At 49.9% G+C, this 54,759-nt stretch carries 55 protein-coding genes, 1 tRNA gene and 2 pseudogenes (1 of these 58 cut by a window edge); 24 read left to right on the top strand and 34 right to left on the bottom strand.

Translation table 11 applies throughout. The annotated features are described in order from the left end of the window. Positions 1-194, bottom strand: partial view of a beta-ketoacyl-ACP synthase I gene (gene fabB, locus EC840_RS12785; protein WP_112287120.1) — the 5' end (the start) only. The gene continues 1,027 nt to the left of window position 1, outside the view; the window shows 194 of its 1,221 coding nt (coding positions 1-194); its start codon is at positions 192-194; the stop codon falls past the left edge of the window. Between the two features lie 169 nt (positions 195-363). Between fabB and mnmC the strand changes: the two genes are divergently transcribed. Continuing rightward, the gene (gene mnmC, locus EC840_RS12790; RefSeq protein ID WP_132965603.1) at positions 364-2,388 is read left to right on the top strand and encodes a bifunctional tRNA (5-methylaminomethyl-2-thiouridine)(34)-methyltransferase MnmD/FAD-dependent 5-carboxymethylaminomethyl-2-thiouridine(34) oxidoreductase MnmC; all 2,025 of its coding nucleotides are present in this window, start codon (positions 364-366) and stop codon (positions 2,386-2,388) included. 79 nt (positions 2,389-2,467) lie between these two features. Here mnmC and EC840_RS12795 read toward each other — a convergent pair whose 3' ends face one another. The 6 genes from EC840_RS12795 to prmB all read right to left on the bottom strand — a co-directional run bounded on the left by EC840_RS12795 (position 2,468) and on the right by prmB (position 7,244). Then, positions 2,468-2,746 carry a YfcL family protein gene (locus EC840_RS12795; protein WP_112287122.1) on the bottom strand — a complete coding sequence of 93 codons (279 nt, stop codon included), beginning with the start codon at positions 2,744-2,746 and terminating at the stop codon, positions 2,468-2,470. A 24-nt stretch (positions 2,747-2,770) separates the two neighbouring features. Next, a complete protein-coding gene (locus EC840_RS12800) occupies positions 2,771-3,328 on the bottom strand; it encodes an elongation factor P hydroxylase (protein WP_113877016.1) in 558 nt (185 codons plus the stop codon). Positions 3,329-3,430: 102 nt separating this feature from the next. Next, positions 3,431-4,231: a sulfite exporter TauE/SafE family protein gene (locus tag EC840_RS12805; RefSeq protein WP_112287124.1), complete on the bottom strand. Its 801-nt coding sequence runs from the start codon at positions 4,229-4,231 to the stop codon at positions 3,431-3,433. Positions 4,232-4,276: 45 nt separating this feature from the next. Further along, positions 4,277-5,128, bottom strand: a complete 852-nt coding sequence (mepA, locus tag EC840_RS12810; RefSeq protein ID WP_132965605.1) for a penicillin-insensitive murein endopeptidase — start codon at positions 5,126-5,128, stop codon at positions 4,277-4,279. Between the two features lie 7 nt (positions 5,129-5,135). Then, the gene (gene aroC / locus EC840_RS12815; protein WP_112287126.1) at positions 5,136-6,221 is read right to left on the bottom strand and encodes a chorismate synthase; all 1,086 of its coding nucleotides are present in this window, start codon (positions 6,219-6,221) and stop codon (positions 5,136-5,138) included. 90 nt (positions 6,222-6,311) lie between these two features. Further along, complete coding sequence (prmB, locus tag EC840_RS12820) at positions 6,312-7,244, bottom strand: 50S ribosomal protein L3 N(5)-glutamine methyltransferase (protein ID WP_112287127.1); 933 nt, start codon at positions 7,242-7,244, stop codon at positions 6,312-6,314. Positions 7,245-7,447: 203 nt separating this feature from the next. Here prmB and smrB point away from each other — a divergent pair, with 203 nt between their 5' ends. Further along, positions 7,448-7,987: an endonuclease SmrB gene (gene smrB / locus EC840_RS12825; RefSeq protein ID WP_132965671.1), complete on the top strand. Its 540-nt coding sequence runs from the start codon at positions 7,448-7,450 to the stop codon at positions 7,985-7,987. A gap of 210 nt (positions 7,988-8,197) precedes the next feature. Here the strand turns inward: smrB and sixA are convergent, their stop codons facing one another. The 4 genes from sixA to EC840_RS12845 all read right to left on the bottom strand — a co-directional run bounded on the left by sixA (position 8,198) and on the right by EC840_RS12845 (position 13,274). Then, positions 8,198-8,686: a phosphohistidine phosphatase SixA gene (gene sixA, locus EC840_RS12830; protein WP_112287128.1), complete on the bottom strand. Its 489-nt coding sequence runs from the start codon at positions 8,684-8,686 to the stop codon at positions 8,198-8,200. Between the two features lie 416 nt (positions 8,687-9,102). Further along, a complete protein-coding gene (gene fadJ / locus EC840_RS12835; protein WP_243701062.1) occupies positions 9,103-11,292 on the bottom strand; it encodes a fatty acid oxidation complex subunit alpha FadJ in 2,190 nt (729 codons plus the stop codon). Between the two features lie 8 nt (positions 11,293-11,300). Next, positions 11,301-12,614 carry an acetyl-CoA C-acyltransferase FadI gene (gene fadI / locus EC840_RS12840; RefSeq protein ID WP_132965608.1) on the bottom strand — a complete coding sequence of 438 codons (1,314 nt, stop codon included), beginning with the start codon at positions 12,612-12,614 and terminating at the stop codon, positions 11,301-11,303. A 327-nt stretch (positions 12,615-12,941) separates the two neighbouring features. Next, positions 12,942-13,274 (bottom strand): YfcZ/YiiS family protein, encoded by a 333-nt coding sequence (locus EC840_RS12845; RefSeq protein ID WP_113877066.1) that lies wholly within the window; start codon positions 13,272-13,274, stop codon positions 12,942-12,944. A gap of 417 nt (positions 13,275-13,691) precedes the next feature. Here EC840_RS12845 and fadL point away from each other — a divergent pair, with 417 nt between their 5' ends. Beyond that, positions 13,692-14,969 (top strand): long-chain fatty acid transporter FadL, encoded by a 1,278-nt coding sequence (gene fadL / locus EC840_RS12850; protein ID WP_113877010.1) that lies wholly within the window; start codon positions 13,692-13,694, stop codon positions 14,967-14,969. A gap of 84 nt (positions 14,970-15,053) precedes the next feature. Here fadL and mlaA read toward each other — a convergent pair whose 3' ends face one another. From mlaA to ccmA, 10 genes are all read right to left on the bottom strand, one after another. After that, positions 15,054-15,821 carry a phospholipid-binding lipoprotein MlaA gene (gene mlaA, locus EC840_RS12855; protein ID WP_112287132.1) on the bottom strand — a complete coding sequence of 256 codons (768 nt, stop codon included), beginning with the start codon at positions 15,819-15,821 and terminating at the stop codon, positions 15,054-15,056. A gap of 34 nt (positions 15,822-15,855) precedes the next feature. Next, a complete protein-coding gene (ccmI, locus tag EC840_RS12860; protein WP_132965611.1) occupies positions 15,856-17,070 on the bottom strand; it encodes a c-type cytochrome biogenesis protein CcmI in 1,215 nt (404 codons plus the stop codon). Then, entirely contained in the window at positions 17,067-17,552 is a 486-nt protein-coding gene (locus tag EC840_RS12865; RefSeq protein WP_132965614.1) for a cytochrome c-type biogenesis protein, read from the bottom strand. Before EC840_RS12865 ends, ccmI begins: the two co-directional genes overlap by 4 nt. After that, positions 17,549-18,100, bottom strand: a complete 552-nt coding sequence (locus tag EC840_RS12870; RefSeq protein ID WP_112287135.1) for a DsbE family thiol:disulfide interchange protein — start codon at positions 18,098-18,100, stop codon at positions 17,549-17,551. The genes EC840_RS12865 and EC840_RS12870 overlap by 4 nt, the downstream gene beginning before the upstream one ends. After that, entirely contained in the window at positions 18,097-20,070 is a 1,974-nt protein-coding gene (locus EC840_RS12875; protein ID WP_132965615.1) for a heme lyase CcmF/NrfE family subunit, read from the bottom strand. The genes EC840_RS12870 and EC840_RS12875 overlap by 4 nt, the downstream gene beginning before the upstream one ends. Beyond that, on the bottom strand, positions 20,067-20,561 hold the full coding sequence (gene ccmE / locus EC840_RS12880) for a cytochrome c maturation protein CcmE (protein ID WP_132965617.1): 495 nt from the start codon (positions 20,559-20,561) through the stop codon (positions 20,067-20,069). The genes EC840_RS12875 and ccmE overlap by 4 nt, the downstream gene beginning before the upstream one ends. Beyond that, complete coding sequence (ccmD, locus tag EC840_RS12885; protein ID WP_112287138.1) at positions 20,558-20,818, bottom strand: heme exporter protein CcmD; 261 nt, start codon at positions 20,816-20,818, stop codon at positions 20,558-20,560. The genes ccmE and ccmD overlap by 4 nt, the downstream gene beginning before the upstream one ends. Next, positions 20,815-21,552, bottom strand: coding sequence for a heme ABC transporter permease (locus tag EC840_RS12890; protein ID WP_113877006.1), 738 nt, complete (start codon positions 21,550-21,552; stop codon positions 20,815-20,817). Before EC840_RS12890 ends, ccmD begins: the two co-directional genes overlap by 4 nt. 330 nt (positions 21,553-21,882) lie before the next feature. Further along, positions 21,883-22,542: a heme exporter protein CcmB gene (gene ccmB / locus EC840_RS12895; protein ID WP_120162099.1), complete on the bottom strand. Its 660-nt coding sequence runs from the start codon at positions 22,540-22,542 to the stop codon at positions 21,883-21,885. Positions 22,543-22,563: 21 nt separating this feature from the next. Beyond that, on the bottom strand, positions 22,564-23,190 hold the full coding sequence (gene ccmA, locus EC840_RS12900; protein WP_113877005.1) for a cytochrome c biogenesis heme-transporting ATPase CcmA: 627 nt from the start codon (positions 23,188-23,190) through the stop codon (positions 22,564-22,566). A 248-nt stretch (positions 23,191-23,438) separates the two neighbouring features. Between ccmA and EC840_RS12905 the strand changes: the two genes are divergently transcribed. From EC840_RS12905 to EC840_RS12925, 5 genes are all read left to right on the top strand, one after another. After that, the gene (locus EC840_RS12905) at positions 23,439-24,356 is read left to right on the top strand and encodes a formate/nitrite transporter family protein (RefSeq protein ID WP_112287142.1); all 918 of its coding nucleotides are present in this window, start codon (positions 23,439-23,441) and stop codon (positions 24,354-24,356) included. Positions 24,357-24,446: 90 nt separating this feature from the next. Beyond that, positions 24,447-24,521: transfer RNA gene (locus tag EC840_RS12910), tRNA-Arg, on the top strand. A 177-nt stretch (positions 24,522-24,698) separates the two neighbouring features. Further along, on the top strand, positions 24,699-25,934 hold the full coding sequence (locus tag EC840_RS12915; protein ID WP_132965619.1) for an integrase arm-type DNA-binding domain-containing protein: 1,236 nt from the start codon (positions 24,699-24,701) through the stop codon (positions 25,932-25,934). A gap of 142 nt (positions 25,935-26,076) precedes the next feature. Continuing rightward, positions 26,077-26,529: a hypothetical protein gene (locus EC840_RS12920; RefSeq protein ID WP_132965621.1), complete on the top strand. Its 453-nt coding sequence runs from the start codon at positions 26,077-26,079 to the stop codon at positions 26,527-26,529. Positions 26,530-27,052: 523 nt separating this feature from the next. After that, complete coding sequence (locus tag EC840_RS12925) at positions 27,053-27,271, top strand: AlpA family phage regulatory protein (RefSeq protein WP_130955356.1); 219 nt, start codon at positions 27,053-27,055, stop codon at positions 27,269-27,271. A gap of 49 nt (positions 27,272-27,320) precedes the next feature. Here EC840_RS12925 and EC840_RS12930 read toward each other — a convergent pair whose 3' ends face one another. Continuing rightward, complete coding sequence (locus EC840_RS12930; protein ID WP_130955357.1) at positions 27,321-27,527, bottom strand: YlcI/YnfO family protein; 207 nt, start codon at positions 27,525-27,527, stop codon at positions 27,321-27,323. 198 nt (positions 27,528-27,725) lie between these two features. Here EC840_RS12930 and EC840_RS12935 point away from each other — a divergent pair, with 198 nt between their 5' ends. The 4 genes from EC840_RS12935 (at position 27,726) to EC840_RS12950 (ending at position 31,979) form a co-directional block, all read left to right on the top strand. Beyond that, entirely contained in the window at positions 27,726-27,929 is a 204-nt protein-coding gene (locus EC840_RS12935) for a host cell division inhibitor Icd-like protein (protein WP_132965623.1), read from the top strand. Continuing rightward, positions 27,922-28,188 (top strand): hypothetical protein, encoded by a 267-nt coding sequence (locus tag EC840_RS12940; RefSeq protein WP_013574516.1) that lies wholly within the window; start codon positions 27,922-27,924, stop codon positions 28,186-28,188. Before EC840_RS12935 ends, EC840_RS12940 begins: the two co-directional genes overlap by 8 nt. A gap of 38 nt (positions 28,189-28,226) precedes the next feature. Beyond that, on the top strand, positions 28,227-29,213 hold the full coding sequence (locus EC840_RS12945; protein WP_132965625.1) for a tyrosine-type recombinase/integrase: 987 nt from the start codon (positions 28,227-28,229) through the stop codon (positions 29,211-29,213). A gap of 90 nt (positions 29,214-29,303) precedes the next feature. Continuing rightward, positions 29,304-31,979, top strand: coding sequence for a DUF927 domain-containing protein (locus tag EC840_RS12950; protein ID WP_132965627.1), 2,676 nt, complete (start codon positions 29,304-29,306; stop codon positions 31,977-31,979). Between the two features lie 335 nt (positions 31,980-32,314). Here the strand turns inward: EC840_RS12950 and EC840_RS12955 are convergent, their stop codons facing one another. Beyond that, positions 32,315-32,530 (bottom strand): hypothetical protein, encoded by a 216-nt coding sequence (locus EC840_RS12955; RefSeq protein WP_130955360.1) that lies wholly within the window; start codon positions 32,528-32,530, stop codon positions 32,315-32,317. Positions 32,531-32,705: 175 nt separating this feature from the next. Between EC840_RS12955 and EC840_RS12960 the strand changes: the two genes are divergently transcribed. Both EC840_RS12960 and EC840_RS12965 read left to right on the top strand, forming a co-directional pair. Continuing rightward, positions 32,706-33,455 carry a hypothetical protein gene (locus EC840_RS12960; protein ID WP_132965629.1) on the top strand — a complete coding sequence of 250 codons (750 nt, stop codon included), beginning with the start codon at positions 32,706-32,708 and terminating at the stop codon, positions 33,453-33,455. Between the two features lie 414 nt (positions 33,456-33,869). After that, complete coding sequence (locus tag EC840_RS12965; protein WP_132965631.1) at positions 33,870-35,864, top strand: ATP-binding protein; 1,995 nt, start codon at positions 33,870-33,872, stop codon at positions 35,862-35,864. A gap of 291 nt (positions 35,865-36,155) precedes the next feature. Here the strand turns inward: EC840_RS12965 and EC840_RS12970 are convergent, their stop codons facing one another. Continuing rightward, a complete protein-coding gene (locus EC840_RS12970; protein ID WP_132965633.1) occupies positions 36,156-36,551 on the bottom strand; it encodes a hypothetical protein in 396 nt (131 codons plus the stop codon). After that, the gene (locus tag EC840_RS12975; RefSeq protein ID WP_132965635.1) at positions 36,548-37,942 is read right to left on the bottom strand and encodes a PAAR domain-containing protein; all 1,395 of its coding nucleotides are present in this window, start codon (positions 37,940-37,942) and stop codon (positions 36,548-36,550) included. The genes EC840_RS12970 and EC840_RS12975 overlap by 4 nt, the downstream gene beginning before the upstream one ends. Before the next feature lie 426 nt (positions 37,943-38,368). Here EC840_RS12975 and EC840_RS12980 point away from each other — a divergent pair, with 426 nt between their 5' ends. Next, positions 38,369-38,647: a DUF3761 domain-containing protein gene (locus EC840_RS12980; RefSeq protein WP_112287185.1), complete on the top strand. Its 279-nt coding sequence runs from the start codon at positions 38,369-38,371 to the stop codon at positions 38,645-38,647. A gap of 60 nt (positions 38,648-38,707) precedes the next feature. On the opposite strand, the gene nlpA is transcribed toward EC840_RS12980, so the two are convergent. After that, the gene (nlpA, locus tag EC840_RS12985; RefSeq protein ID WP_120161687.1) at positions 38,708-39,526 is read right to left on the bottom strand and encodes a lipoprotein NlpA; all 819 of its coding nucleotides are present in this window, start codon (positions 39,524-39,526) and stop codon (positions 38,708-38,710) included. A 230-nt stretch (positions 39,527-39,756) separates the two neighbouring features. Between nlpA and EC840_RS12990 the strand changes: the two genes are divergently transcribed. Continuing rightward, positions 39,757-40,284 (top strand): GNAT family N-acetyltransferase, encoded by a 528-nt coding sequence (locus EC840_RS12990; RefSeq protein ID WP_132965637.1) that lies wholly within the window; start codon positions 39,757-39,759, stop codon positions 40,282-40,284. Between the two features lie 43 nt (positions 40,285-40,327). Here the strand turns inward: EC840_RS12990 and EC840_RS12995 are convergent, their stop codons facing one another. From EC840_RS12995 to EC840_RS13010, 4 genes are read right to left on the bottom strand one after another with little or no spacing between them, the layout of a single operon-like run. After that, on the bottom strand, positions 40,328-41,866 hold the full coding sequence (locus EC840_RS12995; protein WP_132965639.1) for an MFS transporter: 1,539 nt from the start codon (positions 41,864-41,866) through the stop codon (positions 40,328-40,330). 40 nt (positions 41,867-41,906) lie between these two features. Beyond that, positions 41,907-42,929 (bottom strand): Gfo/Idh/MocA family oxidoreductase, encoded by a 1,023-nt coding sequence (locus tag EC840_RS13000; protein ID WP_132965641.1) that lies wholly within the window; start codon positions 42,927-42,929, stop codon positions 41,907-41,909. A 14-nt stretch (positions 42,930-42,943) separates the two neighbouring features. Next, positions 42,944-44,011 (bottom strand): Gfo/Idh/MocA family oxidoreductase, encoded by a 1,068-nt coding sequence (locus EC840_RS13005; RefSeq protein WP_132965642.1) that lies wholly within the window; start codon positions 44,009-44,011, stop codon positions 42,944-42,946. 2 nt (positions 44,012-44,013) lie between these two features. Then, entirely contained in the window at positions 44,014-45,189 is a 1,176-nt protein-coding gene (locus EC840_RS13010; protein WP_113876999.1) for a Gfo/Idh/MocA family oxidoreductase, read from the bottom strand. Between the two features lie 284 nt (positions 45,190-45,473). On the opposite strand from EC840_RS13010, the gene EC840_RS13015 reads away from it, so the two are divergent. Further along, positions 45,474-46,535 (top strand): LacI family DNA-binding transcriptional regulator, encoded by a 1,062-nt coding sequence (locus EC840_RS13015; RefSeq protein WP_132965644.1) that lies wholly within the window; start codon positions 45,474-45,476, stop codon positions 46,533-46,535. A gap of 94 nt (positions 46,536-46,629) precedes the next feature. After that, the gene (gene yghU / locus EC840_RS13020) at positions 46,630-47,475 is read left to right on the top strand and encodes a glutathione-dependent disulfide-bond oxidoreductase (RefSeq protein WP_132965646.1); all 846 of its coding nucleotides are present in this window, start codon (positions 46,630-46,632) and stop codon (positions 47,473-47,475) included. A gap of 110 nt (positions 47,476-47,585) precedes the next feature. Here the strand turns inward: yghU and EC840_RS13025 are convergent, their stop codons facing one another. The 4 genes from EC840_RS13025 to EC840_RS13040 all read right to left on the bottom strand — a co-directional run bounded on the left by EC840_RS13025 (position 47,586) and on the right by EC840_RS13040 (position 49,609). Then, a complete protein-coding gene (locus EC840_RS13025) occupies positions 47,586-47,804 on the bottom strand; it encodes a hypothetical protein (protein WP_112287194.1) in 219 nt (72 codons plus the stop codon). Positions 47,805-48,425: 621 nt separating this feature from the next. After that, the gene (locus EC840_RS13030; RefSeq protein ID WP_243701063.1) at positions 48,426-49,181 is read right to left on the bottom strand and encodes an SDR family NAD(P)-dependent oxidoreductase; all 756 of its coding nucleotides are present in this window, start codon (positions 49,179-49,181) and stop codon (positions 48,426-48,428) included. Then, entirely contained in the window at positions 49,153-49,365 is a 213-nt protein-coding gene (locus EC840_RS13035) for an acyl carrier protein (RefSeq protein WP_132965673.1), read from the bottom strand. Before EC840_RS13035 ends, EC840_RS13030 begins: the two co-directional genes overlap by 29 nt. Further along, positions 49,343-49,609 (bottom strand): transposase, encoded by a 267-nt coding sequence (locus EC840_RS13040; protein WP_165929029.1) that lies wholly within the window; start codon positions 49,607-49,609, stop codon positions 49,343-49,345. Before EC840_RS13040 ends, EC840_RS13035 begins: the two co-directional genes overlap by 23 nt. A 223-nt stretch (positions 49,610-49,832) precedes the next feature. Between EC840_RS13040 and EC840_RS13045 the strand changes: the two genes are divergently transcribed. From EC840_RS13045 to EC840_RS13070, 6 genes and pseudogenes are all read left to right on the top strand, one after another. Further along, positions 49,833-50,759, top strand: coding sequence for an AEC family transporter (locus EC840_RS13045; protein ID WP_132965649.1), 927 nt, complete (start codon positions 49,833-49,835; stop codon positions 50,757-50,759). 61 nt (positions 50,760-50,820) lie between these two features. Next, positions 50,821-52,485: an acetolactate synthase large subunit gene (locus EC840_RS13050; RefSeq protein ID WP_132965651.1), complete on the top strand. Its 1,665-nt coding sequence runs from the start codon at positions 50,821-50,823 to the stop codon at positions 52,483-52,485. Positions 52,486-52,556: 71 nt separating this feature from the next. Next, positions 52,557-52,709: pseudogene (locus tag EC840_RS13055) on the top strand (IS1 family transposase); the annotation flags it as partial. Positions 52,710-52,777: 68 nt separating this feature from the next. After that, positions 52,778-53,210 (top strand): annotated as a pseudogene (locus EC840_RS25520) (IS5/IS1182 family transposase); the annotation flags it as partial. Between the two features lie 781 nt (positions 53,211-53,991). Further along, positions 53,992-54,513: a fimbrial protein gene (locus EC840_RS13065; RefSeq protein ID WP_112287203.1), complete on the top strand. Its 522-nt coding sequence runs from the start codon at positions 53,992-53,994 to the stop codon at positions 54,511-54,513. A 38-nt stretch (positions 54,514-54,551) separates the two neighbouring features. Next, on the top strand, positions 54,552-54,759 hold a 208-nt coding region (locus tag EC840_RS13070), incomplete at its 3' end, for a fimbria/pilus periplasmic chaperone (protein ID WP_165929030.1).

Below are 54,759 nucleotides of genomic sequence, written 5' to 3' on the forward strand. Positions count from 1 at the left end.
ACAATCTTACGATCGATAAGGCCTGCGGTGTCTAATTTGACATCACCCCAGACGTGACTACGCATCCCGGCATCTTTCAGCTCTTGCGAGAAGGTGATCCCAGAGCGACCTTCCTGCAGAGATGCAAGAACTTCCTGCTTGTTGTTACCGATGCTCGAGATGATACCCAGGCCAGTAATCACTGCACGTTTCATTTAATACCTCTTGTACTATTCACCATTTGGGATTTCGTCACGCACTCTAGCGTACAGTTGTACGCCGAACAAGTCCGATCAGCAATTCCTTGTGTAAATCGTGGTAAATTTGCGCAGGGTCAAACGCAGCGTTAAACTCCGGCATCGCCTTGAACTGAGAGAGTTTCACGTGAGCCATAACCCGATCACGCCCGCCGAATTAAGCTGGAACGAACAGGGTACACCTGTTTCCCGACATTTTGATGACGTCTATTTTTCCAACCAGAACGGCCTGCTGGAAACCCGTCATGTTTTTCTCAAGGGCAACCATTTTCCGGCGCGTTTTGCCGCGCACCCTCGCCCGCTGTGTATCATCGCGGAGACCGGTTTTGGCACCGGTTTGAACTTTCTGTCGCTGTGGCAGGCCTTCGATGCGTTTCACGCCGAAAACCCTGATGCCACGCTGCAACGTCTGCATTTCATCAGTTACGAAAAATTCCCGCTGTCTGCCCGTGATCTCGCGACTGCGCACACGCAGTGGCCCGAACTCGCTGCGTATTCCGCACAGCTTTGCGAACAATGGCCGATGGCCTTTTCCGGCTGCCACCGCCTGCTGCTGGCGGGCGGACGTATCACGCTCGACCTGTGGTTCGGCGATGTGACTACCCTGCTGCCCGCATGTGACACCAGTATGAATCAGCAGGTCGATGCCTGGTTTCTTGACGGCTTCGCGCCTTCCAAAAACCCCGACATGTGGACCGAAGACTTATTCCGTTCGATGGCGATAATGACCCGTCCGCAAGGCACCTTCGCGACATTTACCGTGGCCGGTTTCGTGCGCCGCGGATTGCAGGACGCAGGTTTTGACATCAGCAAGGTGCCGGGATTCGGCGAAAAGCGGCATATGTTAGCCGGTGTGCTGCCGGCAAAAATTGATGTACCGCATCCCGCGCCATGGTATGTGCGTCCCGCAGCAAAAAATGCCACAGAGTTTGCGGTGTCAGGCGGCGGTGTGGCCAGTGCCGTGTTGTCGCTGGCGTTACTTCGCCGTGGATTTGCCGTCACGCTGTATTGCGCCGATGAAAAACCAGCACTCGGCGCTTCCGGCAACCGTCAGGGCGCGGTCTATCCGCTGCTCAATGGCCGTGGTGATACGCTGGAAAACTTCTTTGCTCACGCCTTCACCTTCGCCCGCCGTCAGTATGCGCAGCTTGAAAAACGGGATGTGCCTTTCGATCACGGCTGGAGCGGCGTGACGCAACTCGGTTACGACGAAAAAAGTCAGGGCAAAATCGACGGGATCCTCAAAGGCGGCTGGCCGGAAGAACTGGCAAAAGGACTGAGCGAAGAAGACGTAGAAGCGTTGTGCGGATTACCGTGCGGCAGCGGCGGCATCACCTATCCGCTCGGTGCCTGGCTATGTCCGGCCGAACTGACCGCCTCGCTGATTTCACTTGCCGAAACACAAGGCTTAACCGTGCATCACGGTCATCGCGTGACCGCATTAGAATCTGACGCGGATTCGCAGTGGACGCTGACCTTCGCCGGCGGCCATACGACCCGTCATCAGGCTGTCGTACTGGCGAACGGCGCGGACATTACAGATTTCAGCCAGACGGAAAAACTGCCGGTTTACGCGGTCAGCGGTCAGGTCTCGCATATTCCGACCACACCGGTGCTGAGCAAACTGAAGCAGGTGCTGTGTTACGACGGCTATATGACGCCGGTCAGCCCGCAAAATCAGCATCATTGCATCGGTGCAAGCTATCACCGCGCAGACAAATGCACGGATTACCGCGACGACGATCAGCAGGAAAACCGCCAGCGTCTGATCAGTTGTCTGCCGGAACAGCAATGGCCGCATGACGTGGATGTCAGTGAAGGTGAAGCGCGTAACGGTGTGCGTTGTGCGACGCGGGATCACCTGCCGATGATCGGCTCCGTATCGGATTACGATGCGTTACTGGAAAGTTATAAAAAGCTGGATCTGGATGTTAAGCGCCATCGCCCTGTTGCAGAAGCACCGGTCTATGAAAACTTGTTCCTGTTTGGTGCGCTGGGCTCACGCGGGCTAAGTTCCGCACCGCTGGGTGCAGAAATACTGGCCGCGCAGATTGCCGGTGAACCGATACCTATGGACAGCGAAACGCTGGCAGCATTGAACCCGAACCGCATGTGGGTCAGAAAACTGCTGAAAGGCCGCCCGGTCGAATAGCATTAACCCGTCCCTTCTCAGGCAATAAAAAAGCGCAGCCGGTTAATCCGTCGCTGCGCTTTTTTTTACTGAAAAGAGATTACTGAGGGAGAGATGCCTGATATAAATTTTCCCACATCCCCTGCACCAGAAGCTGATCGCGCGGTGAAAGTTCACCGGCTCTGATGGCTTTGTCCAGACCATCCTGAACACGAATTTTCAACGCTTCAGCGGTGTGTTCACCGTTCTCTTCCGCTTCTGCCACGGCAACGGTCAGGTGGCCTCGCAGATAGCCACTGGCAAATAACTCATCGTCGCTGGCGCTTTCGACCATATCGTCGATCAGCGTTAAAATCCGCGTTTCAAATTCTGCGATCATTACTCTTCCTCTCGTGTTCAGTTCTTATTCGATCGGCTGCAATGCAGGGAAATCTGCAGGCGTCAAAGGGGCTGTATTGTAAAACGATTGTAACGCCTTAATAAAGCGCGCCGGTCTTTCAGGGATGCCCTGCTCCAGCATACGCAACACTTCTTCACGGACTTTATTCTGGAAACCCACGCGGTCCGGCTCGCAATCGCCGCTCAGGTTGTCACAACTGACGTTGAAATTAAAACCCGCCGCCGCGCAGAACAGCCATTCGTAAGATTGTGGTTTGATTTCCACTTTCTCAAATTCACTTTGCGTTTGTGCGTCACGACCGTCCGGGCAATACCAGTAGCCGAAATCCACCAGTTTATGGCGCTCAGCACCGGCCACGCACCAGTGAGAAATTTCATGCATGCCGCTGGCGTAATAACCGTGCGCGAACACAATGCGGTTAAACGGTTCTTGTTCATCAGCAGGCAGATAGATCGGTTCGTCGTCGCCTTTCACTAAGCGAACGTTAAATTCCTCAAAAAAGCAGGAATCAAAAATGTCGATCAATTGATGATAGTTATGTGTTGCAGTCGAATCAGACATAATTGCAGTGAAACTCGTTAAAGTAAGATCAGGGGCGACAATATACCCCTGTTTAAACGCGTGTTTTCATGACTTCGGGCAAGCATTCTGCTGCTCCGGACATTATAAATGCAGGCTTAACCACTGATGAATTTCGGCACCATGATTGTCGTAAATCAGCTTGCAGCTCATGACGACGGAAACAGCGACCACCATCGGGCGGATCATCTTCTGCCCCTTACTGAGCACCATACGTGCGCCCAGTCTTGCGCCGATAAACTGTCCGGCGGCCATCACAAATCCCAGCACCCAAATCACTTTGCCGCCCAGTATAAAGAAGATCAGGCCGCCCAGGTTTGAAGTGAAATTCAGGACTTTCGCATGTGCCGTGGCTTTTGCCAGGTTAAACCCGCATAACGTCACGAAGGCCAGCGCGTAGAAAGAACCGGCACCGGGACCAAAAAATCCATCATAGAAACCAACACAACCGCCGCCCACCAGCGCATAAGGCAGTGCATTTAGGCGTCTTGCCCGGTCACTTTCGCCCAGCCGTGGCGTCAGTAAAAAATATAAACCGATGCAGATGATCAGCAGCGGTAACACCTGACGCAACATGTCTGCGCGAAGGTGCTGGATAAGGATCGCGCCAATCACCGAACCGGCAAAGGTACAGGCAATATTCAGCTTCTGATCGTTAAGATCCACCACGCCACGCCGCACAAAGTACAGACTGGCAGAAAAGGATCCCCCTATAGACGATAGCTTATTGGTCGCAATCGCCTGAGCTGGCGGAACCCCCGCCGCGAGCAGCGCTGGCAGGCTGATCAGCCCGCCGCCGCCCGCGATGGAATCTATGAAACCGGCAAACAGTGCAACGAAAAATAAAACGACTAAAACCCACGGGGCAACAATCAACCAGTCCATTTTTCTGTCAGCTCGCTATGCGTGGCGAAGAGTAAGTGAAACCTGTTAAAGAACGTGTTTATCCAGCAGCGCCTGACATGATGGCGGCAACGGAGGCGGCTCTTTTTTCACAGAGGTTCCGCTGCCCGGTTTCGGCGGCAGGAACCAGCTTTGCAGCTCAGCGCCACAACCATCACCCGGAGGCGGCGGTGCCTGATTCTCACACTCGAGATTACCGACCGGACAACGCAGGCGAACGTGCATGTGTGCGCGATGACCAAACCACGGACGCACTTTATGCAGCCACTCACGATCCGTTCCGGCATCCAGACATAATTGCTGTTTAATGGCCGGATTGACGAAGATCCGCACGACGTCTTTATCCTGCGCGGCCATTTTGATCAGCGTTTCAATCCGTGGCTGCCACTGGCTGGTCACAATGGATTTACCGTTAGCACTGACCAGATCGATAGGCTGCGGTTTGAGCAGCATCTGCTCGCTCCAGCGCTGGCGCGGCAGTTGCAGCCAGATATCCACATCCAGCCCTGACTGATGGCTGGCGTGACCGCTGCTGAAACGACCACCGGCTGGCATCGCCATATCACCGACCAGCATTGTGCCCAGGCCTTTTTGCTGCGCCTGAGTGCCGAGACGGGTAATAAAGGCCAGTAAATCCGGCTGCCCGAAATAACGGCGCTGATCGGTGCGCATGACCTGATAAGCCGGCGAGTTCAGCGGCAATGGCTGAGCGCCAACCTGACAACCGTTGGCATAGCTGCCGATCGCTTCAGGCGTGCCTGCAACAGGATGGGAGATTTTCTGCCACGGCGTTGCTGCCATCGCAGGTGCGCAAAGCGCCAGCGCCAGAAGACCGGCGCTGACGGCTTTTATCGCTGCAAATGTGCGTAAGGTTTTCATCAATGGATTACCAGCGTGGCACGGAAGAATGAACGTCGCCATTCTGGGCGCGCTGACGCAATAAGTGATCCATCAGCACGATCGCCATCATCGCTTCGGCAATTGGCACGGCGCGGATACCCACGCAAGGATCATGACGACCTTTGGTGATCATCTCGACCTGCTCGCCTTCGCGGTTAATAGTGCGTCCCGGAACGGTGATGCTGGAGGTCGGTTTCAGCGCCAGATGAGCAACAACCGGCTGACCGCTGCTGATCCCGCCAAGAATGCCGCCCGCGTGGTTGCTTTCGAAACCGTTCGGTGTGATTTCATCACGGTTTTCACTGCCGCGTTTATTCACCACCGCAAAGCCGTCACCGATTTCGACGCCTTTAACCGCATTGATGCTCATCAGCGCGTGCGCCAGATCGGCATCCAGACGGTCAAACACCGGCTCGCCAAGACCGACCGGCACGTGATCTGCTACGACGGTGATTTTAGCGCCGATGGAATCGCCTTCTTTTTTCAACGCGCGCATCAGTTCATCCAGCGCTTCGAGCTTGCTTTCATCCGGACAGAAGAACGGGTTGGTTTCGACCAGGTCCCAGTCTTTCAGTTCACAGGTGATATCGCCCATCTGGGACATATAACCGCGCACTTTAACGCCAAATTTTTCCAGAAGATATTTCTTGGCAACCGCGCCAGCAGCAACGCGCATCGCCGTTTCACGGGCAGAAGAACGGCCGCCGCCACGGTAATCGCGCACGCCGTATTTTTGTTCGTAGGTGTAATCCGCATGTCCCGGACGGAACACGTCTTTGATCGCGCTGTAATCCTGAGAACGCTGATCGGTATTCTGGATAATCAGACCGATGCTGGTGCCGGTGGTCACGCCTTCAAAAACGCCGGAAAGAATTTTAACTTCATCGGCTTCGCGGCGCTGCGTGGTGTAACGCGAGGTGCCCGGACGACGACGGTCGAGATCGTGTTGCAGGTCTGCTTCGGTCAGCGCAATACCCGGCGGCACGCCGTCAATAATACAGCCCAGTGCCACACCGTGGGATTCGCCAAAAGTAGTGACGCGGAAAAACTGCCCAATACTGTTCCCTGCCATCACGGCTCCTTAACCATTATGTTGATTGTTTTCTGAATGACCGGTGATGAACCGGCCATTATTTTTAGTCGATCAATCGCAATTTTTTGATCAGTCGCGGTACGCTTTGAAATGTTCAGCGCAATCTATCAGCTGCTGCCTGGTCAGCATGAATACGCCGTCGCCACCGTTTTCAAATTCCAGCCAGGTGAACGGAATATCAGGATACTGGTCCATCAGATGCACCATGCTGTTACCCACTTCGCACACCAGCACGCCGTTATCGGTCAGGTAATCCGGCGCACAGGCCAGAATGCGGCGGGTCAGTTTCAGGCCATCGCTGCCGGAAGCCAGACCCAGTACGGGCTCGTGGCGATATTCCTGCGGCAGGTCAGACATATCTTCTTCATCCACATACGGCGGATTGGTCACAATCAGGTCGTACTGCAACGCAGGCAATTCGCGGAACAGGTCAGAGCGAATTGGGGTCACCCAGTTCTCGATGCCGTGCGTGTCGATATTGCGCTCGGCCACTGCCAGCGCGTCGGCAGAAATATCTACCGCATCCACTTCGGTTTCCGGGAACGCGTAAGCGCACGCGATAGCGATACAGCCGCTGCCGGTACACATATCGAGAATGTGCTGCGGTTTATCCTGCAGGATCCCGGCGAAACGGTTGTTGATAAGTTCACCAATCGGCGAACGCGGCACCAGCACGCGTTCATCGACATAAAACTCCATGTCGCAGAACCAGGCTTTGTTAGTCAGATAAGCGACCGGTACGCGTTCGTTAACACGACGGATCACGCGCTCAACAATACGGTGGCGCTCGCTGGAAGTCAGACGCGCGGTGTGCATATCTTCAGGAATGTCGAGCGGCAAAAACACGCTTGGCAACACCAGCTGCACTGCTTCGTCCCACGGGTTATCGGTGCCGTGACCGTAATAGACATTGGCCGCGTTCAGGCGGCTGACGGTCCAGCGCAGCATATCCTGAATGGTATGCAGTTCACTGACAGCTTCGTCGACGAAAATTTTGTCCAATTTTATTCTCCAGGCAGTGCACGGGTTTTTAACAGACGTTTAACCCATTATTTGCCGCATAGTTTGCCACGAAGCCCGCCACAAATCAGCAGCTAGTCAACGCACTTGCGCGATGTCTCGAAGAATTTAACCCTGAGTTTTCTTTAAACCGCAGGGCGACGGAAGGTACACTGTGTGGATTGAGCGAAAATGACGATGAAATGATGAAGAAAAAGCACCTGCTCAGCCCGGAAGAAACGGCGTTATTCCGCGAGGCTGTACCGGGCGTCAAGCGCCTGAAAAACGATACAATTACGCACCGCCCGCCGCGAAAAAAGGGGGCAGAACTGTCACCTAAAAAGCTGATTCAGGAGCAGGTGGACGCGAGTTATTATTTTTCTGATGAATTCCAGCCGATGTTGCAGGAAGAAGGTCCGGTTCGCCATATCCGGCCAGACGTCAGTCATTTTGAATTGAAAAAATTACGCCGCGGGGATTATTCGCCAGAGTTGTTTCTTGATTTACACGGCTTAACGCAGAAAGAAGCCAAGCAGGAATTAGGTGCGCTGATCGCCGCCTGCCGCCGCGAGCACGTCCATTGCGCCTGCGTGATGCACGGTCACGGCAAACATATTCTCAAACAACAAACGCCTTTATGGCTGGCGCAACATCCTGACGTCGAAGCCTTCCACCAGGCGCCTAAAGAACTCGGTGGCTCCGCCGCCCTGCTGGTGCTGGTAGAACTGGACGACAAAATCAGCTGACCCATCCCGACGTTCAGAAACGAGAAAGGCACAGCCAAAGCTGTGCCTTTCTTTTGTCTGTCGCTGAACTGTCTGTCTCAGAACAGATCCCCTAAATAATTCGGATTGCAGCAAGGCGGCAAGTGAACGCATCCCCGGGAGCATAGATAACTATGTGACCGGGGTAAGTGAGCGCAGCCAACGCATCTGCAATGCGAAGTATGACGGGGATTATACCTTAGCCATTACCTGGCATGGGCTGAACTGCCAGTCAAAGCTGCCCTGCCCGGTTTCACCGTTTAACTCGATGCTGGCCATGGCTGACGTGGCGAACATCGGCGGGCAAACGCCAGGACAGAGTTCTGCAACCAGATAACCGACCAGCGGCAGGTGAGACACCACCAGCACGGCACTGACGCCGGTCAGCGCCAGATGTTGCAGTTCACTGGCGACCAGAGCAGGATCACCGCCCGGCGTCAGTTCCTTGAGAATATCAATTTCTACGTTTTCAGGCAGAGACAGACACTGGCGAACTTTTTCAAGCGTCTGCTGCGCACGCAGATACGGACTGACCAGAACACGATCAATTTTGACGCCACGACCATTCAGCCAGGCCGCCATATGTACTGATTCGTCACATCCGCATTCGCTTAACGGGCGAACTGAGTCGCTTGCAGCTTCGAGCACTGCATCACCGTGACGCATAATTACAACTTGCATATTGCACCGCTTTTGTTAACAAAAATAGCGCTATACAGAAACGCCGTGCGTGCTGTATTACCCATTGCCCAGCTGTTTTTCATCATATTTCAAATGACCTTTCTCATTACAAGATAGCTGTAAGGCAGTACATCCACTTAACCGGCTGTGCCCACATGCTTTGCATGGTAAGTATCAGCGGTCGGGCATTTTGCCTGAAAGTTCACGTAAAGAAAACGCTGTTTTTTACACCAACACTTACTGCTTGTAAACTGCTCAGGCGATTATTTAACCACTTGGGTTGTAGATCAATCGTTTGGGATTGTTTCTGTACAAAGTCAGTCTCACCATAAAAAAGATCCCGCAGGCCTTCGGCTGGCCACAAGCAGGATCTATTCCAGATTCCCGCGAAACTCAGTAATAAGCAGTGACAGCTGTCACACTTTACTGACCTTTTCACCGGGGCCGTCTGTCAAAAAACAGGGCTCGCCCTGCTCAGCCCTGCGCACCAGCCCTTCGCATGGCCGGAAATGCTCGCCATAGCGTTGCGCCAGCTGATCCAGCGTTTTCACCACGTTCGCTGCACCGAGCGTGTCTATGTAACGGAACGGACCACCACGGAATGGCGGGAAGCCAATGCCGAACACTGCCCCCAGGTCACCATCCCGCGCACTGCGGATCACCTGTTCATCCAGACAACGTACCGCTTCGTTAAGCATCAGCATCACACAGCGCTGCGCAATCTCTTCTTCCGACTGCTGCGCTTTCGGCGTGACATTCAGCAGCCGGTAAATCGCAGGATCGACCTGTTTCTTCTTCGCCGTCCGGCCTTTTTGCCCGTAGAGATAGAAACCTTTGCCGTTCTTACGCCCTTTGCGATCGTCTTTCAGCACAGCATCAAAACCCGATGGCGCAGCAAAACGCTCACCAAATGCATCCACCAGAATCGGACCTATTTTAGTGCCGACATCAATACCGACTTCATCCAGCAACTGTATCGGGCCGACCGGAAAACCAAAATTCACCAGCGCTTTATCGATGTGATCGACGGGTTCGCCCGCCAGCAAACAGCGGGCAGCTTCATTGATGTACGGCGCAAGAATACGGTTTACGTAGAATCCGGCGCTGTCGCCGACCACAATCGCTGTTTTCCCCTGTTTCTTCGCCAGGGAAACTGTGGTCGAAATCGTCTGCGCACTGGTTCCTGCATGGGGTATCACTTCCACCAGCGGCATCTTATCCACCGGACTAAAATAATGCAGGCCGATCACCTGCTCAGGCCGGCTGGCCTGCTCTGCAATCTTATGGATAGGCAGTGAAGATGTGTTTGAAGCAAATATTGTGCGCGGAGCGGCGTTATTCTCGATTTCCGCCACCATCGACTGTTTGAGAGACAAATCCTCAAACACCGCTTCCACCACGATATCTATCTGCGCAAAACCGCTGTAATCGGTGGTGCCGGAAATCAGCATCATCTGGCGTTGCTGTTCATTACGGGTCAGCCTGCGGCTGCGCACCTTTTTCTCCAGCAAATCCCAGCTGTATTTCAGCGCATGACGGATGCCTTCCTGATTAATATCTTTGATGCGTACCGGCAGTCCGGCTTTGGTGGCAGTGACGTTGGCGATACCACCGCCCATCAGGCCGCCGCCCAGAATGCCCACACGGCGTACCGGCAAGGGTTCGGCATCACCGCCCTTCTCTTTTTTCAGCGCAGTGGATGCGAAAAACAGGCCGCGCAATGCCGCCGATTCCGGCGTCATGACCAGTTCGCCAAAGGCTTTCGCTTCAGTCTGATAGCCGTTGCCGCTGCCCTGATCGAGACCGGTTTTCACCACATCAATAATTTTTTCGGTCGCCGGGTAATTGCCGTGCGTTTTGGCACGGGTTTGTTTGCGTACAAAATGGAACAGCACACTTTTGCCCAACGGGCCACCGGCCAGCCGCGCCTGCCATGGCAATGGCGGACGTGACTGACGCCCTTTCGCCACGCGCTCAAGTGCCGTTTGCAGCAAAATTGAATAAGGTACCGCGTCATCCACCAGTCCCATTCTCAGCGCCTGTTTCGCGCGAATGCTGCGACCGGTAAGCATCATATCCAGTGCTTTCGGCGCACCGATTAAACGCGGAAGACGCTGTGTGCCGCCGGAGCCCGGCAGCAGGCCAAGCTGCACTTCCGGCAGACCGAGCTGCGTTTTATCATCGAGGGAACAGACGCGTGAATGACACGCCAGCGCCAGTTCAAGTCCGCCGCCCAGACAGGCACCGTGGATGGCCGCAACAACGGGCACCGGAAACGAAGCGATCTGCGACATCACCGTCTGCCCTTTTCGCGCCAGATTGCTGGCCTCATCGGCGCTCTTACAACCCGATATCATGGTGATATCCGCACCGGCAATAAATGAGTCGGATTTACCGGAAACCAGCACCAGCCCCTTCAGACTGGGATATTGCTGGGCTTTTTGCAGAATGGTACAAATTTGTTGAGCGAATTCAGCCTTTAAGGTATTCACCTTTTCGCCGGGAACGTCGATGGTGATAATCCCGATGTGCTCCGCGGTGAACATCAGTGAAAAAGCAGAAACCGGTTCTGCCGGAGTGATTTCCGGAATGTTTGGGTTTTCCATATTATCCCTCATTGCGCTGCCTCCAGAATCATTGCTGCGCCTAAGCCACCGGCGGCACAGGCCGTCGTCAGCCCGTATTTTCCGCCACGACGGCGTAATTCATGCAAAGTCTGGGTGATCATTCGTGCGCCTGTCGCGGCAAAAGGATGGCCGTAAGCCAGTGATCCGCCCAGAACGTTAAATTTATCCCAGTCTATTTCGCCAACTGCCTGACTGCGGCCAAGTTTCTCACGGGCAAATTCATCACTGGCTAACATTTTGATATTCGCCAGGGTCTGCGCGGCAAATGCTTCGTGCATATCAATCAGGTCAAGATCACCGAGCGTCAGACCGGCACGATCCAGCGCCAGCGGCGTGGCATAAGCCGGACCAAGCAGCATGTCTTCCCAAACGTCGATGGCGGCAAACGCAAAACTTTTCAGATAACCGAGAGGCTGCAAACCGAGTTCACGCGCCCGCGATTCGCTCATCATCAGTACCGCGGCCGCGCCGTCGGTCAGCGGCGTACTGGTCGCGGCGGTCACGGTGCCGTGTTTGCGATCAAACGCCGGACGCAATTTGGCGTATTGCCCGATTTCAGAATTCAGGCGGATGTTGTTGTCTTTTTGCAGCACTTCACGGTAAGGCGGAACCTGCGCGGCCATCACCTGAGAATTCAGATAGCCCTGCTCCCACGCCTGTGCCGCCAGCGTGTGAGAACGGTGCGCGAGTTCATCCTGCTGTTCGCGGGAAATATTATGACTTTTCGCCATCTGTTCCGCAGTATCGCCCATGCGCAGACCGGTGGAATATTCTGCTACGGCAGGCGGCACCGGCATCAGGTCGCGCAGTTTAAGTTTGCTGAAAATGGACAGACGCTGCGACAGCGTGCGCGCTTTGTTGACGTCCACCAGGGCGCGGGCGAGACGTTTGCTGACGCCAATCGGCAGAACCGAAGACGAATCGGCTCCGCCTGCAATCCCGACGCTGATCGTGCCGCTCATAATGCTTTCCGCGACGTTGGCGATCGCCTGAAAACTGGTGGCGCAGGCACGCGAAACGCTGTAGGCGTCAGTCGACACATTCATGCCGGTGCCGAGGACGATTTCGCGCGCAATATTTGGTGCTTCCGGCATCTGCACGACTTGCCCGAATACCAGCTGATCGATGATCTTCGGGTCGATCCCACTTTTCGCCAGTAACTCACTGACCACTATTTTGCCGAGGTCTACGGCGGGAATGCCGTGATAGGCGGTGGCCTGTTTGGCAAACGGCGTACGCAAACCATCGACAATCGCAATGCGATCGCACTCACGTGTCACCAGTGGAATGACTTTATTCATACAAGCTCCTGAGAAAAAATAGGGTCTTAAGAGGTCAGACCTGATAACTCAGTTTTAACTATGTATTTACATTTGGCAAAGTGAAAGGCAATGAAGTGCGAGCAACAGCAAATTTTTCTGAAATAAGAATGAGAAGAAAGGCAGCGGGCAGAAATAGCGGACAAAAAAATACCGCTTATATAAGCGGTATTACAATTTAAAACTTCCCCTAAATAATTTGAGTCTCAGAAAGGCGGCAATCGAAGTAATCCCGATGAGCTGACATAAGTCAGTGATTCGGGTTACTGAGTGCAGCCAACGCATCTGCGGCTCAAAGTATGACGGGGATCAGCGCAAGGCTAACTGGAAGATCATGGTTTCTGCCTGGCAGCTGAAAGTGAAATCGATATTCAGCTCAACGCCGCCTTCCACTTTTTCGATACGGCTCTTGATTTCGCAAGGCTCGGATTCGACGCCGCGTGCGCGTTCGGTCAAGGCTTCCAGCGTTTCTTTAGCCTGTGCTTCATTTTCAAAAACGCGGCTGTAAGATGCGGTGCAATCGGTGTTATCCATGATGGTGCCCACATCAACGCAGCAGCAGGCTGCGGTTTCTTCTGCGCCGCATTTGTTGATGGAGTGCAGAGGTTGGGTGGATTTAGAGGACATGGTTACGTCAGACATAATTTTCTCCCCGGCATCAACGGCAACGTCCACCGTCTGGCCTGTTTGCGAATAAAGTTTTATTTCCAGCCTGTATTTTACGCCACCGTTCTGGCAACACACTAGCACTTACTTATTATGTGCCTTTGAAGTGATCCAGATCACGTATATGTAAGTAATCGATTAAAACTACGTCATCGTTCTCACTTTAACGTTTCTTAATTGAACTTTTATTGTTGGTTTTTTGTTAAGTGGATCCAATTTCTTGCATCATTTCTTAAATATCAATGAAACATTATTGCAACTACACCACAGGTCAGACCTATACTTCGCTCACTGGTCTGATTTGTCAGACTGATAACGAACCCTACAATCCCGCGCTCATTGTTACTTGATGTAACATTGTTTGATAAAAAACATAATATTGAGGTTTTGGTCATGAACCAGAAAAACCTGTTTAAAAGATCAGCTCTGGCAGCTGCAGTGGCAATTGTTTCCTCCAACGTATACGCGGCAGGTTTTCAGTTAAATGAATATACTGCTGCGGGTTTAGGTCGTTCATTCTCAGGCGAAGGTGCTATTGCTGACACCGCCGCATCCGGTAGCCGTAACCCGGCAACCATGACCATGTTTAATCGTCCGGCGTTTTCTATGGGCGCGATTTATGTCGACCCGGACGTCAGCGTGACGGGGAAATCCCCGGTCACCGGTGCCAGCACCAGTGATGATAATATTGCGCCAAATCAGTGGGTGCCGAATATCCACTTTATTATGCCGCTGGATGATCAATGGGCGGTTGGCGCATCTGCGACGTCTAACTACGGTCTGGCGACAGAATTTAGCGATAACTATCCGGCAGGCCCGATTGGCGGTGAAACAGATCTCACCACCATAAACACTAACTTAAGTGTTGCTTACCGTTTGAACCAGAATTTCAGCTTCGGTTTGGGCTTTGATGCCGTCTACGCGAAAGCAAAAATCCGTCGTACTGCCGGTGAACTGGTGCCGATTAAAACCGGCGGCTTACTGCCAGCAGATACTGAAGCCGCCAAGCTGAAAGGCGACGAGTGGGGCTACGGCTGGAACGCCGGTATTCTTTATGAAGTCGATGACAATAACCGTTACGGCTTTACTTATCGCTCAGAAGTTAAAATCGACTTTGACGGCGAGTACCGCAACGGCATTCCTCAGGCGTTAGGCGGCACAGGCGGTCACACCGTTCCGGGTTCCCTGACCCTGAACCTGCCAGAAATGTGGGAAGTGTCCGGTTATAACAAAGTGGCACCGAAATGGGCGATTCACTACAGCCTGGCTTACACCAGCTGGAGCCAGTTCCAGGAGCTGAAAGCTACCGGTTCTAACGGCCAGACCCTGTTCCAGAAAGAAGAAGGCTACCATGATGCTTATCGCATCGCGTTAGGTACCACCTATTACTACGATGATAACTGGACGTTCCGTACCGGTATCGCCTTCGATGACAGTCCGGTTCCGGCTGATAACCGCACCATTTCTATCCCGGATCAGGACCGCTTCTGGGTTTCTGCGGGTACCACGTATGCCTTCAATAAAGATGCATCCGTCGATGTGGGCGTGTCTTACATGCATGGCCAGACGGTGAATATCAGCGAGAAAGTGGCTGATGGCGTGCCGAACTATGAATTCCAGGCTAAAGGCACCGCTATGCTGTACGGCGCTAACTTTAACTATAGCTTCTGATGAACCACAGATTCTGATGAGCTGAATGTTACGTCAGATATGAAAAAAGCGCCGAAAGGCGCTTTTTTTGTATCTCCGGAACCGTTATTCCGAGTCGATATCTTTCAGGTCGCCCTGAATCAATGCCGCGTTCGGGTTTTCCTGTGGCGTCAGCTGACCGCCTCTTGCCAGGAAGTCGTGACGCTGGAAGTAAGCTTCACGGATAAACAGATACGGATCAGAAGAGTTACGGATCAGACCATCTGAATCGAGAAGTTCTGCACGGGTTTCGACGCCTTCCAGTACCCATTTACCGGCTGACATCCAGAATGTCAGATAGCTGAGCATCGGATACAAATCATCCACCAGATCGCCACCTTCGTCACGCACAGTCGCGCTGCCGTAACCAGGCAGAACCACGTACGGACCGTATCCGACACCATAATGACCGAGCGTGCTACCGAAGCCCTGGGCTTCTTCGCGTGCCAGTTTCGGGTTCGCCATACCGGCCACGTCAATCAGACCGCCCATCCCCAGAAGCGTGTTCAGGAAGAAACGGTTGAAGTGGATTGCAGCACGGTACGGATCGCCTTTCAGCAAGGAGTTGACCATGCTGGCGGGTTCATCGAGGTTGCTGAGGAAGTTACTGGTCCCGTTACGCGCCGGTTGTGGCACGTAATCACGCCATGCGACGGCAACAGGCCGCACAAGGTAAGGATCCATGTAGTTATAGTTGAAGTCGAACATCACCCGGTTGAAACCTTCGAGCGGATCAGAACGTCCCTGCTGTTCGCTGTCCGAAGATCCGGATGTACCGGCACAACCGACCAGTAAAACTGTCGCAAACGCCAGCCCAGTCAGGCGTAAGTTCATGGATATCTCCCTGTTTTTGATCGTCGGTTCCTGATTAAGGAACCTGCTGATTAATCTCAATGCTGACCTGACCGTTGCCGGAAAAATCAGTCAGCGGACTGTCGCCGTACCAGTCACCTGAGGCTGGCGTTGCCAGACCATTCTGTGAAATACGAACGCGTACTTTTAATTGATGCAGCGAAGAAAGCAAGCGTTCCGGCATCATTGCGTTACTGTCATCGACAGTAATCGCCAGCGGGAAGCGGCTCAGCGGCAGCTTTTTCACCGCAACCGGCACCGGACTGCTGCCATCTGTCACGGAAATAAAGACCGTGCCATACTGCGGAAGTTTCTGCTGCGCATCCGCAGAAAGCGTCACGTTTACCGCCAGTTTAACCTGATCAAGACCGGCTTTTTGTTTTGCCTGCGCAATACTGGCGTTAACCATCTCAAGGCGTTTATCACCGGCTGGCAGGATTTTCTGCATAACTTCCCACGCGCCAATGGCTTGCGGATAATGACCCTGCTCATATTCATTATAGGCCAGCAGACTTAACACACGCAGATCACCCTGAGATTTTTCCAGCATACTGCGTAAAAGATTGCCGCCGGTAAGGTTATCTTGCGGATCAGAAGAACGGGTCAGCACTTCGGCATAACCCAGTTTCACTGACATGTCGTTCGGCGCAAGCTGATACGCATGAGCATAAGCCTGTGTCGCGGTGGCGGCATTATTGAGCGCCATCCCCACACGACCAAGCATCACCCAGTCCTGCACATTATCCGGATTTGCCTGTAAATCGGTACGCAATCCGAGCCCTAAATCCTGCACATCCGCAGCGGTCAGCGGCGCACCGTGATCATCGGCAATACGATGGCGCAAATCCGGCATGTGCTGCATGACCTGATTCCACGCACTCACCTGGCCCAGACCTCCGGCATAGAGATATAAACCCAGCGTGATGATCACCAGCAGGATAGCGCCGGGCACCAGCGTCCAGCGGCCAATTGGCTGAATGGCAGCAGGCGCCTGACCCGACGGAATATCGGTCAGTAAGTTTTCCTGCAATTCCTGAATATGCGCCGGACGCTCGTCTACCACGCCCTGCGCTTCGTCTTCTTCCAGCTCAGTCAAACGGTGATGATAAAACGCTTTATTCAGCGCATCGCGGGACGTGTGTTCCGCGCGGTCGCCGCGAATAACCGGCACAATAAACAGCGCCAGTGCAACAACCAGCATCACTACAATGCACAGCCAAAAAATACTCATGATCCTTTCCTGTCGCTGTCTTTAAGTAACTGCGTCAGGCGCTGTCTCTCTTGTTCTGACATTACTTCGGTCGTATTTTGCAAACGCACTTCGCCCCGGCGGGAACGCATAAAAATCATGGCTGCGCCGATAATGACCACCAGCACCGGCCCGAGCCACAATATAAAGGTGGATGGCGTCACCGGCGGTTCGTAGGTCACAAAGTTGCCGTAACGTGCGACCATGTAATCCACGATTTGCTTTTTGTTCTGCCCCTGCTGAAGCAGCTGGAAAACTTTGGTGCGCATATCCGCCGCGATAATAGAATCCGACGCCGCAATATTGGTGTTCTGACATTTCGGACAGCGCAGCTGCGCTGTGATATCACGGTATTCCTGCTCCTGAGCCGGAGAGGAAAACTGATAAGTATCAATGGCCGCGAAGGCGCTGATACTCACCATCATGCCCAGCAGCAAAGCAGGTAAGGAAGAAATCAGCCTCATGCATTGCCTCCGTATTTTTTGTACAGCGGCAATACTTCGTTCTGCCAGACTTTCTCATTCAAATCACCGGCATGGCGATAACGAATAATACCCTTTCCGTCGATAAGGAAGGTTTCCGGCGCGCCATACACACCGAGGTCGAGTCCTAACATGCCGTCGCCGTCGTACAGACTCAGCATGTAAGGATTGCCCAGTGTATTGAGCCAGCTGACCGCTTTCTGCCGGTCGTCTTTGTAGTTCAGGCCAACCACGCGTACACCTTTCGCCGCCAGCGTATTCAGATAATCATGCTCGGCGCGGCAGGTCGGGCACCAGGTCGCCCAGACGTTGAGCAACATGGGTTTGCCGTCGCGCAATACCGACTGATCGTAGGTTTTACCGGCCTGCGCCAGTGATTCCAGTTTGAACACCGGCACCGGTTTGCCGATCAGCGCAGATTCCAGCAGCGTCGGATCGTCGCCGTTGGCATTGCGCGTCAGTTGCACCAGAAAAGCCGCAGCCAGCGCCAGGAACAAGATCAGCGGAATAAAGAGGAGTTTACGGTTCATGCTTCTTCAGCCTCCGCCAGACCTTGTTTCTTGAGTTTTTTACTCATGCGATAACGCGGATCGAGAATACACAGTACGCCGCCGGCCGCCATAAACAGGCCGCCCAGCCAGATCCAGCGGACAAACGGTTTGTAGTACAAACGCACCGCCCACGAGCCGTCGTCCATCTCCTCACCCAGCGCTGCATACAGGTCACGCGCCAGATTGCCGTCGATCGCCGCTTCAGTCATCATGCTGCGCGCCACGCTGTAGAAGCGTTTTTCAGCATGCAGCGTGGTGACTTTCTTGCCGTTCTGCGTGACATCGATATTCGCCTCACCGCCGGTATAGTTCGGGCCGGTGATGTCGCGAACGTCGCGGAAGATAAAGTGATAATCATGAATATCCACGGTATCGCCGGCCTTCATGCGCACATCACGTTCAACACTGTAATTCTGGCTAAAGGCGATGCCGATAACGGTCACCGCCACGCCGAGATGGCCGAGCACCATGCCCCAGTGGCTGCGGGAAAGTTTGGTCAGGCCGCGCCAGAACGAATGACGGTGCGTCGCGCGCTCGTGCAGTTCCATCAGCGTGAGCACGATCACCCACACCGACATCAGCAGACCGACCACGGTCATGCCAACGATTTTGTCCTGCAACAACCACGGCAGAAGAATCGACAAGACCAGCGTGACGACCAGCGCAACACCCAGACGACGCCACAGTTTGCTGGGCTCATCACGACGCCAGCGCACCAGCGGGCCGATCCCCAGCAGCAATGCCAGCGGAGCCATCAGCCAGGTAAACATCGTATTAAAGAAAGGTTCGCCGATAGAAATACTGCCCAGTCCGAGCTGTTTGTGGATAAGCGGCAACAATGTTCCGAGCAATACCACCAGCATCGCCGCCACCAGCAGCACGTTATTACCCAGCAGATAGCTTTCGCGAGAGTGCAATTCGTGCCGGCTTGGCGCACGCACCGAATTGCCTTTGAAGGCATACAGCAGCAGCGAGCCGCCGATCACAATCACCAGATACGCGAGAATAAACATGCCGCGCGCCGGATCTGAGGCAAACGAGTGAACCGAAACCAGCACGCCGGAACGCACCAGGAAAGTCCCGAGCAGGCATAGCGAGAAGACGGTGATCGCCAGCAGCACCGTCCAGGCTTTGAACGTCCCGCGTTTTTCGGTCACGGCCAGCGAGTGGATCAGCGCTGTCCCGGCGAGCCATGGCATAAAGGAGGCGTTCTCAACCGGATCCCAGAACCACCAGCCGCCCCAGCCTAATTCGTAATACGCCCAGGCAGAACCGAGCACGATACCGATGGTCAGAAATACCCACGCAGCTTGTGTCCACGGACGCGACCAGCGCGCCCACGCGGTGTCCAGACGTCCGGCCATCAGCGAGGCAATGGCAAACGCGAACGCCACTGAGAAACCGACGTACCCCATGTACAGCAATGGCGGATGGAAAATCAGCCCGATATCCTGCAACACCGGATTCAGATCACTGCCATCTACCGGGAAATTCGGCAGCGAGCGGATAAACGGATTCGACGTCAGCAAAATAAACAGCAGGAATCCGCCGGTGATCATGCCCATCACTGCCAGCACGCGCGACACTGCATCCTGCGGCATACGGCGGCTGAACAATGCCACGGCGAGCGTCCAGCAACTGAGCAATAACACCCACAGCAGCAGTGAACCTTCGTGTGCGCCCCAGGTCGCCGCCACGCGGTAATACACCGGCAGACGGGTATTGGAGTTATTGGCGACATACGCGACGGTGAAATCATTCACCACAAACGCATGGACCAGAATGGCAAACGCCAGCACGATGCAGGCAAACATCCCGTAAGACAAAGGACGCGCCATCGCCATCATCCGGTTATCCTGCCGCGCCGCGCCCCATTGCGGGTAAATACTCAGTAACACCGCCAGACCTAACGCCAGACAGAGTGCAAATGTTCCCAGTTCCGGCATCATGAGCGGTCATTTCCTTTATCGTTATCCACATAAGCCGAAGCTGGCCCTTTGTGGTTTTCTTTCATGGCGTCGGCAACTTCCGGCGGCACATATTTTTCGTCGTGTTTCGCCAGAACCTGAATGGCATTCACTACATTTCCCGGCTCCATCACGCCCTGCGCCACCACGCCCTGCCCTTCGCGGAACAGATCCGGAAGGATGCCGTTATAAGTCACGGCAATCGCGCCGCGCGCATCATAAATTTTAAAACTCACCTGCAGGCTTTTCGGATCACGCTTCACCGAACCGGGCATCACCATGCCGCCGATACGCAGGCGCTGGCCGACCGTCGGCATCTCGTGGTTTTCGCCTTTACCTTGCAGAATTTCACTGGGTGTATAGAACAAATCAATATTCGAGCGCAGCGCGTACATCACCAGTGAAATGCTCAGACCAAGGCCAATCAGCACCACCAGCGCCAGCGACAAACGCTTTTTACGACGTGGATTCACAATAACTTCTCCGGGGAAGTGTCCGGTTCCAGCGGTGACGTCTGCGCGCCTTGCTGTTTTTTAGACTGAGACTGACTAATACGTTTTTCGCGTGCCTGACGGCGGCGAACTTCATCGAGGATCTGACGGCGCTGAATAAAGGTATGCGCCACCAGCGCAATCAGGGAAATCAGCGTCGCCGCGACCGACAGCCACACATAAAATGCATAGCCGCCCATCGCAAAGAAATCATGCCAGCTGGAGAATGCAGGGCTCATCCGCGGCGCTCCTTATTCACAAGACCGGCCACCCACGGACGCAGACGCTCCTGAACCAAAATCAGGTTACGTAAACGCATCAGCGTCAGGGTAATAAAGAAGAAGAGATAACCGAAAATCGCCCAGCGCAGCGGATAACGCATACTCGGGTCGATGGTCTGCTGCATGTTAGTCGAGCCCTGATGCAGCGTGTTCCACCACTGTACGGAGTAATGGATGATGGGAATGTTCACCACGCCGACCAGCACCAGAATACCGGCGGCACGGCCAGCCAGACGGCGGTCGTCGAAGGCGTTATACAACGCAATCACGCCAAGATAGAGGAACAGTAACACCAGTTCGGACGTCAGGCGTGCATCCCACACCCACCAGGTGCCCCACATCGGTTTGCCCCATGCTGAGCCGGTGACCAGTGCGATAAACGTGAAAACAGCGCCAACGGGTGCCATCGCGGATACCACCATGTCAGACATTTTCATCTGCCACACCAGCCCGATAAAGGCCGCAATCGCCATCGAACTGTAAATGCCCATCGACCAGATCGCCGCCGGAACATGGATATACATAATCCGGTAACTGTTCCCTTGCTGGTAATCTGGCGGTGCATAACCAAAGCCCCACACCCAGCCAATCAGCAGGCAGGCAATACCCAAAATTCCGAGCCAGGGAATGAACCGGCCACAGACGTGGTAAAGCCGTTCAGGCCTTGCGAGTTGATGTAACCATTTCCACATTGTTATCGTTGCTCACTATAAAATGTCACTGTGTGATGCCGTGGAGCCTCACCGGGCTCTTATGCGGTCAGTTAAAAATCATCCGCAGTTATTATCGGCGTCTCTATTGTTCACTATAGAGAAGTGTGATGTTAGTCAAAGGTTGCGATTTTTCTTCTCTATTGTAACGACACGTAAAAAAATTCTGTGTTAAGGCCAGCGTAAAAGTTAACCCTAAATACTTCGAGTTGCAGGAAGGCGGCAAACGACGCCATCCCGATGAGCTTACACGAGTAAGTGATTCGGGTGGCGAAGAGCAGCCAACGCATCTGCGGCTCGAAGTATGACGGGTTAGTGAACGCTGACTCGCAAGGCGGCGGCTGTGGCAAAAGGAGTCAGAGTGGCACTGCCCGCCAGCATCGCGCCAAGGATCGCCAGATAACCGCCGATGGGCATCGACATCGACGCCGCATCAATCGCGCCGGTGGCAAAAATCAGCACCGGAATATACAGCGGCAGCACCAGCAAACTCAGCAGAACGCCGCCCTTGCGCAGTCCGACGGTCAGCGCCACGCCAATCGCACCGATAAAACTCAGCGTCGGCGTCCCCAGTAAAATCGTCAGCGCGACGGCTTTCCAGGTTTCAAAATCCAGAGAAAGCAGCAAGGCAATCAGCGGGGAAAGGATCAGCAATGGCAAACCGGTCACCACCCAGTGAGCACATACTTTCCCCAGAACCGTGAGCGCCAGCGGAGATGGCAATAACAACAGCTGCTCAAGCGTGCCATCGAGATAGTCATCACGGAACAACCTTTCCAGCGCCAGCAAAGAAGAAAGCAGCGCCGCGACCCAGACGATACCGGGTGCAATCCGCGCCAGCAGTTTCGGCTCAGGGCCAATCCCCAGCGGGAACAGCGTAATGACAATCAGGAAGAACCACAGCGGGTTAATGATTTCGGCACTTTTGCGAAAGGCAATTTTCAGCTCGCGGCGCAGAACCTTAGTAAACATTCTGTTTATTTTCCTTTCGCGTCACGCCAGCTCAGCGCTGGTCAGACGAATTTTTCGCACATCGCGGTTAACGCCCTGTAAATCCTGATGCGTGGTCAGCAATACCATTCCGCCCTGCTGCGCGTGTTGTTCAAATAGTTCAATCAGCGTGGACACGCCCTGTTTATCAATGGCGGTCAGCGGTTCATCGAGGATCCACAGCGGTGCGTCACTCAGCCACAAACGCGCCAGCGCCACACGCCGTTGCTGCCCGGCGGACATTTGCGCCACCGTGACATCCTCATAACCCAGAAGGCCGACATTTTCTAACGCCTGATAAATAGCATCAGCACTGGCAGTTCCGTTCACGGACTGATAGAAGGCAAGGTTTTCATACGCAGTAAGTACTGACTTAACGCCAGGCTGATGACCGAGATACAACAGTTGCTGATGGAAAACGTCGCGCTGGCGGCGGGTATTCACGCCCTGCCAGCGGACCTCACCGGCTTCCGGAGAAGACAATCCGGCAAGAATTCGCAGTAAACTGGTTTTACCGGCGCCGTTGCGGCCTTCGATTTGCACCATTTCACCCGTTTCGATCGTGAAACTTAAGCCGCTAAACAAGGTACGCTCATCGCGTACACAGCTCAGGTTAAGGGCTTCAAACATGGTGATGTCTCTTATTTTTCACAAGCGCGCATCATATCACAGGCGTCAGGCGCGACGCAGCTTAGGGGGCCACAGTTTACAGGGTTGAAAACCCTGAAATCCAGCAAACAATCCGCAAAATGTCCCATAAGGTTCATGGGTTAATGGTTTGTAACTTTTCTGTATATCTCTTCATAATCTCGCAGCCTCGCCTATGCTTATCTCGGAACACATTGAAAACCACTTTGACGTACTTTTGGGGAATTACCATGACCGCCGAGAAACAACACCCTGACCACAAAGATGTCGACAGCGACGAACATTCTCAGGGCAAAGAGATCGAAACCGGAGAAGAGAATTTACCGTCGAAAGCGGCTGCTGTGCATGAAGTCATCCGCATGGAGGGTGAGAAAGAACTTGAGCGCGACGGACAGGCATTGCTATGGTCGGCGATTGCTGCCGGGCTTTCCATCAGCGCCTCGCTGATGGCTAAAGGCATTCTTCACGCACGCCTGCCCGACAGCCCCGAACGTTTCTTTATCGAAAATATCGGTTATACCGTCGGGTTCATAATTGTCATCATGGCGCGCCAGCAGTTATTTACCGAGAACACGGTCACCGCCGTATTGCCCGTCATGCAAAAAACGACGGGCAAAAACATTCTGCTGCTGTTGCGGTTGTGGGGCATCGTGCTGGCCGGTAACGTCATCGGCGGCGGACTGGCCGCACTGGTGTTTCATCTGGTGCCGTTCTTCGATTCCGCCACGGACGAGGCTTTTCGCACCATCAGTCTGGAGATTATGGAAAAAGACCCCGAGGGCATGTTCGTCGGCGGCATGGTGTCCGGCTGGCTGATTGCCACCATGGTCTGGATGATCCCGTCCGCAGGCACTGCCAAATTGTGGGTGATTATGCTGATGACCTACATGGTGGCGATTGGCGACCTGACGCACATCGTGGTCGGTTCGGTAGAAGTGCTGTATCTGGTGTTCTCGGGCGCCATTCCCTGGTACGAATTTATCTGGCCATTCGCGCTGCCGACGCTTGCCGGAAACATCTTCGGCGGCACCTTTATCTTCGCACTGATCAGCCACGCGCAAATCCGTAACGACATGAGTAATCAGAAGAAAGCCAAAGCGAAGAAAGAGGAAATGGAAGCGGCGAAGAAAGAAGCGTCAAAACCCTGACTGGCGACTAAACGACCAAACAGACCCCTGACGCCTTATTATTGCGAGAAAAACGAGTATACTACACGGGCGCTTTCCACAGGCGCCCGTGTCTCCTTAGTTAAACGGATATAACAAGCCCCTCCTAAGGGCTAGTTACAGGTTCGATTCCTGTAGGGGACACCATAACCACTTTCCACGACATCCCACCAAGTACAAAAACCCCATTAAAATCATAAAGTAAAACAGAAATAACATCCCATTCAATCCCATATAAACCCACGACAGCCCATTTTTTCTCGGGTATAAAAACGGGTATAATTGGTTCGATAAAATTTGTACCCGTCGAACTAAGGAAATTTCATGCCATTAACTGACACAGGCATCAGGAGCTCGAAGCCAAAAGATAAACCCTATAAACTCACTGATTCCAATGGGTTATATCTTCTGGTGCATTCTAATGGTTCGAAGTATTGGCGCTTCAGACGCACTATTAACGGGAAGGACACCACTCGAGCTTTAGGCATGTACCCAATAATGACACTTGCAGAAGCAAGGAAGGCGCGGGATGAGTTTCTGAAAAGTTTGTCTCAAGGGATCGATCCTTTGCATGCAGAAAAAGAAAAAATCGCCTCGTTTGAAGAGATTGCGCGGCAGTGGCATGCCAGAAAGAAAACTTGGTCTTCCCTACACTCTCTCAATGTCATGCGAGCCTTCGAGACTCATCTTTTCCCTGAAATCGGCAGCAAAGCGATAAATCGGTTAACCACTCAAGACCTTTTAGCTCCGCTTAGAGCAATTGAAGAAACTGGGAAACACGAATTAGCCTCTCGTTTACAACAACGCACGACTTCAATAATGCGATATGCAGTACAAAGCGGTCTTATTAAATACAATCCTGCACAAGAGCTGACTGGAGCGATAGAAACCCATAAGTCACAGCACCGGCCTGCTTTGCCACTTGAAAGAATCCCTGAACTATTGCAAAAAATCGACAGTTACAGCGGCCGGAATCTGACAAAAATTGCCGTTAAATTAAATCTGCTGATTTTCATTCGCTCAAGCGAACTAAGATTTTCGAGATGGACTGAAATTAACAAAGAGCATCGTCTATGGGAAATTCCAGCTAATCGTGAAGAATTGGAAAAAGTACGCTTTTCTTATCGTGGCAGCAAAATGAAAATGCCTCACTTAATTCCTCTTTCAAATCAAGCTCTCGTGCTCGTAGAAGATCTTGAAGCACTCTCAGGTGATGAAGTGTTGATGTTCCCCGGCGATCATTACCAGCATAAGCCTATGAGCGAGAATACGATTAATAAAGCATTACGTACGATGGGATTCGATACGAAAACTGAAATTTGTGGACATGGATTCAGGGCAATGGCATGCAGCGCATTGATTGAATCAGGCAGATGGTCGCGTGACGCAGTGGAACGTCAAATGAGCCATCAGGAGAGGAACAGCGTACGAGCTGCTTACATACATAAAGCGGAACACATGGAAGAACGTAGACCGATGCTGCAGTGGTGGGCAGATTATCTTGATGCTTGCAGAAAGGAATTTATCCCTCCTTACGCATTTAGTTGGGAAAATAATTAATTAGGTAAAATGTACTAATTCAGGCTTGAGATAAAAGCGTTCCATAGCAGATAGAATCTTAATATGAGAGTCAGTTATCTATATTTGTAATACATCATAAGTAAAATGGCGCATCAGCCATTTAGCAAAAAGGAAATCATCTATGATAGACAATCTATGTTATGAGTTTTTTCGAGAATTTGCTCGCTATGAGTACTGCCTAAAAGTGACAGGGCTTCGATACGATACTAAAGAGGCCAAAGCAAACTGGGACTCATATGCAGCAGAGGTCGCCCATGTCTTTGAATCATTGAAATCTCCTGAATTTTTAGCCGCAATCGATTATTTTTTAAAATCTCCACCAAAAAAACAGATTGTTAAAGACGGCATCCTTACATGGGATACAACTCCGCTTGAAGAAAAAAACATTCCTCTTAAAATTTTTATTTTGATACGTCGTGTTAGAAACAGTCTCTTTCATGGAGGGAAATTTAATGGCAACTGGTTTGATCCAGAACGTAGTGAGGAACTAATGCGACATGCACTAACCATTCTGAAGGCTTGCGGTCAAGGCCATCCTGAAGTGAATAAAGCGTATACAGACAATCAATTCTAATGAGGCATCCAAACCGACGTAGTCAGACGGCTCCGCCTATCTCAAGAATTGTCTTCCGATTCTGACAATTAATACCCTGCCATATTAAATTGCACCTGATGGTAGAATTCCATCGATTTAAGTTGTGGAAACTATATTTGGGCATATTATGCCCATCTATTTCTGTCATTGAACCAGACTGCCCAAATAATTCTCAATAAATATTGTGATGTTCATCACAAAAAAAGACATGAAATCATCGTATTAAAAGCTTAATTGAACAAATAAAAACCAATTTGTCTGCATAACCTTAGACCACTTTCTTTAATTATATTTCTTCTCCGATACTCAAAACCACTTAGAACCATTTAGACCTGTTCATACTCTTCAATATTCTATTTCGCTTTATTCATTGTTTTGTCAACCCCCCCGTAATTATGCAGCGTTTTACAAGACCACAATGTTTTGTTTATTATTTTGACGTCCCGTAAGCAACCATAACTTACTGCCATAAAAGTACTTAACAATCAGTCAGGAGTAGAAAATGCATTCGCAAACTCAAAATGAAAACTCTTATAAATTAATTCGCCTCCCAAAGGTAATTGAGAAAACAGGGAAATCGCGGACGAGAATTTATGAGGATATAAAAAACAATGCATTTCCTAAGCAAATTAAGACTGGTATTCGCACAGTTGCATGGATTGAAAGAGAGATAGAAGAATGGATAGAAGCACAAAAAAACCAACGTTATTTACAGCAATAATACCTCCCCTTTTTATTCCAGAGAGGTATCTGGTCAACATGATAACTATTCAATCTTTGACTATCGTCTGCTGCCCTTTTTTACGCAACTCTGCCTTGAGTTTTCTTTCACAAGCATCAAGCACCCATGAGGAAAAGTTAGCTCCAGGAGAATTGTTTTTTTCACGTTCAATACTCGCATCTATCTCGTCAATTAATTCATGGGGAAAGCGAATATTTTTCTTGGCCGATTTGTTGTTTGTATTACCGCTAGTCACGTTTACGCCTCAAAACTGTCATTGTCATGTGCGCACACGATACAACAAAAAATGGCAAAATGTAAGAGTTGACATGTGCGCACACTTGGAAACATACTGTGCGCACAGCATCCTTATCAGATGCTACAAAAAGCAACGCCCCGAAGTGCTTGCAACACTGCCGAGGCGTTTAATCACAACGTAATCGAGATTTACGCTATGACTACCAAGAATGATATCACACACACACCAACTGTATATTATTGGTTATTCCTCGCGGTAAGCCGTACTGACGCTCCTAAGCTCCCCCATCGTAAAGCAGTGATAGCCGCTAATGAGCAAGCGGCTAGAAAATTACTCTCTGATAAGTTCATCCTTTTCTTTGCAGGTCGCCTGCCAGTTCTGGAGGTTACTCATGCATAACCAAACAGATAATAAAACTCAGGTTACAGCTCAAATTGATGATGTTAGCAATGATGTAAAAGTAACACTCAGCCTTGAAGCATTTCGCAAGCTTAACCGCTCACAGGAGCTGACCTATTTTTTAGGATGTGATTTAAGAAAAAGAGAAATCGACGGGCTGACGCCATTTTATCTGCCCCATATCCTCAGCTATGTGGACGAAGATTTGTCTTTTGTATTGGCAGAATTAAAAGAAAAAGGGATGTGCGGGAATTTTTAAAAATCAGCGCCTCTACTCTTTCTTTATAGGTAATTATTATGTCAATTAAAAAACTCACGGACGCTACATATCTTGTAGATATTCGGCCACAAGGCTGCGACGGAAAACGTATACGCCGCAAATTTAATACCAAAGGCGAGGCGCAGATTTTCGAGCGCTATATTATTGCCCGTTATCAGGATAAAGCGTGGTTAGATAAAAGCGCTGACAGACGAAAGCTGACCGAACTTCTCAGCCTCTGGTGGGTATATCACGGCAAACATCATGTGCGGGGAGAGATTGACCGGAGCCGCCTGCACAGCATCGTCAATCATTTGTCAGAAATGGGTGTCACGCGCGCAGACCAGCTTACCCATAAAGCGATCATTAACTACCGGATTATGATGCTGGATTTGGGGCTCAAACCCGCCAGCGTTAACCGGCATCAGGCCATTCTGAGCGGCATGTTCACCAAGTTAATCAGCGCTGGTGAGTACCATAACGCGCATCCTTTCAGGGAGGTAAAAAAGCTCAGGGAAGGAACAACGGAGATGGCGTTTTTAACCACGGATGAGATTAAGGCACTGCTGCAAACGCTTGAAGGCGATAATCTGAAAGTGGCTCAGTTATGTCTGGCCACGGGTGGCCGCTGGGGAGAAGTCTCTAACCTCAAAGGTGAGCATATTATCAAGAACGTCATCACGTTCATGAAAACTAAAAACGGCAAACGCAGGTCAGTCCCTGTTTCGGATGAATTGGTGCGCAATATAAAAACAAAAGCCAGCGGGCGACTTTTTGTTTCAAATTACAATACGGTTCGGATGACATTAAGAAAGGTAAAGCCCGACCTGCCAAAGGGACAGGCGGCGCACGTATTACGCCATACGTTTGCCACCCATTTTATGATGAACGGCGGGAATATTATTACGCTTCAGCGCGTATTAGGGCATGCCACTATCCAGCAAACGATGACCTACGCGCATTTTGCACCCGGATATCTTCAGGATGCCATTACATTCAACCCGTTAAATTCCATCACGGTTTAAAGACTCATTAAGCTCCGGTAGCCCCGTTGAATAAACGGCTATTACTGATGCGCGAAAGCGCAGGGTCGCTTACATCTGAGGTATATATTTATGAATATGCACGTCTCCGGCACGTTAAAAAATGCCTGCGGAAACTGGCCTTTTATTTTGCCAGCGTTAGGGATAAATGTTCCTGAAAATAACAAACATGGAACCTGCCCTAAATGCGGTGGTAAAGACCGGTTTCGCTTCGACGATAAAGACGGACGCGGCACATGGTTTTGTAATCAGTGCGGGAACGGTGACGGTCTGGATTTACTCTGCCTATTATCAGGAAAGAATAAGTCAGCCGCGGCCGCTGAAATAGAAAAACTGCTTGCCGGTAAAGTGGCCACTGCCCCCGCGCCTGCCAAGAAAAATGCCTCTGACGCACAAAAAAGGGCTCAGCTGATAAAAACTTATCAGGCTCTGTCCGCTCAGTCCTCTCAGGGGGAAAGCCTTTATCTCAAAGGTAAGGGACTCACTGGTCATCAGTATCCGCTGACCGCTCACCCTGTTGTACTGGCGGGAATGACCTTTGCAGAAGGCTCTCTCCTGCTGCCGCTGGTCACGCTGGATAACCAGACCACCGGCGCACAGCTCATCAGCCCCACGGGCGATAAATGCCTGCTCTCTGGCTCAAAAATGTCGGGGGCTTTTCTGGCCGTCACGCCCGTACCGGATGACTATCCTGAACGGGTCATTATTACTGAAGGTTTTGCCACGGCTATCACCGTCTCAGGCCTCAGTGAAGGCTGGTGCATCGCCGCCGTATCGGCAAACAATCTGCTCAACGTGGCCAAGGCGGTGAGGGAAAAGTGGCCTGACACCCGTCTGGTGATCGCCGGTGATAATGACTTTGCCGACGGGAAAGATAATCCCGGTCGGGAGAAAGCATTTCAGGCCGCGCAGGCCGTCAACGGGTGGGTAACCATCCCCTCTGGCCAGTTTAAAGCGGACTGGGATGATTTCCGGCGTGAATTTGGCGTCCAGCGAGCCCGTGACGCTTTTACCGATGAAATGGTGAACCCTAACGACACTGAAACCCGTCTGCCTCACGGCTTTCGCCTGACAAAGGATTTTCTGTGGTTCGATAAGCCGGTCAACGACGACGGCGACAGCGGTCAGGTCAGGCAAATCAAAATTTGCAGCCCGCTGCGGGTGACGGCCATCAGTTGTGATGCCGACGGTGGAAAGTTTGGTCGCCTGCTGGAATGGGAAGACTCAAACGGGATTAATCATCAGTGGGCAATGCCCATGACCGTATTAGCCGGTAGCGGTCAGGAGCTGCGGGAGGTGCTGCTGGAAAATGGCCTGCACTTTATCAGCGTGAACGGTTCAGCGCGGGGCTATCTGATGGAATATATTTCCACCTGCCGCCCCGTGCGGAAGGTCACCTGCGTGAACAAAACCGGCTGGCACGGCTCCGTGTATGTTTTGCAGGATGAGGTCATAGGCAGCGGTGCCGAGTCTGTGATTTTACAGTCAGCCTATTCTTCCAAGAACGATTTCAGAACGGCGGGCACCACGGCGGAATGGATCGAACAGATAGGCCGTTACTGCATTCATAACTCACGCCTGACCTTTTGCGTCAGCCTCGCACTGGCGGCGCCGCTGCTCCATTTAATCGGCGCGGGCGGCGGTGGCTATCACCTGAAAGGCGAGTCTACCGACGGGAAAACCACCACCATGAAGGTTGCCGCTTCACTGTGCGGCAGTCCCGACTTCTGGAAGACGTGGCGCGCCACCGGTAACGCGCTGGAAGGTATCGCCCTGCGGCGCAATGATGCCGCCCTGATGCTCGATGAGATCAGCGAAGTGGACGGCAAAGAGGCCAGCCGGATTGCTTACATGCTGGGTAACGGTCAGGGTAAGGCGCGCGGTCGCGTCGATGGCAGCGTACGTGATCCGGTGACGTGGTCGATGCTCTACATGTCTACTGGCGAAGTCTCCATTATGGAACATGCCGCAGAGGCAGGCGAAAAACGCACCGGCGCGGGCGTGGGGGTACGCATGGTGCAAATCCCCAGCGATACCGGCGTACACGGTGCCTTTGAAAACCTGCACGGCTTCGACAGCGGTAAGGATTTTGCGGAACATCTTGAACAGGCCAGCAAGCAGTACCACGGCGCGCCTTTTCGCGACTGGATACGCTACCTGACCGCGAACCTTCAGGACGTCACGCACCGCGCCAAAACGCTGAAAAAAGAGTATGAACGTACCCTGCTTCCTGCCGAATCGGGTAAACAAGTGGGGCGCATTGTAGATCGCTTTGCCCTGCTGGCCGTGGCGGGCGAGCTGGCTTCGCTCGCAGGCATAACCGGATGGCCATCCGGCGAGGCGCTTCGCGCCGCACAGGCCTGTCTTGATGCGTGGCTGAAAGACCGCGGCCACTCAGCCAATCAGGAAGAAGCGGATGCGCTGGAGCGGATACGGCGTTTCATCACGGCCAATCAGTTCACCCGTTTTGCTGACTGGAATGATGATAAAAACCGGCCTGCCAATATGGTGGGCTATCGCAGAGTGGTAAGGGGTGATAATGCCAGTGATGCGGTGACCACTTTTTACGTATTGCCAAGTGGCTGGAAAGAGATTTGCGGCACATCAGACCAGAAGAAAACCGCCCTGCTGTGCCGTGAAAACGGCTGGATCACGGAAACCAGCGAAAACCGGATACAAAAGCAAATTCGCCTGCCAGAAATAGGGCCGAAGTTTGTTTACGTGCTCAATCAGGAGGTCATCGGCTGAGGTCAGTGCCTCGCGTATCTTATATTATTATTAATACATGTAGTACATGTCGTACACCGCGTACAAGCTCTGATATTTAAAGGGTTTTTCATGTACTACATCGGCAACAGCGTGTAGTACATGTCGTACACGGCTGATTTGTCATTACATGTCCCCAACTGTACTACATGTACGCGGTGTAAATGTGGCATGTAGTACAGGATTTTACATTGCAAATCATAGCTGTACGCACCTGTACTACATGTACGCGCCGAGAATTACTGAATAATACAGAAACCCGAAGCGTTTATTTCTGGCAGGCGTTTTTTTCATCGCCCGACGGGTGACAAATACCCTCAACAGTTTGTCAGCGTGTCCTTCGCGCCTGAAAAGTGATTTACCGGCTTATTCACAGACTGCGGCTGAGAGGAAAGAGTCAGATCCCCAAGATGTAGCGCATTCCTGCCCGCGCCGGCAGGATCTTTAATTGCTAACATCATGCCTTCAATTAACCGCATGGCATCACGCTGAGTGAGTGTGATTTGCTGGGTGCCGAGTTTGAGTGTGAGCATTGATATTTCCCCTTTCTTTTCTGAAGTTATTAGCGATATGCTTAGATTACAGCATTGAAAAATATGCGTTAGCTTCCACCGTTCTGTCGTCCACAGTACGTCCTGCCTCAATAGAAACGCTCTCCGGTCAGGCTCATAATTATTGATATTAACCGACCCAACGTGAGAGCCATTTATGAAACCCAATAAGCCTGAGTCAGAATTATCGCCTGCCGTTCAGCAGGCTATTTCGCGTTATCTCGATACCAAGCAGACCCAGCAAGGGAATGTGAATAAAATGGAGAAGATAATTGCCGACATGACCCGCTGCAAAAATCAAAAAGAGGAAATAGATAAACTCAGTGAGCAGTCCGGTGGCCAGTGGCGCGAGGCCTTTTTGAAAATGCGCGGTCAGGTCAGCGACGAAATGAAAACGCAGCAACTGCAACGTCTGGCAAATCAGGAAATGTCACGCGAGCTGGGACACCTGCTTCTCAGTCTGGACATTGAAAAAGACCGTCAGGAAATTACCTGTTCAGGCTCTGGCAAAGCGCTTTTAGACAGCCATGAAAATGCGTTAATGGCCTATGCAGAACAGGAACTCAAAAAGGCGCTGTCAGCAGGACTTGAGACGCTGATCCGGGCAGTATCATTGAAACGTACAGCCTTAAGATACCAGCAGGCTACCGTAACGCTGGGCGGCAGGCTGAGCGACTACGAAGTCAGTCCGGATGCCGTCATTTTTGAAGAAATTAATCAGTATCTGAAAGATGAAATGACGCGCTACAAATTCGACATGGCTCAGGAACCCGTTTTAGCACAACTTGGCGTTCACCGGCCTGAGACGAAGTTTTTCAGCGCGAAACTTGCCAGCGGTGGCGGTCGTTCAATGGCTTTTGCAGCCGTTAAACGTAAGGAAGAACAGCTCAGCGTAACGGCACCATAACTGCCCAAATTGCTCATCACATACAATGGGTATCTCGGCGTAATCATGCTTTTGAGATGCTCATTTTTTATTACCCCATCCCCAACTTTCCCTGCTCTTGTACTGATCCGCTTCCCTTCAAACATTCATGATAAAAACCCGAACAAATTATTGATTTTTTCTAAATCAGTGGTGCATTCTGACTGCATGCTTTTGCATTAAAAAATGAGTATTTTTCAGTAACCTTAAGGCCTGTTCTGACGGGCTCTGAACGTGCCCATGCATATGCATTAAAAGCGATATGAAAAGCGGGCAGGCGTGGCGGGGATAGCATTGCGCGCGAGGATAAAAACGTTATAGTTGTTAATCTTGAAATCATCGGTTGGTTTGATGGTTAAATTACAGCATAAACGCTACGAGAATAAGGATACATTCATGCATGTCGTAAGTGGCGAAACTAATATCAACGATGTTGGCATAAAAAAGCGTTTTAAAAATAGCGAGCCATTTCAATCAATTATAGAACTTGCATGGAACGGTTTCGATGCCAGAGCGAAAAATGTCTCTATCGTCCTACAAAGGACGGAATTGGGTGGGATGCAATCTTTATTTGTTCTTGATGATGGCGATGGAATAGATATCGACGACTTCGATTCTAACTTCAATAGATTCGATGATTCATTAAAAAAGGATAGCATTGACCAACATGGCTCCCAAGGTAGAGGACGACTTGCATTTCATAAACTCAGCCATAGTGCTATCTGGTTTACAAAATTTAAAAAAATTAGCGCTAAGATTGAAATCAACAGTGCATCAATAAAATCTTATCAAGCTTATATTGACATAGCCAATCATGACCAGCACCCCCAATTATTAGAAAAAAATAGTGGAACATGTGTTGTACTCGATCACTTTCATAATGAGTTACCGACCGACAATGAAATAATAAAACGATTGCAAAACGAATTTTGTTGTCACCTAGCATTAAATGAAAACCTTACTCTTTCATTTAATGGAGAGGTGATATCTGCACCTGAACATGATTTTCACTCATTTGACACGGACTTTGATGGTTCGCAATTTGCCATTAAAGCGCTAAGATGGAATGAAAAGCCCGCCAAAGAAAGATCTTACGTTTACTTGGTAAATTCAAAGGGTAAAAAAGTTCACGAAGTCCCTAGCAAATTTAACCTAAAGAAAGACTTCCATTTGTCAATTTTTGTCACATCCGATTGGGCTGATACATTTAGCAGTAAGGGCGATGACATATTTTCCACTGCAAAAAGCAATCCAACTTCATCAACTTGGAAAGAATTAATAAAATTTGTTTGGAAAATTTCCAAAGACATATATGACGATTTCCTTAAGAAAAAACTAGAAGAAACTTTAGAACGTTACCAACAAGAGGGGGTTTTCCCCACTTATAGTGAGTATTCAGACCGCGACTATGCTGACTGGAAGCTGGGGAATATTAAAGCCATTGTTAGGGACATATATATTGCAGACCCTACACTTCTAGAAAATTTAAATATTAAACAAAGAAAGATATTTGTACGTTTATTAGATAAAATATCCGACTCTAATAATAATGAAGATTTGTTTAATATTTTGGAAAGCATACTTGACTTAAGTAAGGAAGGGATTAGTAAATTCTCTGACCAATTAAGACTTACTAAGCTTGATAACATAATCAGTACTATAGAAGAATTGCAGAAAAGAAGATTAGTTGTTGATAAATTGCGTCATTTAATGGATTTCCATTATAAAGAAATAAAAGAAACACCTGACCTTCAAAAGATAATTGAAAATAATACTTGGCTCTTTGGTGAACGCTATGAAACCATGGGTGCGGAGGAAGATACATTTACAAAAATTGCTAAACAACTCAGAAATAACATTCCAGAAATTAATATAATTGAAGAGCATGATGTAGAAGATATTAGTGAGTTAGAAGGTGCTCAAAGACAAACAGATCTCTTTTTAGCCAGGAAATTCCCGTGCCTAGACTCAAATGGTAAGCCTTATTTTAAGTGCATTATCATTGAAATTAAAAAACCAAGCATCTCCTTGAATGTAAAACACTTAAGACAACTTGATGACTATGCCGCAATTTTACAACGTCACCCGGGCTTTCGAAGCCAAAATTTGCATTTTGAACTCATCCTCATCGGTAGAAAAATTTCAAAAGATAGTTTCGAAATTGAAAGTAGGATGAATTCCCATATACAAAAGGGTGACATGGGATTGGTTGCTGATGACGTACGTATGAAGCGGTATGTTAAAAATTGGTATACTATTTTTGACAGTTTCGACCTAACCAATCGTTTCATGTTAGAAAAGTTGAAACTTGAAAGGGATGCAATTGAAATTGCAAAACTGGATGAAAAAACATCAGAAGACATTGTTACTTCATTACAAAATGATGTTTAAAAATAGTAGATAGATATAGATATTTGGGCTGCATCGGCCAACAGATATACGATACAGCCCATGGGTACAAATGCGGGTACAAAAAACACCTTAAAAAATAAAAACAATAATAATCAATGCATTAAATAAAAATTCGATTCCTGTAGGGGACACCATTCCGACATTCACCCGTCCATTTCCCCGAAAGACCTGTACCGCGCAACGCCTTGTCAGCGCCTTTTTCTTATCAAAACGGTTAAAAGCATGGAAAGTGATGAAAAATTTTTGATTACCACACCCTAAAGCAATTTTTCACCTAAAGTATAAACAAACACCAGAAATAACGAGCAAAACAAGACCGGCAACTGAAAGTAAATATTCGATGATAAACCAGTTTTTTAAATTACCGGGAAGATTCTGCATAAATACAACATCATTGAATTTACTGTGCGCCGATTTCTTGCCAAAAATGATAGGATTAATTATGAATTGAATTTTCATAGCATATCCTTCACTAAATCCAATAATATCTGATTCATAAAATGTCTGCACACTGAGGGGCAAAGAACCAAATTCTTTTTCATACAAAACACATATTTTAATGAATCTCTTTTTATTTAAATATGACAGGACAATAGTAATAATACCTAAAATGAATCCCATGACTGCGACTGTACATATAGCAAGGTCAATTAAAGATATTGTCATTTAGTGATCTCATATATAATCTCACCTATGTACTCGCCACTTTTACCGCCGAGTTCACTGATACCATATCCAGCCGCGCCTGATACAATAATGCCACATGCTAAAGCCCCAGCACCACCAACTTCAACGGTTAAAGCGCCAAGGACAAAGGCACAGACTGCGGTAGATGCGCTGGTAACAGCAGGGGCCGCATAAATTGGTGCCAGAACAGCACCGCTAAAACTACCTACTTCGGTGTAAGAGATCTCCGCACAATCACTTCCTACCGTACAGGCTTCGTATACTTTATCCAGCCGGTTAACTCCGTCTAAGGCAATACCGACATAACCGGCTTTTTTCATCATTTTCACGTATTTGGCGGCATTCTCCATATAAGTAGCATAACCTTCAATATCTGACACGCCAGTTTGATTCCAGCGATGTGTTATTGCGCTTGATGATAAACCAAGAGAACGGCGAATGTCAGGGTAATCTTGCAAACCTATTTTAAACTTAGTGAAATCTGTTAATACGCCCTCTAACTCTTTGAATAATTTCTTGCGTTCAACAAAGAACTGCTCGCCAATTAATGTGCCACTGGTAACATACTGGTTTTTATATGTGGCTTGAATTTTTGCTAAGATACTTTCGACTTTCTCGAAATACTTACCCGCAGCATCCGCAGCTACCCCACCGTATAAGCTGGTGTGTGAGGTAAATAAATCAATAGTGTCTTTATTGCGGTGCAGAAAGTTAGCCTCCTGATGAGTGAGTGGATCCAGCGCTGCATCAATTCTCGCCTTAGCCATCTTCATGTGCGTGATTTGTTCGCGGTCCTGCTTCAACGGGTCGACCACTAGCAAAATTGAGCCTGCCTTAAACTGCCCGTTGCCGTTCAGGGAATGATAAAGCGCTTTAGTCCCCTCTGGCGGGGTAGACATAAATAACCACGGCTCAAATGCTTCTGCGGTTGCCCCGAATGGCAGAATGCAGAACCCCGGGTCAACGGCTTTACGAGGGACAACTTTAGGTTCATCTCCAGACGTGGCTTTCTTCGGCGTTTTCTCAGACTGAGCATGTTGTTCCGGCACTGGTTCCTGTGCAGGGGGGGCTTTGGCCGCCACTGGTGAGCCCTGTAGCTCGTAGGTGCGAATCGTTTGCGAAGGAATAAAACATGCCTGACACGGGCAGCTGCTGTGGCTGTGCAATGTGCCGGCAAACTTACGTCCGAAGACTGTATCATTTGGAATATGCCCCACGATGCTGTAAGTCCCCGGATGTTTCCCGCAGGTCACTCTATCTAGTTCACGCGCCACGGCCTTTCCCATGATGGTATGTCGTGGTTCGCCTTCTGCAATAATACCGCCGCAGGTAGTTTTATCCCGTATGACCAGATAGTAGCCTTTGGTCATGACGCCATTTCCCAGCACACTCTTACTGTTAACTCGAAGCTGTACGTCATTTTCATGCCAATCCCTTTTTTTTTATTATGGGTATTCCGGCATCATACTCGTGATTTCTCTTGAGCTAAATTATTTTAAACAAGGAAATATTTGAAGGAGTATTCTGATAAAAATATTGGATAAATGCGCCTGGCTTAGCATGCGGTTTTACAAATTATACTCCCGATGATAGACGCTAATATTTAATTTCCATTTTTCACTAAAATGATTAAATAAACGATTCCTGAAGGGGACACCCTTTCACAGTTCACATAACGACGTTCGATAAGACAATTAACTACTGATTAAATATCAGTATTGTCTGTATGGGTATAAGGAGTAATCTCCTCGCCAATCATTCAGGTATTACAACCATAACAGGGACAAAGTGCGATCATGCGCTTACTGGGATTTTTGCTATTTGCAGTCAGTCTTTTATTGAATCCGGCAATTGCCAAACAGCACACGCAACCTTCCTCAACCGATAATGAGCTTATCGAGCAAGGAGATTATACCAATTCAGATGGGCAGGAAATTCACCGCCCGGCGCATACAAAGTCGGGCAATGCTCCTGATGGCGCATCGGCCCAGTGCAGAGATGGAACCTACAGTTTCAGTGCTCACCGTCGAGGGACGTGCTCGCGACATGGTGGCGTGGCAGAATGGCTTAACTAAATTAAAAGCCCGCAATTAAGCGGGCTTCTGTAAATAGCAGATTTTGTAATGCAAACTCCATCACCAGCCCGGAACCGCCCCGCCGTTAAAGATTTTCTCGGCTGCTTTCGCCACTTCGGGAGACTGATACGATTTCAGAAACTCCTGCACATTTTCCGCGTCTTTATTGTCGGGACGTGAAACCAGAAGATTCACGTACGGCGAATTTTTATCTTCGATAAATACGCTGTCATGCACCGGCGATAATCCGGTTTGCTGGATATAGGTGGTGCTGATGATGGCCACGTCGACTTTCGGGTCGTCGAGCACGCGTGGCAGTTGCGCGCCTTCCAGTTCCATAATGTTCAGGTGATGCGGGTTTTCAGTGATATCCAGCGTCGTCGGCAACAGGCCTTTGCCGTCTTTCAGGGTGATCAGTTTCTCTTTTTGCAGCAACAGAAGCGCGCGGCCTAAGTTGGTCGGATCGTTGGGGATCGCCACGGTGGCGCCGTCTTTAAGCTGATCAACGGTTTTAATCTTTTTCGAGTAACCCGCCATCGGGAACACAAAGGTGTTGCCGACCGCCACCAGATGATAGCCGTGAGCTTTGTTATCCTGGTCGAGGAACGGGCGGTGCTGGAATACGTTGGCATCCAGGTCGCCGTGTTCGGTTGCGTCATTCGGCAGTAGAGAGCCGCTGAAACCAACCAGTTCTACGTCCAGACCGTATTTGTCTTTGGCGACTTTTTTAGCGACTTCCGCCACATCCTGCTCGGCGCCGTTAATCACGCCGACTTTGATATGTTTGGCATCACCGCTTTTTTGATCACAGCCCGCCAGCAGTAATCCCGCCAGCAAAACCACGGCACCAGTACGTAAATGAGGGAAGGTCAGTTTCACTTTTTTTCCTTAAAAAATAACCGCTAATGCGTAATGAACTGACTATAACAGGAGGATTAACGCGGTTTAAAAAACCAATAAAGCACTACTAAGAAGAAAAAAGCATATAGATGACTCCGCTTATCTCCGGCATCCAGATCTTTTACTTATATCTGTGATAAACAGTTTGCCCTCCCAGCTCCTTTTCGGAAAGAGTAGGCTATAGCGAAATCACCCACGAGACCGGAAAGATGGAAATTATTGAAGCAGATAAACAACATATCCCTGCCATGCAGAAAATTTATGCCTGGCATGTTTTGCATGGGACGGCCTCGTTCGAAACTCTGCCGCCTGATGAACATGAAATGGCGCTGCGCCTGAAAAAAATTCAGGAAGCCGGTTTGCTGTGGCTGGTGGTTTTGCATGAGGGGGAAGTGAAAGGGTACTGCTATCTGGGCCGCTATCGCGAGCGTTTTGCTTACCGCTATACGCTGGAGGATTCGATTTATATCGATCCCGGTTTTCAGAAACGTGGTGCGGGTAAAGCGTTACTTCGCCGGGCGATTGACTGGGCGGAAATGCACGGTTTTCGCCAGCTGGTGGGGAATATTGGCGACAGCGAAAACATGGCGTCGATTAATCTGCACCTCGCTGCTGGTTTTCAGGTGAAGGGCACCATGCATTCTGTCGGTTTCAAGCATGGCCGCTGGCTGGATACAGTGTTTATGCAGCGTGCGCTGGGTGACGGGAATCAGACCTTGCCTGCGCAGGAGAGCTGACCGGAAATGAAAGCGGGCAGACTATCTGCCCGCATTTTACTGATTATTCTATCGCTAATTTTTCCCTGGTATTTTTTTGCGTTGCGCTGCCGCCCCACACCTCATTGTATTCGTAACCCGTCAGGTCTTTAATCACCTTGCGTGATACCGCGTCGCAATCTTCCTGGGCGCCGCCCAGTTTCAGGCGAGCAGTTTCTTTGATCAGAATTTTATGCGTGTCCCGCGTCAGCTTGAATTTGAAGGTCATGTAGAAACTGATTGCCAGCAATGCCCCGGTGGCAAAGATCATCAGTCCGATGATCGCGTTTAACGCGCTGAGCGGTTGCGCGCCTTGCCCTTTCACAAATCCGCTTTCTTCCAGCACCAGACCTACAATCATAATGGCAATCGCGACAGTACTTTTACGGGTAAATACCATGACACCGGCAAAAATACCCTCGCGACGTTTTTTGGTGACTATCTCATCGACGTCCGGAATAAAGCTGTAAATATTCCACGGGATATAATAGAGCCCTGAACGACCAAAGCCTAAAACAACGAAGATGGAAGTAAAGAGAATTAGCGGCACCGCTGTGTTGGTAATATAAATATAAAACAGCGCAGCCAGAACAAAGAAGATACAGCCATACGCTATCCGCAACGCAGCGGAAGGCGAAACATTCAGCCTTTCCATCACCATCATATAAACAACTGTTGAAGGTACAGAAACAAAAGCTGCGACGCTTAAATATCCCGAAACCGCCCCAACATCCTGATGCAAGCCATAAACCACATAATAGGTAAATACGGCACCAAATACGTCCATTGCAGTGAATGACGCAATATAAATAACAATATGCTGACGGAACATGCGAATATTAAAGGACGAAATAAAATCCAGCACCAGACTTTTCAGATGATGCCAGAGGCTGCCGCCCGTTTCCATTTCCGGTTCAGGCTCATTCGGATCCCGCACATCCTTCGCCTCCCAGGTACATAACCAGGTAGTGAATACCGCAATACAAAATACTGTGGCGAAGAACATCCCGGTATAGGTATACGTCATCGGATTATCTTTACCGGTAAACATCATGATCACGCCCGGTACAGACACGGCAAGAAAACCGCCAAGCTGCGAGCAAATCATGCGCACACCGGCCAGGCGGGTACGTTCACCGAAACGGTTAGTCATCTCTGCAGCCAGGGTTTCCCACGGCACCAGCACCATCGCCGACAGTAATTCAATCGACAAATACGTTCCGAGATAATACCAGTAGCCCATGTCCTTGACCCAGACCAGCGCATACAGGAACATTAGCGGCGAACTGATCAGCAGGAAAAAGCGACGGCGGCCAAACCGTTTACCCAGCCAGGTATTACCAAAGTGGTCGGTAATATAGCCCATGATCGGACTTAATATTGCGTCAATCACTCGGGCGATAGCGAAAATAGATCCCGCTTCTAAAACAGTCAATCCGCAATACATGGTATAGAAGAATAAAAGCCAGGTACCGATAACGGCGAATGCACCGCCACCAAATAAGTCAGTTACGCCATAGCCTATAGCCGTGCCGTAACCGACTCTGCGCTCAGTAGGTTTCATTATTATTATCCTGTGAAGGTAAAGTTATTATTAAAATTATTTAATCAGCCAGAGTTATCCATTTTCCTGATTGTGAAGAGCGATAAATCGCCCCGACCATATTCAGAGACACTTCGGCCTGTGAAACAGAGATATAATTTTTTTCTTCAGGATGACGAATGGAATAATAGAAATTTGATACTGCCTGACGGTGACTGTCGCCCCAGTAGCTTTTGGTGGTTCCTGACGGACTGTCGTCGCTGACCAGCAGCGTTTTATTTTCTCCTTCAATCAGCCACAGCGCGTTGTGATGTAACTGCAGCAGTCCTTTTTCACAATGAATTTCCAGCAGCAACGGCGAGTCAGTGCTGTGACAATTGGTTGCGTAAAACAATCCTCGCGCACCGTTAACCATTTTCAGGCTGGCCATCGCGGTATCTTCATTTTCAGTCAGATCACTGAGAAACGTTCTTTCCACCACGCCCTTCAGCGCCAGCACGCCGCCGCTAAACCACTGCATTAAATCCAGCGTGTGGATCGCCTGATTGATCAGCAGGCTGCCGCCTTCGGTGGCAAAACGCCCGCGCCACAGGCTTTCACTGTAATACGCCCCGCCGCGTGACCAGGTCAGAACGGCTTTGATGCTCAACATGTTGCCCAGCTGCCCGCTGTCCAGCAGTGCTTTGATTTTCTGACTGGAAGGATTCAGGCGGTTCTGATAACACACGCCAAGCACTCCGTCAGCCTGCGCCTCTGACCGTTTAATGGCGCTGACTTCACCGATATTCAGCGCCACCGGTTTCTCGGTGAAAACATGCTTTCCCGCCGCCAGCGCGGCGAGAATCGCTTCCAGATGTAAATGATGTGGCAGACAGATATGCACCACGTCAATCAGCGGATCAGATAACATTTCGTGATAATCAGTATAAAAATCACAGCCATATTCCAGCGCCAGCGCCCTGCCTTTGCCAATATTGCACTCGGCAATGGCCCTTAACTGACAATCTGGCTCATGCTGAATCGCCGTGACATGGCAGGTATGGATGGCACCACAACCGATCACCGCAGCCCCAAGAGTTTTCATGATCCGCTCCCGATTCAGTGGGTTTCGTTAGCCAGCATCTGCGCCCGCACGCACAGTTCGGCGGCCTTAAACGCATGTTCCTGCGTCATGGCTTTTTCGGTGCGGTTAAGGCAATCCAGTATCAGTTGACCGAAGAACGGGAAGCCGACGTTGCCGGAAACCGGATAACGGAACTCCCCTTCCCGGTTCACCAGATACACCACGTCCTGCTCGCCGCGTGTGAGATCGACATATTTGCGGATCTCGATATAACCTTCAGTACCAAGCAGCGTCAGACGCCCGTCGCCCCATGTGCTCAGCCCTTCCGGCGTGAACCAGTCGCAGCGGAAATAACCGCGCGCACCGTTTTCACCTTCCAGCATGGTGTCGCCAAAATCTTCAAAGTTCGGATATTGCGGATGATTGAAATTCAGTGCCTGAGCCGCTACGACGTGAGCATTGCTGTTGCCGGTGTAAAACAGAAACTGTTCAATCTGATGGCTGCCGATATCACAGAGAATGCCGCCAAACTGCTCTTTCTCATAAAACCAGTCTGGTCGTCCTTCGCCTTCGCGATGCGGACCGGTGCCGAGCGTCTGGATCACACGTCCGATCGCCCCTTGCTGCACTAATTGCCCGGCGAATACCGCGCTTTCCACGTGCAGACGCTCGCTGTAATACACCGCATATTTACGTCCGGTTTCGGCTACTTTTGCCTTCGCCGCTGCCAGTTGTTCCAGCGTGGTCAGTGGCGCCTTATCGGTGAAATAATCTTTCCCGGCCGCCATGACTTTCAGCCCCAATGCACAGCGTTCAGACGGAATGCCCGCACCTGCCACCAGTTGCACTTCTTTATCATCGAGGATCATTTGCAGGGATCCGGCAACTTTCACCTGCGGATACTGCGCAACAAATTTCTCTACTTTTGCAGGGTCAGGATCGTAAACCCATTTCAGGCTGGCTCCTGCTTCAATCAATCCGTTACACATGCCGTAGATGTGCCCGTGATCCAGCGCCGCGGCGGCAATCACGAATTCACCCGGTTTTACCACCGGCTGCGGTTTGCCTACCGGCGCATAATTCATACCGTCTTTGTTGCTCATGTTCAGGCTCCTTTATCCATGTTTTTGCCGAGCGGGATCGCGTCTTCATTGGCGAAGTTTTCTACCGATGCAGATTTCTCATAAAAGTGCGGGGCGAGCGAAACCAGTCCGCCGGTCTGATAGAACGGGTCGGTGGAAGCCAGCGGGAGGGTCACGATACTGCGGGTGATGGCGGATTTATAAATGGCGGCGATAAGTTCCAGCGAACGCTTGCCCTGCACGCCGTCGATCAGCGGCGCGGTGCCGGTTTCCAGGGCGGTGAGGAAATTGTCAATCTGGCCGATATGCAATGTATAAGTAAGTTTGGGGATCGACTGGTAAATGTCTTCGAGCTGATTTTCACGATCGGTATCGCGTTCATCTATCGGGAAGCCGTTCGGCGCAGAAATGCTGGCGTATTTATCCCACGGGGCAGAAATTCGCGCTTTCTCGCCCTGAATGACAATCTTCTGATCTTCACCATGATGCACTACCGAGGCCGTCAGCTGGGTCAGCGCGCCGGTGTCATATTTGAAAATGGCTGCCGAGAGATCTTCCACTTCGGCGTTATCGTGCGCGGCATTGGTGATCATCGACACCACTTCAGACGGGAAACCAAGCATCCACTGGATAGCATCAATATGATGAACTGCGTGATTCAGCGTGCAACCGCCCGCCTCTTTTTCCCAGGTGCCGCGCCACCACAAATCGTAATAGGAATGACCACGCCACCAGAATGAATCGACCTGCGCATGGCAGACTTTGCCAGTTTCGCCGGAATCGAGCACTTTCTTCAAACGCCAGAACGCGTCGGTAAAGCGGTTCTGCGCAATAATTGACAGCGTTTTACCACTCTCTTTAGCTGCACTGATCATGGCATCGCATTCCTGCAACGATGCTGCCATCGGCTTTTCACACAGCACATGCTTGCCCGCATTGAGGGCGTTGATAGAAATTTCGGCATGGACATACGGTGGCGTACACACGTCAAAAACGTCGATCTCAGTATCGCCGAGGATTTCCTCATGGCTGGCATACACCTTCGCATTGGTCAGGCCATAATGACGTTTTTTCTCTTCCGCCTTTTCAGGATAAATATCTACCAGCGCAACAATCTGGCAACGATCCGCAAACTCTAAATATCCCTGAATATGATTATGCGAAATATTACCTGTACCAATAATTGCTATTTTGAGCATTATCTTTCTCCTTCTATTAAAGCGGGCAGCAGGCTGACTTAAGCCGGACACAAAGGGGCATCGCGTTGAAATTTTTAAATATTCAGCGCAAATAAAAACCTTATTTTGTGTTGCTGAGATTTATATTCCGGAGAGTAGTAATGGTTTTTTTTTCCAACAACCGTTATTTGTGACAGGAATTGCAGTGCAGTTTTCGCAATTTGCTATCATCCTCAATAGTCCATCAATTACAAACGGTTAAGCGTGGCAATAAGTCCATCAGCATATGAGGCATTGATCACAAAATGACGGGAAAATTAAAAATCAGGCAAATTGCGGAGTTAACCGGGCTTTCTCCGAGTACTGTTTCCCGTGTGCTGGCGGGTAAAGCCAATGTCAGTCCGCAGGCAAAAGAAAAAGTATTTAACCATGCAAGAAAAATGGGTATTTTACGTGACATTCCGGCCAGCCGTTTGTTAATGAATTGCCTCCTGATCTGTGCGCCCCCGGCGGCATTCTCTCCGCACGAAGACCGTTATTATTATGAAGTGATCCAGGAAATAACCACTGAAGTGGGGCGCTTTGATATCCATGTCCGCAAATGTGCGCTGGCCGTCAATGAACCGGATATCGCGGTTTTTATGCAGGCACTGCACCAGCCGGATGTCGACGGGATCGTCATCATCGGTATAGATGACGTGATGCTGTACCGCCTTGCCGCGGAATCCAACAAGCCGGTGGTGATGATTAATGCCAAAGACAGCGAAATGCGCCTCGATTGCGTGTCGGCAGATCATTATTCCATTGGCTACAGCGCGGCCAATTACCTGTTTCTCAGAGGACATCGCCCGGTGTTGTTGTTCACCGACCTGCGTCGCGAAACCATGATGCAACGCCTCGATGGCTTTAAACGTGCCTGCCTCGAACATCACATTGCGTTCGATGAAGCCAGCCATCTGCTGATAAATCATGGCAACGGCAAAGAACAGGCCAGGCAAACGATGGATAAATACTTGCGGGAACATAAACGGGAGATGCTGCCTTCCGCCATTATTTGCGGTGGCGATCCGATGGCACTGGCTACTGTGGAAGTGCTGACGGAACATGGCATCAGTGTGCCGGAAGACATTTCGGTGATGAGTATTGATTTTGCCCACGATGCCAAAAATACTCTGGCACAAGGTTTCACAGCCGTGCATCTGCCTTGCCGCGAACTGGGGACTGAAGCGGTTTATATTCTGCAGAGCCGTTTAATGCGGGCCACAGGTGCGAAATTCAATCTGTTGCTGCAAGGCAACATTCACACCGGCCAGACAGTGGCCGATGTGAAATGGAAGCGTAAAGGGTTGTATCCTGCGGCCAGTTAGCCGCATTGTCTGAGGGCACATTCTCAGCGTCATCGTTGAGTATCTCCTGCTAGACTTTTGAGTCTTAACCTCAAAAAAAGATGCGGAGAATGTCATGTCAGAACAGTATCAGCCACCAAAAGTCTGGACCTGGAATAAAGACGAAGTCAGCAAGTTCTCGAACATCAACCGCCCGATAGCGGGCCCGACACATGAGAAAACGTTGCCGGTCGGTAAACACCCGCTACAGCTTTATTCGCTGGGCACTCCAAACGGCCAGAAAGTGACGATCCTGCTGGAAGAATTGCTGGAACAGGGTGTCAGCGGTGCGGAATACGATGCGTTTATTATCCGCATCAACGAAGGCGATCAGTTCTCCAGCGGCTTTGTTGACGTTAACCCGAACTCGAAAATCCCGGCACTGCTGGATAACTCCGCTACGCCGCCGATCCGCGTGTTTGAATCCGGCAATATCCTGCTGTATCTGGCCGAAAAATTCGGTAAGTTCCTGCCGCAAGATCTCGCCGGTCGCACCGAAACCCTGAACTGGTTGTTCTGGCTGCAAGGCTCTGCGCCTTATCTGGGCGGCGGCTTCGGACATTTCTATCATTACGCGCCGGTGAAAATCGAATACGCCATCAACCGCTTCACGATGGAAGCCAAACGTCAGCTGGATGTACTGGATCGCCAGCTGGCAGAGCACCGTTTCATCGCCGGTGAAGAATACACCATTGCCGATATCGCTATTTTCACCTGGTACGGCAGTCTGGCGCAGGGCGGCTTGTACGAATCCGCCGAATTCCTCGACATCAAATCCTACAAGCATTTCCAGCGCTGGGCCGCTGATATTGCCAGCCGTCCGGCGGTGAAACGTGGCCGTATCGTCAACCGCACCTGGGGTGATGAACAGCTGGAAGAACGCCACGATGCGTCCGATTTTGATGGCGTGCTGAAGTCGTAACGCACTGACAGCAGATAAAAATCCGCCTTCGCATAAGGCGGCATTGCTTAGAAATAAAAAAGGTTCATCGCGGTTAAGCATGAACCAATAGAAAACGGCGGTAAAAGTGGTTAGTTTTGTATTCGCCAAAACACCAACCAGCCACTCAACCGCCGTCTGCCATGAATGCTAATCTTTCTTCCCTCTTCTGGGACGGCTTCACTGTTGATTCCTGCAATCATCCTGCACCGGATGCTCTGCTTATTACTCTCCGGCCTGACAACCATTCCCACCAGTGTGGCGGCCAGTAGCAGCGTAAACACCAGCAAAGCAAATCCGATTTCCGTCATGCCTATGGCTCCAGAGTACAGCGCGGACTATAGGAGTATGACAATCCGAAAAACGTATCAGATTCGGTAAGTATAGTCAGAACTGAAAATCACCCCATTCATTGATAATGATAACCCTACGAGTGAAGGCGTAGAGACATAAGAAACCATAATCACAAAGCAACGTTTTGTATTTTTGGTACAGCAGAGATGGCAGGAAACCGCGCTGGCAACACAAACAACGCGTTTATGGTTCAAGCGAAAAATTTTCACATTCCGCAGGTACCCAAAGCATATTCAAATGATAGACAGAGAGCGTAAATGAGGTTTTAAAAATGAATATTTCCTCGGTAGGGCGGGAGATGTCGCGAAGGAAAGAAAGATGGTCAATGAGTCGGTATAAACCCATAACATCTGGCGACCTTATTTGTCTTTAAAATAAAAATCGCCAGATGAAGTTAACTGGCAGAATTAAGAGTTGAGGATTTTCAACCTATATCAGGATCATTCAATTTCAGTGTTGAACACTTCAATTAGCGCATGGGATATGATATCCCAATGCCAGATAAATATAACAGACAAGAGTATTTCACTTAATATAAAATACTCCTTTCTTTTTATTAAAAAAATTGACATTTAAAACTAAGAGGAAAGGCCTCCGTCAATAATTAAACTTTGCCCTGTAATATATGTCGCAGCATCGCTTAATAAAAAATCTACAGACTGGGCAATCTCATCAGGTTTGCCCAGTCTGCGTAATGGAATTTGGGCCTGGAGTTGTTTTCGCTCTTCCCTTGACATTGCTGCAACCATATCGGTTTCAATAAGCCCCGGCAATATGCAGTTAACCCGCACATTAAAACGTGCAACTTCATTTGCCAGCGAACGTGAAATTCCCGTCATTGCTGCTTTGGTGGCACTGTAAGCAACCTGCCCGCAATTGCCTTTGATGGCTGAAACAGATGACATCAGAACAATGCTGCCACCGTGCATAAACATTGCGGGGAGTAATTGCCGGTTCCAGTAAAAAATCGCATTCAGGTTAGTGTCGATGACATTCTGCCAGTCTTCATTACTCTGATGGATGTGAAGAGCATCACGCGTAATACCTGCGTTGTGTACGATCCCGGCAGGCGCTCCTTTATCAGCTAACAGTTTAGTCGCTAATGTTGCTACTTGTTTTTCGTCGGTACCATCACATTGATAACTTTGCACTTTCCCTGGAAGGCATGCACAACTTTGCTCAATCTCTTGTGCCTGCTGTTGATTTTTTTGCCAGGTAAATATCACGTTCCACGATTGGGCAAGCTGTCGTACAACTGCCGCTCCAATCCCTCGACTGCCTCCGGTTACAAGGATCCATTTGTTATCAGGCATCAGGAGAGACTCGCTGGGCATTCAATAATCCGCACATATCCATAAGGCTCATATCTGGATGATCAATAAACATTCGTGCATTCAATGTGATATCAAATTCACGTTTCGCCAGCACCATCAGCTCAACATAGTCAAGACTGTCGAGTTTTAAAGTGTTCAGGCGAGTATCCGCATCGCTGGTTTTAAGGCTTTTTTTCGATGAAATCTTTCAGCGCCCGGCATTCCAGACTCAGAACGGCAAACATCTGCTTCAGACGACGATTCTCGTCCTCAAGATCTTTGACCTTTTTGATATCTGCGGGCTTCCATACCGCCATATTTCGCCTTCCAGTTGTAATAGCGGCTTTAGGAATAGCGGCCTCGCGACACACATCTTTGACGGTCCTGCCCGCTTCGAATGATTTCAGGACGGCAATCATCTGGTGCTCGGTGAATCTGATCTTACGCATAGCGATCGCCTCAGGGGACATAATCAGTATGTCGGAAGATCTCTAAAAGTGAATGGGCCGTTTTGGTGGGGTACTTACAATCCGATTCCTACATGTGAAGGATTTCGCCTACAGCACGATATCAACGAACCTATATTTCTCGCTGTGGCATAACGCTATGCTCTCCCACCGAAAATCTTGACAACGACTTTACATATTCATTTGAGATTACAGAGAGGGTTTAGTGACTGAAACAATTATTGCCGCGCTACTGCCGATTGTCGTGACGCTTATGATGGGTTTTTTAGCCGGTTGGCATCATGACTTTGACGCCAAGCAGGGCACGATCCTCAATCGCATGGTAATGCTCTATGCACTTCCATTGACATTATTCGCCGGGATGATGGGACTCTCGCGCTCCGTGTTACTGGAGCAAGGGAGCATGGCGATCTTGATACTGATTGGTATGGTGGGGGGATATACTGTCGTCTATCAAATTGCGCGTCATATTTTCCGCCAGCCGAGTAAGATCGCTGCACTGTTGGCACTGGCTATCAGCGGCCCTGCTGTACCTTTCGTCGGAGTGCCAGTGCTTGGACATTTGTTCGGCGATCTCAGTACTATCCCTATCGCACTATGTAGTATCATCATGAACCTGGTCCAGGTACCGGTTACGATACTGATTCTTTCGTCGGATAATGTCGATGGCACTAAAACGACGTTCAAAAATAGTCTTGTTCATACCTTAAAAGAACCCGTCGTGTGGGCTCCTATTTTGGCGCTGATTTTATTGCTGTGCAATCTGCATATTCCAGCGCAAATCCGTTCGTCTTTACAGCTTCTCGGTGGAGCAACCGGCGGAGTGGCCCTTTTCGCTTCGGGTATCATTCTATATTCCTTCCACGTGGCATTCAATCGTACGATTGCAATGGCTATTTTGACAAAAAATTGCCTACTCCCGTTCGCTGTGCTAGGGGTGGCGTTATTATTTAAAGTTGATACCACTACGTTAAGACTTTCTGTCATTAGCATTGCGATCCCAACGGCATCTATCTGCGTAATACTGGCTGTGCAATACAAAACTGCAGAACAAGATATGGCTTCAATACTCTTTTTCAGTACGCTTTTATCCATCCTCACTATGGGTGGATTATTATATTACCTTCATTGATCGCTAAATTATCAATAAATACCAACACTTAAATTGCCGTAAATTAATCAGGAGTTTCACCATGTTGAATGACCAGCAGAGCGTCGCCGAATTTATTGTTTCCTGCCTTGAAGCCGAAGGTGTTGAGTATGTCTTCGGTATTCCCGGTGAAGAAAATATTAAGTTAGTGCGCGCCATCACCGCCTCTGAAAAAATTCGCTTTATTCTGGTGCGTCATGAGCAGGGTGCCTCCTTTATGGCTAGTATCTATGGCCGCTTAACCGGGAAAGCGGGCGTATGTACTGCAACGCTTGGCCCAGGTGCCATCAATCTACTGCTGGGTGTAGCCGATGCACAAACAGACTCCAGCCCTCTGGTCGCCATTTCTGCACAAGTGGGCCTGAACCGTATTTATAAAGAATCACACCAGATCGTCGACCTGGTCGCCATGTTTAAACCTGTCACCAAGTGGGCTGATACCGTCTTGACACCAGCTGCGGTGCCAGAAATGGTGCGAAAGGCATTCAGCCTTGCTGAGCAAGAACGCCCAGGTGCCACTTATCTCGCCATCCCGCAAGACATTGAAGCAATGCCCATGTCAGCATCACTCACCCCAATTCGACCGAGGAACGCGGTTAATACCTATCCCGCACCAGAGCAGATCCAACAGGCCGCTGAACTACTGCGTAATGCGCGTTACCCGGTGATTTTGGCAGGCCATGGCGTGGCCAGAACCAAGAGTTCCGATGCACTCACCGCCTTGGCAACGCGCTACCAGGTTCCGGTAGCCACCACTTTTATGGGTAAAGGCGTTATCAGCGACAAGAGCCCGCACGCATTGGGCGTGATGGGCTTTATGCGTCACGACTATGAGAACTTTGCTTTCGATAAGGCCGATGTCATCCTGGCCATAGGTTATGAATTACAAGAGTTTGCACCAGAGCGCATGAATCCGCATGCAAATAAAAAAATAATCCATATCAATACGTTCAGCGCTGATACGGACAAACATTATTGTGTCGATGTCAACATTGAATCCGATATCGCACAGGCAATCACGGCGCTGACTGCAGAGCTAGGTAACGCTCCACTGCATAGATTGCCGAGTACAGCCAACATTCGCAAACTGCGTCTGGAAGAGTTGGATAAAGGCCAAAGAAGTTGCGATTTCCCCTTGAAACCACAACGTATTGCCGCCGATATCCGCAACGCGATGGATGATAGCGACATTGTGTTAGCCGATACTGGCGCAATCAAAATGTGGATGTCACGTCTCTATCCGACCTACCAGCCGCTGACCTGTCTGACGTCGAACGGCCTGTCCACTATGGCATTTTCTCTACCAGGTGCGCTGGGCGCCAAACTGGCCTATCCCGAACGTAAAGTGCTTGCAGTAATGGGTGATGGCAGCTTTTTGATGAACTCACAGGAAATTGAGACCGCAGTACGTGAAAACATTCCGTTAGTGGTACTTATTTGGGTGGACGGTAGCTACGGTCTGATTAAGTGGAAGATGGATATCGAAGAAGGTGCGCACGACACCGTCGACTTTGGTAACCCTGATTTCGTGAAGTATGCTCAGAGCTTTGGTGCCAACGGTTATCTTATTAATAGCGCAGAGGAGTTACTGCCAACGTTGAACAAAGCCTTCAGTGAGGGTGGCGTGTCTGTTATTGCCTGCCCAGTGGATTACAGTGAGAACATGAAATTGGTGAGCAAACTCGGTGAACTGACTATTTCACTTTAAGTAAGTGACCGTCCTTGCTCTCGCTGGTTATTGGGGGCAAGGAAGGTAATGATACCAACTTGCTGACTTAGTCGCTGGAATATCTTCTGAGGCTGCTGTCGGCCTTTGACGTGGTGGTTTGATGGCCGCTGGGAAAGCTACACGTTATTAGCAAGCGTTACACTCAGCCAATTGAGCGTCAAAACCTGAATATGAGACAGCACCTTGCAAGGTTAGGCAGGAAGTGGTTTGAATAGACCCTAGTTTCCTAGACGGTTCCGTGCCTCATGAACCAGGCACTTTCATAAACTGCAGGTGGGCTAAGTCCGTCAACATCCCGTTTTAAAAAACCCACGCGGTACTAAATTGCCCATCTTTTTATCACCTCCCCCGGATTAAAAGTCTTTGGTGAAGGGGAGTGGAAGGTGAAAAAACGATCAGAAAAAACACCGCGTTCGGCGGAAACTTTACCTGGCGGGTGGACGCCGGTGCTAATGAGGTTATCTACGCTGACCTGACCCTGAATAATGTGACTACGCAGAGGCATTGCCGGGACTTATTCGTTAGAGCGATCGGAAAGTAAGGTCGCTTCTGCCGATGACGCTTATCCCTGCGCGAGCTCGGGCGGGTTAATGGCCGGTGGGGTATGCGGACAGAAATCAGGCGATGGTGAGGCTATGACAATGATCATTCCCTTAAACAAAATGACGCGTGGAGGGATGCCCAAAAATGTGCAAATTTCCTGAGATAATAATTTATATGGGACTGTTTTTATCTAAACACGATTTATTCAAAATAAGCCCATCACAGCATGTCGAATGTTAATTTAGACAGAGTCAAAAGCAACTATTTTTAGTCTTTCTGCATCTGCTGTTTATGTTTCAAATTAGTACCACCCCATTAGACTCGCTTAACCCCTCCCCGATTCAAGTAGCGTTGACTGGATATTTTAAGTGATCTTCATTAAGCCTTAAAACTCAAAGACAGAGGATGAGGATTTAATATTATCCACTATAACAATAATCAAAAATATAACATTAAGGAAACCTGTTTATAACGATCAATAACGGAAATATTGATAGACGATACCTATCAAAAGAATTTTAATGATCGTTTGTGACGATCAATCTCTTGACTTCGCTCGCTACTTAACCTAAATTCGCATCAATGCTGAACGAACCAGCTTCTTTTAAGCTGATTTACGAGCAGCCAAAGACCTAACTAAAAAAATAATGCGAATATTGATTACTTAAAACACCAGGGGATTTCTAATTCTTTTTCATAATAAAAAGTATGCACGTGGAGGGAGTTGTGCGGACAATATACTTAAGCAAACCATAACGCTCATGAAACGTTTTTTGAAAGTAATGATGAAATAAAGTCTTTTATTTTTCGTTTAGGCTTTATTGACAAATCTATAGTGACAACATTCCATTTTTGATGAATTCGAACATCCCGAAGGCAATTCTGTGCACCGCCTTTAAGGCGGCACGTTAATTTTTTGGGAATTAACGAAAAGGACAAACAATGAAAAGAATTTCACTCTTCTTTACGGCGGCTACATCCGCTGTTATTAGCTGCGCAGCGTTAGCCGCAGACGGCACTATCAATTTTACGGGAAGCATTATCGATACTGCCTGCACCATTGATGCCGCCTCTGCAAATCAGACGGTCAAGCTGGGTACGGTTGCCGCCAGCTCGTTTTCGTCTGCGGGGGCCACCGCCGGCGCCGCACGTTTTTCTATAAACCTGACGGGTTGCCCCGCAGCGGTCAAAACCGCCAGTGTCCGTTTTGACGGGCCCGTGCCCAGCGGTAACAGTTCGGTTCTCAGTCTTAGCTCTGGGCAGACAGCCACCAATTTAGCCGTGGGGCTGTACCAGGTCGACAGCACGACCCTCATCCCCATTGGCAGCTCAACGCCGTCTGTGCCACTCACGACTTCGGGCACCAACACCCTTGTCTTCATTGCCAAATATTACGCACTTTCCACACCCGTTGGGGCCGGAACCGCTAACGCTAACGCAACCTTTACCGTGGCTTATAACTAATCTGTTGCGCTTTTTGCTTGTCATTTAAAAGGATTTATATGTGGCGTTTATCAGTAGGACTGAGCTTACTTCTTCTTTCCTGTTCGGGTATTGCGGGGGTGGAAATAGGCGGAAATCGCGTGATTTATGATGCAGGTGCAAAACAGGCCTCCATCAGCGTCAGTAACCCTGATGACCGCCCCTATCTTATTCAGTCCTGGGTGGATAAAAGTCCGGAGGCGGGAGACGGCGATGAGACGTTTATCA

The sequence above is a fragment of the Rahnella sp. JUb53 genome (assembly GCF_004346065.1).
Taxonomy (GTDB): domain Bacteria; phylum Pseudomonadota; class Gammaproteobacteria; order Enterobacterales; family Enterobacteriaceae; genus Rahnella; species Rahnella variigena.

Excerpts from the sequence above, each read along its gene's own strand:
- EC840_RS13000 (WP_132965641.1), bottom strand. The coding sequence starts at position 42,929 with ATGAAAACTCTTGGGGCTGCGGTGATCGGTTGTGGTGCCATCCATACC.
- fadJ (WP_243701062.1), bottom strand. The coding sequence starts at position 11,292 with ATGGAAAACCCAAACATTCCGGAAATCACTCCGGCAGAACCGGTTTCT.
- EC840_RS12945 (WP_132965625.1), top strand. The coding sequence starts at position 28,227 with ATGTCAATTAAAAAACTCACGGACGCTACATATCTTGTAGATATTCGG.
- ccmI (WP_132965611.1), bottom strand. The coding sequence starts at position 17,070 with ATGAGTATTTTTTGGCTGTGCATTGTAGTGATGCTGGTTGTTGCACTG.
- mlaA (WP_112287132.1), bottom strand. The coding sequence starts at position 15,821 with ATGAACTTACGCCTGACTGGGCTGGCGTTTGCGACAGTTTTACTGGTC.
- yghU (WP_132965646.1), top strand. The coding sequence starts at position 46,630 with ATGTCAGAACAGTATCAGCCACCAAAAGTCTGGACCTGGAATAAAGAC.
- fadL (WP_113877010.1), top strand. The coding sequence starts at position 13,692 with ATGAACCAGAAAAACCTGTTTAAAAGATCAGCTCTGGCAGCTGCAGTG.
- mepA (WP_132965605.1), bottom strand. The coding sequence starts at position 5,128 with ATGAAAACCTTACGCACATTTGCAGCGATAAAAGCCGTCAGCGCCGGT.
- EC840_RS13030 (WP_243701063.1), bottom strand. The coding sequence starts at position 49,181 with ATGCCCAGCGAGTCTCTCCTGATGCCTGATAACAAATGGATCCTTGTA.
- EC840_RS12905 (WP_112287142.1), top strand. The coding sequence starts at position 23,439 with ATGACCGCCGAGAAACAACACCCTGACCACAAAGATGTCGACAGCGAC.
- EC840_RS12960 (WP_132965629.1), top strand. The coding sequence starts at position 32,706 with ATGAAACCCAATAAGCCTGAGTCAGAATTATCGCCTGCCGTTCAGCAG.
- EC840_RS12865 (WP_132965614.1), bottom strand. The coding sequence starts at position 17,552 with ATGAGGCTGATTTCTTCCTTACCTGCTTTGCTGCTGGGCATGATGGTG.
- EC840_RS13010 (WP_113876999.1), bottom strand. The coding sequence starts at position 45,189 with ATGCTCAAAATAGCAATTATTGGTACAGGTAATATTTCGCATAATCAT.
- EC840_RS13040 (WP_165929029.1), bottom strand. The coding sequence starts at position 49,609 with ATGCGTAAGATCAGATTCACCGAGCACCAGATGATTGCCGTCCTGAAA.
- EC840_RS12915 (WP_132965619.1), top strand. The coding sequence starts at position 24,699 with ATGCCATTAACTGACACAGGCATCAGGAGCTCGAAGCCAAAAGATAAA.
- smrB (WP_132965671.1), top strand. The coding sequence starts at position 7,448 with ATGAAGAAAAAGCACCTGCTCAGCCCGGAAGAAACGGCGTTATTCCGC.
- EC840_RS12935 (WP_132965623.1), top strand. The coding sequence starts at position 27,726 with ATGACTACCAAGAATGATATCACACACACACCAACTGTATATTATTGG.
- ccmB (WP_120162099.1), bottom strand. The coding sequence starts at position 22,542 with ATGTTTACTAAGGTTCTGCGCCGCGAGCTGAAAATTGCCTTTCGCAAA.
- EC840_RS12800 (WP_113877016.1), bottom strand. The coding sequence starts at position 3,328 with ATGTCTGATTCGACTGCAACACATAACTATCATCAATTGATCGACATT.
- aroC (WP_112287126.1), bottom strand. The coding sequence starts at position 6,221 with ATGGCAGGGAACAGTATTGGGCAGTTTTTCCGCGTCACTACTTTTGGC.
- EC840_RS12955 (WP_130955360.1), bottom strand. The coding sequence starts at position 32,530 with ATGCTCACACTCAAACTCGGCACCCAGCAAATCACACTCACTCAGCGT.
- EC840_RS12980 (WP_112287185.1), top strand. The coding sequence starts at position 38,369 with ATGCGCTTACTGGGATTTTTGCTATTTGCAGTCAGTCTTTTATTGAAT.
- EC840_RS12990 (WP_132965637.1), top strand. The coding sequence starts at position 39,757 with ATGGAAATTATTGAAGCAGATAAACAACATATCCCTGCCATGCAGAAA.
- EC840_RS13015 (WP_132965644.1), top strand. The coding sequence starts at position 45,474 with ATGACGGGAAAATTAAAAATCAGGCAAATTGCGGAGTTAACCGGGCTT.
- EC840_RS12875 (WP_132965615.1), bottom strand. The coding sequence starts at position 20,070 with ATGATGCCGGAACTGGGAACATTTGCACTCTGTCTGGCGTTAGGTCTG.
- EC840_RS12970 (WP_132965633.1), bottom strand. The coding sequence starts at position 36,551 with ATGACAATATCTTTAATTGACCTTGCTATATGTACAGTCGCAGTCATG.
- EC840_RS13065 (WP_112287203.1), top strand. The coding sequence starts at position 53,992 with ATGAAAAGAATTTCACTCTTCTTTACGGCGGCTACATCCGCTGTTATT.
- EC840_RS12845 (WP_113877066.1), bottom strand. The coding sequence starts at position 13,274 with ATGTCTGACGTAACCATGTCCTCTAAATCCACCCAACCTCTGCACTCC.
- ccmA (WP_113877005.1), bottom strand. The coding sequence starts at position 23,190 with ATGTTTGAAGCCCTTAACCTGAGCTGTGTACGCGATGAGCGTACCTTG.
- EC840_RS12795 (WP_112287122.1), bottom strand. The coding sequence starts at position 2,746 with ATGATCGCAGAATTTGAAACGCGGATTTTAACGCTGATCGACGATATG.
- EC840_RS12870 (WP_112287135.1), bottom strand. The coding sequence starts at position 18,100 with ATGAACCGTAAACTCCTCTTTATTCCGCTGATCTTGTTCCTGGCGCTG.
- EC840_RS13005 (WP_132965642.1), bottom strand. The coding sequence starts at position 44,011 with ATGAGCAACAAAGACGGTATGAATTATGCGCCGGTAGGCAAACCGCAG.
- EC840_RS12920 (WP_132965621.1), top strand. The coding sequence starts at position 26,077 with ATGATAGACAATCTATGTTATGAGTTTTTTCGAGAATTTGCTCGCTAT.
- EC840_RS12965 (WP_132965631.1), top strand. The coding sequence starts at position 33,870 with ATGCATGTCGTAAGTGGCGAAACTAATATCAACGATGTTGGCATAAAA.
- sixA (WP_112287128.1), bottom strand. The coding sequence starts at position 8,686 with ATGCAAGTTGTAATTATGCGTCACGGTGATGCAGTGCTCGAAGCTGCA.
- EC840_RS12975 (WP_132965635.1), bottom strand. The coding sequence starts at position 37,942 with ATGACCAAAGGCTACTATCTGGTCATACGGGATAAAACTACCTGCGGC.
- ccmD (WP_112287138.1), bottom strand. The coding sequence starts at position 20,818 with ATGAGCCCTGCATTCTCCAGCTGGCATGATTTCTTTGCGATGGGCGGC.
- EC840_RS12940 (WP_013574516.1), top strand. The coding sequence starts at position 27,922 with ATGCATAACCAAACAGATAATAAAACTCAGGTTACAGCTCAAATTGAT.
- EC840_RS12805 (WP_112287124.1), bottom strand. The coding sequence starts at position 4,231 with ATGGACTGGTTGATTGTTGCCCCGTGGGTTTTAGTCGTTTTATTTTTC.
- EC840_RS12995 (WP_132965639.1), bottom strand. The coding sequence starts at position 41,866 with ATGAAACCTACTGAGCGCAGAGTCGGTTACGGCACGGCTATAGGCTAT.
- EC840_RS12890 (WP_113877006.1), bottom strand. The coding sequence starts at position 21,552 with ATGTGGAAATGGTTACATCAACTCGCAAGGCCTGAACGGCTTTACCAC.
- EC840_RS13025 (WP_112287194.1), bottom strand. The coding sequence starts at position 47,804 with ATGACGGAAATCGGATTTGCTTTGCTGGTGTTTACGCTGCTACTGGCC.
- EC840_RS13050 (WP_132965651.1), top strand. The coding sequence starts at position 50,821 with ATGTTGAATGACCAGCAGAGCGTCGCCGAATTTATTGTTTCCTGCCTT.
- EC840_RS12950 (WP_132965627.1), top strand. The coding sequence starts at position 29,304 with ATGAATATGCACGTCTCCGGCACGTTAAAAAATGCCTGCGGAAACTGG.
- EC840_RS12925 (WP_130955356.1), top strand. The coding sequence starts at position 27,053 with ATGCATTCGCAAACTCAAAATGAAAACTCTTATAAATTAATTCGCCTC.
- fadI (WP_132965608.1), bottom strand. The coding sequence starts at position 12,614 with ATGAATAAAGTCATTCCACTGGTGACACGTGAGTGCGATCGCATTGCG.